Origin of the sequence: Nonomuraea mangrovi (assembly GCF_042681425.1) — a bacterium.
Classification (GTDB): Bacteria; Actinomycetota; Actinomycetes; order Streptosporangiales; family Streptosporangiaceae; genus Nonomuraea; species Nonomuraea mangrovi.
In genome coordinates this window covers 113109-169888 of sequence record NZ_JBHUFV010000038.1, presented here as the reverse complement: position 1 = coordinate 169888, position 56780 = coordinate 113109, and the positions used below count along the sequence as shown (strand labels likewise).

The following is a 56780-nucleotide window of genomic DNA, read 5'->3' as shown; positions in this document are numbered from 1 at the left end:
GAAGCCTGGTCCGGCTGGACCTTCCGGTTCCCGACCTCAGCCTCAGACTGGTGTGGCGAGAGGGCCGGGAAGCCCTGCCAGGCCTACGCGACATCCTCTACGCCGCGGCCTGCCCGTGACCGACCGGCACCCTCACGGTGGTCGCCGCGCGGAACCGGGAACGGCTCGCGTCGGGGTGTCACCGGTGGGCCGCCGGCGGTCAGGGCGAGGTCAGCCGACCGGGTGCCAGCCGCCGGGCACGAGGCGGTCCTCGCCCTCAGGCCAGGTGCCTCTGGCGTAGGGCTCGGGCGTGCTGTCGAACGTCAGGACGTCCTGGACGATCCGCCAGGACTCCTCCACCAGGTCGAACCGCACGAAGTGACGGGGGTCCCCCGCGAGCGCGTCCTTCAGGACCTGCTCGTAGGCCTGTTCCATGGGCCCGAGCACCTTGGTGAAGTCGACTGAGACCGGCACGGGGCGCGTCCTGTCCTGCACGTCGGGTTCCTTGGCCAGCAGGTCGAAGGTCACGCCGGGGTCCGGGTGCAGCGTGAACCTGATGAGGTTCGGCGCGGGAGCCGACCTGAAGAAGGAGACGGGCGGTTCGCGCAGTTCGGCGACGATCTCCAGGGTGTGGACGGGCAGGCACTTGCCGGTGCGGATGAAGAACGGCACGCCTGCCCACCGCCAGTTGTCGATCGTGGCGCGCAGCGCGACGAACGTCTCGGTGCGCGAGCCGGGGGCCACGCCGTCGGTGTCCCTGTACCCCTCGTACTGCCCGCGCAGCACGTCGGATTCCTGGACGGCGCGGACCGAGCGCAGCACCCGCCACTTCTCATCGAGGACGGCGCGGACGTCGTCGGACGGCGGGGCGTCCATGGCGGTGTAAGCCAGCAGCTGGAGCAGGTGGTTCTGCAGGACGTCGCGCAGCGCGCCGACCTCGTCGTAGAACGATCCCCGGTCGGCGACGCCGAAGTCCTCGGCCAGGGTGATCTGGACGTTGCGCACGTAGGTGCGGTTCCAGATGGGCTCCAGCGTCGTGTTGGCGAAGCGGAAGACGATCAGGTCCTCGACGGGTTCCATGCCGAGGAAGTGGTCGACGCGGAAGAGGTGGTCCTCGTCGAAGCAGGTCAGGAGCTCGGCGTTCAGCCGCCTGGCCGATTCCAGGTCGTGGCCGAAGGGTTTCTCCACGACCAGCCGCGCGTCGGCGTTGAGGCCGACGGCGGCCAGGCCCCTGGCGACGGTGGCGAACAGCGAGGGCGGCACGGCGAGGTAGTGGGTGAGGAACCCGAGCCCCTCGACCGCCTCACGCAGCCGTTCGAAGGTGCCATGGTCGGCGAAGTCGCCGGCGACCAGGCGCAGGTCAAGACGGGGTGACAGGTCCTTGCCCACCGCCTCGCGCGCGAAGGCGCGCAGGCCGTCGAGGTCGAAGTCGGTCCTGGCCACCCCGACGACCGGCACGTCCAGCCGGCCCGTGTCCGCGAGCTTGTCGAGCGCCGGCAGCAGCATCTTCTTCGCCAGGTCGCCCGTTACACCGAACAGGACCAGCGCCATGGTTCAGGCCCTTCTTCCCCGCATCTCCCTGTACTTGCGCACCAGTGCGGCGGTGGAGGCGTCGGGTGCCTGCGCGGGGGGCTCCTCCGAGGTGAGCGCGGGAGCCAGGTCCATCGCCATCTTCTTGCCCAGCTCGACGCCCCACTGGTCGAAGGAGTCGATGCCCCAGATCGTGCCTTCGACGAACACGATGTGCTCGTAGAGGGCGACGAGCTGGCCGAGAGTGGAGGGCGTCAGCCGGGGGGCGAGGATGGTGGAGGTGGGCCGGTTGCCCGGCATCACCTTGTGCGGCACGATCGTGGCGGACGTGCCCTCGGCGGCGATCTCCTCGGCGGTCTTGCCGAACGCCAGCGCCGAGGTCTGCGCGAACAGGTTGGCCGTCAGCAGGTCGTGCATGCCTTCGGCGTCCACGTTGGGCCGGCCGAAGCCGATGAAATCGGCGGGCACCAGCCGCGTGCCCTGGTGCAGGAGCTGGTAGAAGGCGTGCTGGCCGTTGGTGCCCGGCTCGCCCCAGAAGATCTCTCCGGTCGGTACGGTCACCGGCGTGCCGTCGGCCTGGACCGACTTGCCGTTCGACTCCATGGTCAGCTGCTGCAGGTAGGCCGGGAAGCGGTGCAGCCGCTGGCTGTACGGCAGGACCGCGTGCGTCTCGGCGTCGAAGAAGTCGGTGTACCAGACGTTGAGCAGGCCCATGAGGACCGGCATGTTGGCCTCGAACGGCGCGTTACGGAAGTGCTCGTCGATGGAGTGGAAGCCGTCGAGCATCTCGCGGAAGCGCTCGGGCCCGATGGCGATCATCAGTGACAGGCCGATGGCGCCGTCGAAGGAGTAGCGCCCGCCGACCCAGTCCCAGAAGCCGAACATGTTGGCGGTGTCGATGCCGAACTCGGCGACCTTCTCGGCGTTGGTGGAGACGGCGACGAAGTGCTTGGCGACGGCGTCCTCGCCGAGGGCGCCGACCAGCCAGGCGCGGGCCACCTTGGCGTTGGTCAGCGTCTCGAGCGTGGTGAAGGTCTTGGAGCTGACGATGACCAGCGTGGTGGCGGGGTCGAGGTCCTTGAGTGCGCCGTGGATGTCGGCGGGGTCGATGTTGGAGACGAACCTGCCGGTGATGCCCGCGTCGGCGTAGTCGCGCAGCGCCTCGTAGGCCATGGCGGGCCCGAGGTCGGAGCCGCCGATGCCGATGTTCACCACGGTCTTGATGGCCTGGCCCGTCTGGCCCTTCCACTCCCCTGAGCGGACCCTGGCGCTGAAGTCGCTCATCTTGTCGAGGACGGCGTGCACGTCGCCGACCACGTCCTGCCCGTCGACGACGAGCTTGGCGTCGACGGGCATGCGCAGCGCCGTGTGCAGGACGGCCCTGTCCTCGCTCACGTTGATGTGCTCGCCGGCGAACATGGCGTCGATCCGCTCGCGCAGGCCCGCCTTCTCGGCCAGCGCCAGCAGCAGCTCCATCGTCTCGGCGGTGGCGCGGTGCTTGGAGTAGTCGAGGTAGAGCTCACCCGCCGTCAGGCTCATCCGCTCGGCCCTGCCGGGGTCCTCGGCGAACAGCTCCCGCAGGTGCTTACCCGCCACGGCCTCGTGGTTGGCCTTCAGCGCCGCCCATTCGGCGCTTCGACTGATGTCCACGTCTCCTCCTCGCACTCTCAACCTGACGACGTACCCGCGATGGCCGATCCATCGCACCGCGGGGAGGTTATCAAGCGGTCATGAACCGATATTGCGACTGCGTCAACGCCTCTTCCTGCGCTGCTTCTTCCGGGTGGTCGAAGTGTCCGGTTTCCAGGACGAACAGCTCCTTGGGGCCGGCGAGAGCGTTGTAGATCGCGTACTGCCCCGGAGGGGGGACCGCGGGGTCGAACAGGGCCGCGCCCACGTGCACGGGCGTGCGCACGAAGGTGGCGGCGGTGGCGGAGTCGAAGTAGGCGAGCACGTCGAGGACCTCAGGATGTTCGGCATGGTAGGCGCGTACGGCCGCGCCGCTTCCCGTGCAGGGCAGCGTCACCCGCAGCGGGTGGTTGCCGAAACTCGGGATGACCAGCGCGCCGCCGGCGAACCTGTCGTCGAAGGCGAGGACGAAGGGGCCGATGCCGCCGCCGAAGCTGGAGCCGATGTAGTCGAGCCGTACGGCGGCCGTCTCGGGCAGCAGCTCGGCCAGCGCGGTGGCGGCGCACCACATGTCGGCGACGCAGCCGCCGTGGATGTAGGTCTCACGGGAGCCGATGCCGTGCAGCACGTGCTCCTGCGCGTCGGAGGGCAGGTCGGGGTGGAGGCTGCGGGTGGGCAGGCCGCGGGCGCACGGCCAGATGGTCGCCGTGCCCGGGATGTTGACCCTGACCTCGGGCTGGTCCCTGCCGCCGTAGCCGTGGGCGACGACGCGCGCCCTGGTGACGCGGCCGTCGGCCGGGACGCTGAGCCAGCCGCCGACCCTGAACCCGCCGGTGGAGGTGTAGGTCACGCCGTGGAAGCGCAGGCCGTCGGCCTCCCACTCCACGGGGCCGAGCTTGGGCGCGACGCTGACCGCCATCGCCTGCTCGTGCCGGCCACGCCAGAACTCCTCGAAGTCGACGGGCGCGGCAGGCGCCGGTACGGCCAGCAGCGCGTCGAGGTCGTAACCGTAGGTGGGGTCGAAGGTGAACTCGTGCCGCGGTATCAAAGCCAGCCCTCCATGCAAGATCGTCAGGCCAGCTTAACCGCCCTCTCTCTCGCGTCGGAAACGACGCTCCACGGCGGATCGGGAAGGCGTTCGGTCTCGGCTCCCTCGCGCAGGAGCAGCGAGCCGGCGGGGAGTCTGGGTGAGTTGGCCGCCACGACCCTGCCCTCGGCGTTGACCAGCGTCACCTGGGTCGGGCAGGCGGCCAGCACGCCGAGCAGGAGCGCCTCGAACCTGGCGGCCCGCACGTCGGCGCCGACCACGCCGAGGAAGCGGCCGTCGACCCGGGCGGGCGTGGTGAAGGTGAGCATGTAGGTGTCGGTGCCGCCGTAGTCGACGTAGGGGCCGACGACGTGGCGGCAGCCCGTGCGCCGCGGGACGGCGAACCATTCGGCGGCGGTGTAGTCGTAGAAGTCGAGACTCTCGGGGTTGAGGTCGACGTCGAGGAAGATGGGGTCGTCGTCGGGCGGGGCCTGCCACCAGTCGAGCCAGCGCGGCCGGTCGGCCAGCACGCCGGGGGCGACGATCACGCCGCTGCCCGCGGCGATGCCGTGCAGGCGGCGCAGGCACCCGAAGATCTGGGGGCGCACGCCGGCCAGATCGGCGGAGGTGAAGGTGGGATGGGATCGGTAGCAGGCCTCCATGCCCGCCCTGATGTCCTCCAGCGCGCGGAAGACGTCCTCGACGATCGCGTGGACCCGCTCGGCCACGAGAGCCACGTGTGGATCGCTCATCGCCACTCCCGTTGGTCCTGGGTGACAAGTCGCCAATGGAACTCCATCAGACGCTCGGTCCCCCTGTCGAGGTGCTCCTCGGTCAACGTTCGGGCGCGGTCGGCCTGCCGTGCGGTGATGGCGTCGATGACCTGGCGGTGGCTGCGCACGACCTCCTGCGGGTCGACGGCTTCGCCGTACGGGAGCCAGAGCAGCTCGCCGACCTCGGACTGGATGTCGATCTCCGCTCGGGTGAGCCTGACGGACTGAGCCGCGGCGGCGACCTCGATGTGGAAGCGTCCGTCGGCGCGGCGGCGCTCGCCGACGGTGGTGGCCGCTTCGAGGCGGTCGACGACGTGGTGGAGTCTGGCGACCTGGTCGGCCGAGGCGCGCGTGGCCGCGAGGCGGGCGGCGGCGCCCGCGATGGCGGCGCGGTAGTCGCCGATCTCGCGCAGCTCGGAGCTGCTGAGCTCGCGCAGCCTGTTCCTGAGCCTGGTGGTGGAGGGGTCGGCGGGTCCGCGCACGAACGTGCCGCCGCCCCTGCCGCGCCTGGTCTCGACGAGGCCGCGTTCGCGCAGGGCCGCGAGGGCGGCGCGCAGGGTGACGGTGGAGACGTTGAGCGAGGCTGCCAGCTCCAGCTCGGCCGGGAGCTGGTCGCCGTCGGCGATGAGGCCGAGCGCGATCGCCTCGGCCAGGCGCCTGACCACGACCTCGACCCTGCCCGAGCCGTCGTCGACGGGGGCGAAGACAGCGGCGCCGGGGAGCTGATGCACAGCAGACAGCATATTGCCTTTTGAAATATGAACTCATAGTTTTAATCGCAACCCGATCTGAGGGAGGCGTCCGTTGCCTGATCCCGAGAAGAGGTTCGCCGAGGAGTGGCGGAACGCCGCCTACAACTGTTTCTCCTCAGGCCACAAGTTCTGCCGCGAGGTCTGCCCCGTCATGCAGGTCACGCGCAACGAGTCGTGGAGTCCCACCGCCTTCCACGCCAACGTGGTGGCGATGGAGCAGGGCTCGCTCGAGGTCGCCGACGTCGCGGCCGACTACGTCAACTGCACCGGGTGCGGCGCGTGCGAGCTGCGCTGCCCCAACTCGCTGTTCACCGGCGACTTCTACCGCTTCCGCACCAGAACCGTCGACCTGGTCAAGGCCGTGCGCGCGCTCGCCGTACGGGAGGGGGTGCACCAGCCGGGCTGGCAGCGATGGAACCTGCTCACCGACGAGAAGACGCACGAGCCTGTGACCTCAGGGGTGTCACAGGAGCGGGTACGCGACTGGGCACAGGGGCTCGACCTGCCGGTGGGCGGGGAGACGATCCTGTTCGTGGACTGCGAGGCCGCCTTCCACCGGACCACGGCTCCGAGGGCGGTGGCCCGGATGCTCAACCTGGCGGGCTACAAGTTCGGCCTGATGAACGAGCAGTGGTGCTGTGGCGGGCCCGCGGCCGAGATGGGCTACGAGGAGCAGGCCCTCCGCTTCGCCCGGCACAACCTGGAGGACTGGAGGGCCGGGGGCGTGCGCCGCGTCCTGGTCCTCGACCCGCACGACTACATCACCTTCACCGAGGACTATCCGAAGTACTTCGGGGAGGCGTTCGACATCGAGGTGGTGCTGGTCATCGAGTTGCTCGCCGCACTGCTGAGGGAGGGGCGGCTGGTCCCGCACGTGCCCGTGGAACGGACGGTGACCTACCACGACCCGTGCAGGCTCAACAAGCGCAAGGGGATCTGGCAGGAGCCGCGCGAGATCCTGCGGGCGATCCCTGGTCTGACCTTCCACGACGTGGACAGGGTCACCCAGTGGTCCTACTGCTCGGGCGCGGGCGGCGGCCTGGCCGTCGAGAAACCCGAACTGACGGCCAGGATCAGCGAGACACGCATGGGCAAGGCGGCCGAGCTGGGCGTCGACACCCTCGTCACCGCCTGCCCGTGGGCCGAGAGGCCCCTGACGGAGGCGGGCGCCGCGCGCGCCATCGGCGTGGTGGACCTGCACGAGCTGCTCGCCGAGTCGCTGGGGGTGGCCTGATGACCATCACCATGGACGACCCGGTCCTGGAGGAACTGCGGCGGGTCCTCGGCCGCGAGCACGTGCTGACGGGCAGGGCCGACCGGCTCAACAGGACGCGCGTGCCCGCGCCCTTCCCCGTGCACAGGTGGGCGGAGCGGATGCCCGACCTGGTGGTCATGCCGGGCTCCACCGAAGAGGTGGCCGAGGTGCTGAGGCTCGCGCACACCCATCGGATCCCCGTGGTGCCGCGCGACGGCGGCACCGGGCTGACCGACGGCGCGGTGCCGCTGCGGGGCGGCATCGTGGTCGATGTGAAGCGGATCAACCAGATCAAGGAGATCGACCTCGAGAACAGGACGTGCACGGTCGGCACAGGTATCAACGCGCTGAAGCTCAACGAGGTGCTTTCACGACACGACCTGATCTACCCGGACGACCCCGCCTCCTATCCCTGCTCGCTGGTCGGCGGCAGGATCGGCACCAGCGGCTGGTCGCTCATCGGCTCGCGGTACGGCCACAGCCGCGACCTGGTGCTCAGCTTCGACCACGTGCTGCCGACGGGGCAGGTCATCCACGTCGGCGACGGCATCGGCAGGAAGATCACCAAATCGTCGAGCGGCTACCAGCTGAAACACCTGTTCATGGGCCACCAGGGCACGCTGGGCATCGCCACCGAGGCCACGCTGAAGCTGTTTCCCAAGCCGGAGGCCGAGTTCTCACCGTTCTGGGCGTTCGAGGACTACGACACCGCCTACGCGGTGGTCGGCCGGTTGGCGAGGGCGGGCGTGGCCACGTTCGCGGGCGCGGTGCTGTTCGACGAGTGGAAGGTCGCCTACCTGCGACGCGACGACGAGGCCTACATCCCGCAGCCGTCCTCGGTGAAGGCGCTGGTCTGCGCCGCCCTGTACGGCTACGAGGACGAGGTACGCGCCGGCGGCAGTCGGTTGCTGCGGATCGCCCGCTCGATGGGCGCGCGCTACCTGGGCGACGAGATCTCCGAAGGGGACTGGGCCGCCCGCCACGACCGCTACGCCACCCCCCTGCACGGGCGGACCCGCTCTGGGCAGGTGGTGCCGATGAGCTGGCACTGCGAGGACGCCTCGATCAACTACACCAGGCTGCCCGCCGTACGGCTGGCGTGGCACGAGATCGCCGACCGGCTGCGGCGGGAGTCGGACGTGTTCGACGACTGGGGCATGTTCGCCTACACCAACGGCTCCACGGGCGCCGACTACCTGACCGAGATCGACATCGGCATCTGGGAGCAGCGCCTCGACGACGCGGCGTGGGCCGCGTGGGTGGCCGCCAAGCGCGACCTGGCGGCGGTGGCGTTGAGCAACGGCGGCTCGATCAGCGCCTGCCACGGCTCGTGCCGCGAGGGCGAGGTGGACCTGGTGCCCGAGGAGCTCGGCGGCGGCTTCGACGTGATGCTCGCCATCAAACGCGCCATCGACCCGCACAACATCATGAATCCGGGCAAGTACCTGCTCGACCGCGCCTACGCCGGAACGCCGGGTGAGGAGGAGCCGTGAGCTACCGCTACCACGACGAGATGACCCCGCCCCCGCCCGAACGCGCCTCGGAGGTGGCGGTCACCAGGTTCGAGCACGTCTACGAGGTGGATCCGGCCCTCATGACCGAGCACGTGACCCAGCAGACCTTCCCCAACTGGGACACGCTCCGCCTGGCCCGCTCCCGCGCCGACCACCTGGCCTGGATGCACAGGCACTTCGCGCACAAGGTGATCTCGGGCGAGGAGCTGCTCGATGACCTCGACCGATGACGGCAGGCTGGCCGACCTCGGCTACACCTCCGAGTTCCGCAGGGAGATGAGCCTCTGGGCCAACTTCTCGCTCGGCTTCACCTACCTGTCTCCCGTCGTCGGGATCTACACGCTGTTCGCGGTCTCGCTGGCCACCGGCGGGCCGCCGATGATCTGGAGCCTGGTGATCGTCGGCGTGGGGCAGTTCCTGGTGGCCCTGGTGTTCGGCGAGATCGTCTCGCAGTACCCGCTGACGGGCGGCATCTATCCGTGGGCGCGGCGCCTGTGGGGGCGCACGTGGGCGTGGATGACCGGCTGGGTCTACCTGATCGCGCTGCTGGTCACCATCGCCAGCGTCGCCTACGGCGCGGGCCCCTACCTGTCGGCGTTCCTCGGCATCGGCGTGAGCACGACGAACACGATCATGTGCGCGCTGCTCATCCTGGCGGTCGCGGTGACGATCAACCTGGCGGGAACCAGGGCCCTGGCCCTCGCGGCGATCATCGGCTTCTCGGCCGAGCTGGTGGGGGCGCTGGCGGTGGGCGGCTGGCTGCTGCTGACGCAGCGGCATCACGGGCTCGGCGTGCTGTTCGACTCGTTCGGCGCGGGATCGGAGACCGGCTATCTCGCCGCCTTCCTGGCCGCAGGGCTGATCGGCATCTTCGAGTACTACGGGTTCGAGGCGTGCGGCGACGTGGCCGAGGAGGTCCCCGACCCGACGCGGCGCATCCCTAAGGCCATGCGCATGACGATCTACGTGGGAGGGGCGGCGGCGATCTTCGTCTGCCTGGCGTTGCTGCTGGCCGTACCGGACTTCGCGGCGGTGATCTCGGGCGCGAGCCCCGACCCCGTCTCGGACGTGCTGACCACGGCGTTCGGCCCCGTGGGGCTGCGGGTGGTGCTCGGGATCGTGCTGGTGTCGTTCCTGTCGTGCGCGCTGAGCCTGCAGGCGGCGGCGAGCAGGCTGCTGTACTCCTACGCGCGCGACGGCATGATCGTCGGGAGCGGACTGTTCCGCAGGTTCTCGGCCGCGCGGCACGTCCCGCCGTACGCGCTGCTGGTCGCCGCGGTCGTGCCCGCGCTCGTGGTGGCCGGTTCGATCATCTCGGAGGACGCCCTCGTCAAGATCATCTCATTCGCGACGCTCGGCATCTACCTGGGCTTCCAGATGGTGGTGCTGGCGGCGCTGAGGGCGCGGCTGCTCGGGTGGCGCCCTTCGGGTCCGTTCACGCTGGGCGCGGCAGGCCTGGCGGTCAACGTCGGCGCGCTGGTGTACGGCGTGCTGGCGATCGTGAACATGATCTGGCCGAGAACGCCTGACGCCGCCTGGTACGACAACTGGCTCGTGGCGCTCTCCGGCCTGGTCGTCGTGGGTCTGGGCGCGCTGTACCTGGTCGTGGCCAGACCGCAGGAACTCGGCGTGGCCCCGGCGGGCGACGCCATTCCCCAGGAGGAGCGATGAAGTTCAGTTATGTGATGCTGCCCGACTACCCGCTCCAGGAGTCGCTGGCGTCCATCAGACTGGCCGACGAGCTGGGCTTCCACGCCTGCTACGCGGCGGACGAGACCTGGCACAAGGACCTGTGGCTGCTGTTCGCCGCGGCCTCGCAGCAGACCGAGAGGATCAGATTCGGACCGAGCGTCTCCTCCGTGGTGCTGCGCGAGCCCTCGCTCATCGCCCAGGCCGCCGCCACGCTCGACGAGCTCAGCGGCGGCCGCGCCGAGGTGGTGCTGTCCAGCGGCAACTTCGGGCTGTTGGCGCAGTACGGCATCGACTGGACCGTCTCCAGGCCGCTGTCGCGCGTGAAGGAGGCCGCGCACGTCGTCCGCACGCTCCTGGACGACGGCGCGATCACGTTCGAGGGCGAGTTCTTCCGCTACAACGGACTGTTCACCTTCGCCAGGCCCGTGCAGGAGCACGTGCCGGTGAAGCTCGGCGCGATGCGCGGACCGCGATCCTTCCGCGCGGCCGGCGAGCTGTCGGACGGCGTGCACCACGCGCTCAGCTACACCCGCGAGGCCTACGACTTCCTGGTCTCGGAGTTCAGGACGGGCGCCGAGAAGGCGGGCAAGGACTGGTCGTCGATGGACATCGGCGCATGGGTCGTCTTCGCCACCGGCCACGACTCCGCCGTGGCCAAGGAGGCCGCACGCAGCATGGTCGGCCTGTACGCCTCGTCGATGCCCGCCGAGCAGCTGGAGCGCAACGGGGTGGACCCGAACGCCATGAAGCCCATCGTCGACGCGCTGGGAGCGGGCGACCTGGCCAGGGCCATCGAGCTGACCAGCCCCGAGCTGGGCGACAGGCTGTCGATCGCGGGCACCCCCGAGGAGTGCGTGGAGAAGATCAGGCGCGAGATCGAGCCTTCGGGGGTCAACCACATGATCCTCGCGGTGACGGACGCGACGCTGGTCAAGCAGTTCATGGGCCGCGATCTCCCTGATGTCGCCTCGGTGGAGGAGCAGCTCAGACTGATTCATGACCGTGTCATGCCCGCGTTCTCCTGAACTTCGGGAACGTGGCGGCTCGGCGGGTGTGTAGGGCGAAGCAGATGGGGCAAGGACCCCGGATCCCTGCAACCGAGAAACGAGGAGGAGCCGTAGTGCTCACTCTCACACCCAACGCAGCCCAGGTCATCAAGGATCTGACCGCCCAGCAGGACGCGGAGGCCAGCGGTATCCGCATCTCGTCACAGGGGGACGGCCAGGGTTCCCTGGTGCTCAGCATGGCCACCGCGCCCGAACCCACCGATGAGGTGGTGGAGGCCGAAGGAGCCAGGGTCTATCTCGACCCCGTGGCGGCCAGCGTCCTCGACGACAAGTCGCTGGACGCCGACACCGACGGGGAGGGCGGGGTCGCCTTCCACGTCACCGGTTGACCGGAGGCCTCTCGGGGGGCTCCCGGTCACATCCGATCATCCCGCGAGGAGCGCGGCGGCCTCGGCGGCCGAGGGGAGGCCCTCGACGTCGCCGTGCACCTCCACGATGCGGCCGGCGAGTGCGCTGCCCACACGGGCCGCGCGCTCGCGCGTGGCGCCGGCGAGCCGGGCGGCCAGGTAGCCGCCGAGCAGCGCGTCACCCGCGCCGACGGGGTCGCGCACCGCGCGCGCGGCGCTCGGCAGGTGGCGGGGCTCGTCGTCCTCGCCGTGGAAGAACACGCCGTCCGCACCCGCCTTCAGCACCACCTCGATCCCGTCGGAGCGGCCGGAGCCTGCCGCGGAGAAGACGTCGGCGGGCTCCGTGACGCCGAACAGCGGCCCTGCCTCGTCCTGGCCGAGCACCAGCAGGTCGGTGCGCGGCAGGAGGTCGAGGACGGTGGCGAGCACCCGGTCCTGCCTGCCGAGCGCGGGGCGGAGGTTCGGGTCGACGACCAGTTGCGCCCCTGCCGAACGCGCGCCCTCGGCCAGGGCCCTGACGAGCCGCTCCGGGCCCTCTCCCAGCGCGATCGTGATCCCGCTGACGACGATCGCCCTCGGCTTGGCGTCGAGGATCGCGGCGGCGTCGCCCTCGTCCATGCCCGCGGCCGCAGAGCCCGCCCGGTAGTAGTGGACGCGCCTGGCGCCGTCCGGCAGCACGTCCTTGAAGAAGACCCCTGTCGGCCTGGTGTCGTCGCGGCCGACCAGGGTGGTGCCGACGCCGAGGGAGCGGGCGGCGGCCTTGACGCGCTCGCCGAACGGATCCGCGCCGACCCGCGAGGCGAACCACGCCGAGCCGCCGAGCCTCGCGACGGCCGCGCACACGTTCAACTCGGCCCCGCCGACGTGCACGTCCATCCGCTCGGCGGTCGCCAGGTTCTCCCCCTCAGCGGGCTGGAGCAGCACCATCGCCTCTCCGACCCCGACCACGTCAGGACGAGTCACCACATCTCCCTCGCTCGCGGCTTGCTTCTACAATGCGGAGAATCATCCCATCACTCCGGTAGGAGCGCCCGTGCGGGACTTCAGGTGGCGGCTGACCGAGCGCGTGGTGGCCGACCGGGTGATCGGCATCATCCGGGCACCGTCCGAGGAGACCGCCATCGCGTACGGCAGGCGCCTCGCCTTCGCCGGCCTGGCCGCCATCGAGGTCTCGCTGTCCACTCCAGGCGCCCTGAACGCCGTCCGCACGCTGGCGACCGGCGCGTTCGTCGGCGCGGGCACCGTGCTCGACGCCGCCCAGGCGGTGATGGCGATCGAGGCGGGCGCCCGCTTCCTGGTCTGCCCCGCGCTCAGTGACGGGGTGATCCGCGCCGGCCACCGCCACGGCGTGCCGGTGGTCGCGGGCGCGTCGACGCCGACGGAGATCGTCGCCGCGCTGGAGGCGGGCGCCGATCTCGTCAAGCTCTTCCCCGCCTCGCAGACCTCGCCGAAGGCGCTGCGCGACCTCCTGCAGGCGCTCCCGCAGGCCCCGATCGTGCCCACGGGCGGGGTGAGCGCCGCCACCGCGCCCGAGTGGGTCGCCGCAGGGGCAGTGGCCGTCGGCATGGGCGGCGAGCTCACCCGGGGCGAGCCGGAGGAGGTCACCCCCCGCGTCCGTGCGCTGCTCGAGTCGTTGCGTTGACGCTCAGGCCAGCAGCTTGGCCACATACCTGAGCTGTTCCTCGCGCTGGAAGCCGCCGCCGCCCTCATGGTTGTTCCACGGCCAGACAGTGATCTCCTTGTCACCCTGCCAATGGTTGTAGGCGGCGAACACCGTCGAGGGCGGGCACACGTCGTCCATCATCGCCACCGAGTAGAGCGCGGGAACCCGGCCGCGCGCGGCGAAGTTCAGGCCGTCGAAGTAGGACAGGGTGCGGAACACGGTGTCGGCACTGGCCCGCTGGGTGGCCAGGAAGCGGACGATCTCCTGGTAGGGGTCGCGGCCGGTGATCTCCACCGCCCTGCGGAAGTGGGTGAGGAACGGGACGTCGACCAAGGCCCCCTTCACCGAGGGCCGCAAAGCGGCGACCGCCTGGGCGATGCCGCCGCCCTGGCTGCCGCCCGACACCACGATCCTGTCGGCGTCGACGGCGGGGTGGCTCTCGGCCACCTCCACGGCCCTGACGGCGTCGGTGAACACGCGGCGGTAGTAGTAGTCGGCCGGGTCGAGGATGCCCCTGGTCATCATGCCGGGAGCCTGCGGCGACAGCCCGCCGTGCGGGTCGGCGGTGGCGCCGGGGCTGGTCAGGTTGTGCGCGCCCTGGCCGCGGGTGTCGACGACCAGCACCGCGAGGCCCGCGGCCGGCCAGGTGAGGTGATCGTGGGCGAACCCCCTTCCGCCCGAGTAGCCGATGTACTGCATCACGCACGGCACGGGCCCCTCGGCGCCGCGCGGCACGATCAGCCAGGCGTTGATCCGGTGGCCTGCCCAGCCGGCGAAGGAGGTGTCGTAGACGTCCACGGCGGTCAACGGCAGATCGTAGGGTGTGAACGAGGGAGCCAGGTCGTGCTCGGCGGCCTCGGCGAGGGTTTCGCTCCAGAACGCGTCGAAGTCGGCGGGCTCGTCACGGTCGGGGCGGTATTCACGCAGCCGGTCGAGGGGAAGGTCGAACAGGGGCACAGGGGTCTCCCAACGTCAGCGATCGGGTCCTCACATTTCATCTCATCGAGCGGTGAAAGCGCTATCCACCCACTCCTTGACATCCGCCTCCAGACGCCCCGCCCTCCTTGACCCGCCCCGCACCTTGACCCCGCGTACACAGCCCCGGATCTTGACCCCGCACCTCAGGTGACGCAACCGGACAAGGCCCGCAGGCTCACGCCCCAAGAGGGGCGGAAACCGCAACAGATGGGCGCGGCCGGCGGTAACGCCGTGCCTGCCGGTCATCGCCGGTCTCGTTCAGGCTCCAGAAAGCGGGACCGCCACGTGCCACCGCTCCGGGGTAAGGCTGTGCCACCGCTCCGGGGCCAGGCCGTGCCACCGCTCCGGGGCCAGGCCGTGCCACCGCTCCGGGGTCAGGCTGTGACGCCGAGGAGGGCCGGGTCCACGGGGTGCCGCAGCGGGCCGCCGTCGAGGGCCCTGAACACCTCGGCCAGCGCGTGCGCGCCGAGCCGTTCGAGCTCGGCGCCGAGGGATCCGGCGACGTGTGGAGTCAGCACCACGTTCGGCAGCTCCCACAGCGGCGAGTCGCGAGGCGGGATCTCGGGTTCGGTGACGTCCAGGACGGCTGAGAGGCGGCCCGTGCTCAGCTCGGCCACCAGGGCGTCGTGGTCGACCAGCGACCCCCGCGCGGTGTTGATCAGGGTGGCGCCCTCCGGCATCGCCGCCAGCCGGGCGGCGGTCACCAGATGCCTGGTCTCGGCCGTCGCGGGGGCGTGCAGCGAGACGACGTCGCTGGAGGGGAACAGCTCGTCCAGGGCGACCTTCCTCGCGCCCAGCGCGCCGGCTCCCGCCTCGTCGAGATACGGGTCGCTGATCAGCACCTCCACGTCGAACGGCCGCAGCAGCTCGGCCACCCTGCGGCCGGTCCGCGACGCGCCGACCAGACCCACGGTCCTGCCGTAGTTGCCGACGTCCCGGTAGTCGCCGAGCACGTCCACATAGGCCCTGCGTCGGCGGTACTCCGCGGCCATGGCCGGCACACCCTTGTTGGCCAGCAGGATCGCCGCGAGCGTGTACTCGGCCACCGGGACCGCGTTGGCGTCGGCCGCCGAACTGACCGCGACCCCCCTGTCGAAGACGGCCCGCGCCACGTGGCCCTTCACCGACCCCGCCGCGTGGACGACGGCCACCAGCCGCGGAGCGAGCGCGAGCGCCGCCTCGTCGATCACGGGGGCGCCCCAGCCGGTCAGGAGCACGCGCGCGGACGCCAGCCGTTCACCGGCGATCTCGCCGGTGAGGTGGGTGAGCGGCGTGCGCCAGCCGTCCCCCGCCAGCGCCCGCAGCCGGTCGGCGCGCTCCCCTCGGAAGAGCCGCTCGGGCAGTCCCGGCGCCATCGCCGTGACGACCTCCTGACCTGCGGCGCTCACCGGGCGGCCCAGACGAGTCCGCGCGAGGTGAGCGTGCGCACCGTGGGAGCGCGCAGGTCGGCCGTCCGGTGGCCGATCGCGGAGAAGAAGATCTTGCCCTCGCCCCACCGCCTGGTCCACACCACGGGCATGTCGAGGGGCCCGCCGCCCTGCCCGCCGCCCTGCCCGCCATCCTGCCCGCCGTCCGCCGGGTCGACGGTGGTGCTCGCCAGCACGGTGTTCGGGCCGTCGGACAGCATCCAGTACTGCTCGCTGTGCACGTCGAAGTCGGCCAGGCCCGCCATGATCGGGTGCTCGGCGTGCTCGGGCCTGATGACGACCCGGTAGTCGAGGAAGTCCGCGGGGTGGAAGAGGAACAGGCCGCCGACCATGCGCAGGTAGTCCGGGCTGTCGGTGAACGTGGCCACCACTCCCCCGTGCCGGCCGGCGAACCCGGTGCCAGCGTGGACGGCGGACACCAGCCCCGAGCACTGCTCGGCGGTGAGCCGCCCCATCGACCAGCACTGCACGATCAGGTCGGTGCCCGCCAGCAGCTCCCCGTCGGCGTAGACGTCGAGGTCGGCGGCGACGGTGACGTCGAATCCTGCTTCCTTCAGGTCGGGCAGGAACAGGTCGGTCGCCTCCACGGGCGCGTGGCCCTCCCATCCTCCGCGCACGACCAACGCCCGACGCGCGGTGCCGCTCATCGTCCGACGCGCGGAGCCGCCCGTCGTCCGCCGCTCGGAGCCCCTCATCCCCCACCGCTCGGAGCCGCTCATCCTCCGGCGCTCGGGGCCCCTCATCCCCCGGCGTTCGGGGCCGCTCATCGGGCGTCCGAGGGGGCGGCGGCCCATGCCGGAAGCGTCAGCGGCGTGCGCTGGAGGCCGATCCACTGGCGTTTGGTGAAGCCTGCCATCTGGTCCTCCGCGCCGTGCCTGGCGTGCGCGTCGTTGACGTGCACTTCGCCGGCCTGCAGCCGTTCGGCGACCCGCATGCCGCGCATGAGGTCCTGGGTGAAGACGGAGTTCATGAGCATCGGGTACCCGTTGGTCAGGGCGATCGCCTCCTCCTCGCTCTCCACGACGGTCACCGGCAGGACAGGGCCGAAGATCTCCTCGGTGAAGGCCGGCATGTCCGGCGTGACCTCGGTGAGCACGGTCGGCCGGTAGAACAGCCCGTCGAAGGTGCCGCCTGTGGCGATCCTCGCGCCCATCGCGACGGACGGCTCGACGATCGTCCTGTGCACCCTGTCGCGCTGCGCCTCGCTGATCAGCGGCCCGAGATCGGCCTCGCCGCTCAGCGGATCGCCCACGCGGAGCGCCTCGGCCCTGCGCGTGATCGCCGCGATGTACGGCCTGGCCACCGCGCGGGTGACGATGTGCCTGCTGGAGCTGATGCACGTCTGGCCCTGGAACTCCAGGGAGGCGATCATCGCGCACGAGGCGGCCAGCTCGACGTCGGCGTCGTCCAGGACGAGGAAGGCGTTGTCGCCGCCGAGTTCGAGCCTGACGGGCCGAAGGCCTGCGGCGGCCGCGGCGGCGATCTCCAGGCCCACCTGGCGCGATCCGGTGAAGTCGACCAGGTCGACGCCGGGGTGGGCGGCCAGCGGCCGGCCGGCGTCGACCCCTTCGCCGGTGACCACGTTGAGAACCCCCGGCGGCAGCCCCACGTGCTCGGCCGCCTCCGCCAGGACCTGGCCGCCGATGACGGGCGTCAGCTCGGCGGGCTTGAGCACGATCGTGTTGCCGAAGGCGAGCCCTGGCGCCACGACGCGCATGGCCAGGTTCAGGGGGTAGTTCCAGGGGGTGATGACGCCCAGCACGCCCAGCGGCACGGCCCGCGACAGCGACAGCTTGCCCGCCTTGTAGGGCGGCAGGATGTCCCCCGCGTTCTCCGTCGCCTGCACGGCCGAGATGTGCAGCTGGCGGATGCCGGTGCCGACCTCGTCCTCTCCTTTGGCGCGCACGCCGCCCGTCTCGCGCATGCTCAGCGTGACGAGTTCCTCGAAGCGGCCTTGAAGGTGGTCGGCCATCCGCCGTAGGTAGGCGGCCCGCTCGGGCGCGGCGAGCGCCGCCCAGCCGGGCTGTGCGGCGCGGGCGGCGCGTACCGCGGCGTCGACGTCGCCGGCGTCGCCCATGGCGTAGCGGCCGAGCGGCGCGCCCGTCGCCTTCTCCCGCACCATGCCGGTCCTGCCGGAGGCCGGCGCGCGCCACGTCCCGTCGATGTAGAGCAAGCTCATTCCCACTCCGATCGGATCGGCGACTTAGTACACGACTTAAGTTAAGTCCAAGCGGCCTGGCGGTCAATCATGAGCCCGGCCGGAACCCCCGTTCGCGAGCACCTGGACGACCGGGAGCGTCGCCGCGCCCATGGCGACCGCCTCGGGGCCGAGCCTGCCGAGCTCGATGCGCGCGTGCCCGTAGAGGTAGGCCAGCGCGTGGCGCCTGACGGTGTCACGGACCCTCGGCAGGACGGCGGGCCCCAGGATCGCGCCCGCCCAGCCCGACAGCACCACCAGGTCGGGGGCGAGCATGTTGACCAGGTTGGTGATGCCGATGCCGAGGTACTCGGCGCTTCTGCCGAGCACCTCGGCGGCGGGGGGCTGGTCCGCGCGGGCCACCAGCTCGGCCAGGCGCGACTCGGTGTCGCCCGCCTCGAACGGCGTGGACTCGGGCAGGGCCAGGTACTCCTCCAGGATCGCTTCGGCGCCGACGTACGCCTCCAGGCAGCCCCTCGACCCGCACCTGCACGGCCTGCCGCCCACCTCGATGACGGTGTGGCCCCACTCGCTGGTCGTGCTGGTCGCGTCCGCGAAGGACCCGGCCGCCGTGGTGACCGCCGCGCCCACTCCGACGCCGAGCAGCGCGACGACCGCCCGCTTCGCGCCGCGCCCCCCTCCCCGCCACATCTCGGCCTTGCCGAGCGTGCGTGCGCAGTTGTCGATGAACAGCGGGGCCTCGATCCCCCTGCGCAGCATGTCCGCCAGCGGCACCGCCGTCCAGCCGAGCGTGGGGGCGTAGACCAGCTCGCGCCCGTCCGCGACGACGGCGCCCGGCACGCCCACGCCGACCCCCAGCAGGTCGCGCGGGTCCAGGCCCACCTTGGCGCTCACCTCGTCCACTCCCGCGATGACGAGTTCGGCCACCGCCTCGGGGTCCACGCTCGTGCCCGCCACCGGGCAGGTCGCGGTCGCGATCGTGCGCAGCGTGAAGTCGAACAGCCCGATCTGGACGTGTGTCTCGCCGATGTCGACACCGACGACGTGCCCGAACGCACCGCGTACCTCGATGAGGACGCTCGGCCGCCCGCCGTCGGACTCGACCAGCCCGCCCTCGGCGACCACGCCGTCTGCGAGCAGGTCGCCGACCACGTTGCTGACCGTCGCCGAGCTCAGCCCAGACGCCCTGGTGAGGTCCTGCCTGCTGGCGGCCCCCTGCAGGTAGAGCCGCGACAGGAGGGTGGAGCGATTGTGGCGACGCAGGTCACGGGTCGTCTGCTGGACCGCACGTTTCACAGACTGGATTGTGCCAGAGCGTCAGGCCCCGCCGCCGCCCAGGTGATCTTCGAGGTCGCCGGGGACCAGCGACTTCAGGAAGGAGACCACGGCGGGGCGGCGGTCGGCGGCCCGCCAGGCGATGGCCAGGCAGGCGGGTGACAGGCCCGTGACGGGACGACTGACCAGCCCTGGACGTTTGTACAGCTCGGCGTTGCCCTCCGCCAGCAACACGAGCCCGAGACCGGCCAGCACCGCCTCGAACACCTCGTCGGCCGAGCTCGCCTCGGCGCCGACGATCGCGTCGGGCCTGCCGAGCCAGAACTCCCTCAACGGTCCCGCCGCCACGGGCAGCGCCACGAAGGGCTGATCCTCGAGCTCGTCGAAGCCGATCTCCTGCCGCCCCGCCAGCGGATGGCTCTCGGGCATGCAGACGAAACGCCGCTCGGTCGACAGCACGAACGTCGCGAGCCCCTCGGGCGCGGGCAGCCACAGGAACGCCACGTCCGAGGTGCCGTCGGCCAGGCCCACGCTCGGGTCGTCCCATCCGACCACCCGCAAGGACACCGCCCAGCCGGGCATCCGCTGTCTGAAGAGGCGTAGCGCCTCGGCCTGGATCCCCCGCCCCACGGCGGTCTGCAGTCCGACGACCAGCGTGCCGGCGGGGGCCGCCTGCCGTACCAGGTCGAGGCCTTCGTCCCAGCGGGCGAGCAGGTCACGGGCGACCGGCAGGAGCGCCTCGCCCTGCCGGGTGAGCGCCAAGCCGCTCGGCACGCGGTCGAACAGCCGGCAGCCGACCTGCCGTTCGAGCGCCCTGAGCTGCTTGGACAGCGCGGGCTGGGACACGAAGAGCCGCTCGGCCGCCCGCGTCACGTGCAGTTCCTCGGCGGCGGCGACGAAATACCGCAGCTCGCGCAGATGGACGTCCATAACCATGGGTTATACCGGCATGTCTTGGACCTCGGCGGCCCCGGGGGACGATGCTCGGGGCATGAGAACTCTTGGCAAGCTCGCCGTCCCCCCGATCGGCTTCGGGGCGATGGTCCTCTCACCCGGCATCTACGGTTCCGTAGACGACGACCGGGCGCTGGACGCGCTGCGCCACGTGCTCGACCACGGGGGCACCCACATCGACACCAGCGACGCCTACGGGCCCGACGGGCACAACGAGCGCCTCGTCGGCAGGGCGATCAAGGGCAGGCGGGAGGAGGTCGTGGTGGCGACCAAGTTCGGTCTGGCCGTGCCCTCGGGGGTGGGCTCCCGCGCCATCCCCGTCGGCTACGCGTTCGGCGAGCTGCGCGGCAACGCCGACCCCTCCTTGGTGCGCGGCTACGCCGAGCGCAGCCTGCGCAACCTGGACACCGACGTGATCGACCTGTACTACCTGCACTACCCGGACCCAGGGGTGCCCGTCGAGGACACCATGGGCGCGGTCGCCGACCTGGTGGAGGCCGGTCTGGTACGGCACGCGGGCCTGTCCAACGTGACGGCCGAGCAGTTGCGCGGGGCACACGGCGTGCTGCCGATCGCGGCGGTGCAGGTGGAGTGGTCGATGTGGCGCCCGATCGAGCCCGATCTGCTGGCGACGGCACGGGAGCTCGGCGTCGGCGTGGTGGCGTGGAGCCCGCTGGGCTCCGGCTTCCTCACCGGTGACGTCTCGAAGCTGGAGGAGGGCGACTTCCGGCACAACGCGCCACGGTTCGACGCCGAGAACCTCGCGAAGAACAACGACAGGTACGCGCCGATCAGGCTGCTGGCCACCGAGCTCGGCATCACCCCCGCCCAGCTCGCGCTGGCGTGGCTGCTGCACCAGGACGCGCATGTCGTCCCCATCCCCGGCAGCAGGACGCCCGCGCACATCACCGAGAACCTGGAGGCCGCCGACATCACGCTCCACCCGGACACGCTGGCGCGGCTGGAGCGCGCGCTGGCCTCGTTCGACGTCGTCGGCGGCACCCTTCTCTGACACCGCCGCCCGCACGGGGGTGAGGCGAGAGGCCTGGCCACCTTCGACGATCTTCCAGTAGCTTCGGGCCTGTGCCGTTGCCCGGGTGGCGTCGTCCCGTCAGGCGCGGCCTGCGCGTGCTGGGCCGCGCGCTGGCCGGTGCCGGCGTCATCGTGCTCGCCCCCGTGCTCGCCCTGGCCACGCTGGCGGGCCTGTCCACCGTGGCCGCCTCTCCCACCGTCCTGCTCGGCGCCGCGCTGGCCGCCTTCGCCGCGATCCTGTTCCTCGGCCTGCTCCTGCTGCTCCCCCGTCCAGCCGCCAGACTCCCCCGGTGGTCGCGCGCGCTGGCGATCCTCGGCGTCGAGAGCGTGGTCGTCTGGCAGGTCGCCACCGCCACCCTGCATCCACTCGACCCCGCCGCCGCGCCCGCGCCGGTCGCGGGTCAGCGGACCTGGACCCTTCCGACCGGCTCCACGCTCGCCTACGTGGCCACGGTCCCGAAGCGGCCGCGCGCCGTACCTCCGGTGGTGTTCCTCCACGGCGGCCCGGGCCTGTCCGACCTGGGCGGCGACGCCCGGTTCTTCGGCGCGCTGGCCGCCGAAGGGCATGCCGTCTACGTCTACGACCAGCTCGGCGCGGGCCGCTCCGCACGGCTGCCCGATCCCCGCGGATACGGCCTGACCAGGGATGTCGAGGATCTGGAGGCGATCCGCGCACACCTGAAGGCCGAGCGGCTCGTCCTGGTAGGCCACTCCTCCGGGGCGCGCCTGGCCGCCGGCTACCTGGCCCGCCACCCCGAGCGCGTCGCCAAGCTCGTGCTGTCCTCGCCCGCCGACCTCGCGCCCGCCCCCGCCGGTGTGACGCTCGCCCGCCTGGACCTCGCGCGCGACCGCGACCTGGCCCTGACCCTGCTGCACCCTCGTGTCCTGGCCGCGTACACGCTCGCCCGGGTGAACCCGGCCACCGCCCACGCCGTCGTCGGCGACCGCGAGCTCGACACCCGCTTCGCCGGCTACCCCCGCCTCTTGGCCCCGCCCCGGCGCTGCGCCTCCGCCGGGCGAACGGCCGCCAGGGATGCCTCCGTCGGCGCCTACGCCACCCTCGCCGACCGGCCCACCCCCGCGTGGGTACGGCAGGGCATCACCGGCAAGGCCGTCCCCGTCCTGGTCATCAAGGGCGCGTGCGACCACCAGAGCTGGTCGTCGGCGACCGGCTACCTGCACGCCCTGGCCCGCGCCAGGCTCGTCTACCTCCCAGGGGCGGGACACGACGCCTACCGTGACCAGCCGGCGGCCTACCTGGCGGCCGTCCGCGCCTTCCTCGCCGACCGCCCGCTGCGGGACTACACCGGTGACCAGCCACCGCCCGGCTACCAGGGCCCGCCGTGAGCCGACCTCACCCGTCCCACCGCGCCGCAACCACGCCATTGCGTCGTTCAGCGGCTCACACGGTCGCGATCAGGGCGTAGCGCTCGTCGTCGATCTCCTTGCCCCACAGCAGCGGATCGGTCAATGGCTCCACGCGCAGCTCGGTGACCAGGTCGCGCACCGCCTGCGACAGCGTGAGCGCCCTGACGCCGCCCGCCCACGGGATCCCCTCGGCGGTGCCCGTCCCCCAGCGGCCCTCGACCAGCACGAGCCTGCCGCCTCGCCGTACCAGGTCGCGCCAGCGGCGCAGCGCGGCGTGCGGATCGGCCAGGTTCCACACCACGTGGCGGCAGAGCAGCACGTCGAACCGGCTCTCGCCCACGGGCGGGTCGGCCGCGTCGCCGACGATCACCTCGGCGGACCGGCCCGCCAGCTTCCTTCTGGCCAGCTCGGCCATGCGGGGTGACAGGTCGACGCCGGTGACCGTGTGGCCCTCCTCGGCCAGCAGCAGCGCCAGGGATCCCGTGCCGCAGCCGACGTCGAGCACGCGGGCGGGCGGGTCGGGCAGCCAGGACATCAGCCGGGCCCGCCACGCCTCGCGCACGGACGGCTCGCGCAGGCCGTGATCGGGCTCCTCGTCGAAGGAGGCGGCGGCACGATCCCAGAAGGCGGCCGGGTCGGAGACGAGCGGCGAGGTGGTCACGAAGGGATGATGCCACCCGCCACCGACAGAAGCGCCTGGCGACCGGTGTGCCGGGGCGGATCGCGGGGATGGTCCGGCCTGCGGGACGGGCCGGGATCGCCGGTGTCCCGCAGGCCGGCGCTCAGTCGGCCGGATGGTCCTCCCACACCTCGGGAGGGGCGAACGTCGAGGTGACGTCGACGAAGCGCGCCTCGTCGGCCGACTGGAGTATCGCCGTCATCACCTCCACCACGTGCAGCGCCAGCTCGCCCGACGCGCGGTGCGGCCGCCCCGCCGCCATGGCGCGGGCCATCTCCAGCACGCCGATGCCGCGCCCCGCGGTGGTGCCCGTCACCGGCAGGTCCGTCCAGTCGGGAGCCCCCGTACGGCGCAGCCGCACGGGTCCTGTGAAGTTGTTCGGGTTGGGCGCGGCCAGGGTGGCCTCGGTGCCGGTGAGCTCGAGGAAGTCGCCGCGCGCCAGTGGCGAGTCGAAGGAGAACACGCTCGTCGCCCGCTGTCCTCCCGCGAACTCCAGCAGCGCGCTGACGTGAGTGAGCACCTCGACGTCGAAGACGGTGCCGGCCAGCGGGCCCGCGCCGATCGTCCGCCTGGCGTGCGCCCTGCTGCCGTTGGCCGCCACCCTCGTGACGGGCCCGAGCAGGACGGCGAGCGCCGTCAGGTAGTAGGGGCCCATGTCGAACAGCGGCCCAGCGCCCGGCTTGAAGAAGAACTCGGGGCTGGGGTGCCATCGCTCGGGTCCAGGGCCCTGCAGGAGCGTGATCGCCGACAGCGGCCGGCCGATCTCGCCCGCGGCGAGCGCGCGGGCGACGGTCTGCAGGCCCGCGCCGAGGAAGGTGTCGGGCGCGCAGCCCACTCTGACACCGGCTCGCCCTGCGGCGGCCAGCAGCTCCCGGCCCGAGGCGGGGTCCAGCGTCAGCGGCTTCTCGTTGTAGACGTGCCGCCCGGCGCCGATCGCCTCCATCGCGACGGAGGCGTGCGCGACGGGCACCGTCAGGTTGACGACGATCTCGACGTCGGGGTGGTTGACGACGTGGGAGACGTCGCCCGCGACGGGCACGCCGTACTCCTTGGCGACGGCTCTGGCCCTGTCCACCTCGAGGTCCGCGCAGGCGACCACGCGCAGGTCGGGCATGGCGGTGAGGTTGGTGAGGTACTGCTGGCTGATGTTGCCGCAACCGACGATCGCGACTCCGGTCACCGGTCCACCTCGCGCAGGTAGGCGAGGGAGTCGGCGAGCGCGTCGAAGATGTCGGTGGCGCACCTGTCGAGCTCGACCACGCGCATGGCCTGCGGCGCGGCGGCGAGGATGTCGGGGATGGGCAGCGTGCCCGAGCCCACGGCGGTCATCGGGTCGGTCAGGTTGGCGGGGCCGTCCTTGACGTGCAGGAACCTCACCCGCTCCCCCAGTCTGCCGAGCAACGCGGGCACGTCGGCTCCGCCGAACGCGGCCCAGTAGACGTCCACTTCGAGCAGCACGCCGGGGTCGAGCAGGTCGGCCAGGGCCTCGAGCGCGGGCCGCCCGCCGACGTGCGAGGCCAGTTCCCAGTGGTGGTTGTGGTAGCCCACGCGCACGCCGTGCTCCTTGCCCCACGCGACCGCGGCGTTCAGCGCGTCCGCGGTGCGCCGGACGCCTTCCGTCGTGGTGAACTCCGCAGGGTCGACCATGGGCACGATGAGCGTGCCGGCGATCTTCAGGTACTCCTCCCTGTCGGGGCCGAGCAGCGGGGCGTGCGCGGAGTGGATCTCGAACCCTTCGACGGGGATGAGGTTGAACGGCTCGACCGCCTCGTAGCCGAGGGAGGCGAGTCTGGTGAGGGTGGCGGAGGGGTCGGCGGCCAGCTGGTCTCGGAGGGTGTAGAGCTGCACGGCATAAGACCTCATGGTGTTGAACGCTAACTACGCCAGGTGTGTGGTGCAATGTCCCCATGACGGTCGAGGATCCGCATATCGACCTGCTGGCAGAGGCCTTCCTCCGCCAGCCCAGGCGGTACACCAGCCATCAGGTCGCCGCGATGGCCGGGGTGCCGGTCTACCGCGCGCGGCGCTACTGGCGCGCGCTGGGGTTCGCGAACGTCGCCGACGACGCGGTGGTGTTCACGGAGGCCGACGTCGACGCGCTGAAGACGCTGGTCAGCCTGGTCGGCGACGGCTCCTACGACGAGGAGCACATGCTCCTGGTGACCAGGGCGCTGGGCAGGGCCACGGCGAGCCTGGCCGAGTCTCAGGCCGAACTGGGAGCGGAGACGCTCGACCTGGCGGGCGTGCCGCTGGCGCAGCGGCCGGCGGCGTGGCGGGCCAGGGCCGACCGGGTGGTCCCCTCGCTGGAGCAGTTGCTGGTCTACACCTGGCGGCGGCAGCTCGCCTCCGCCGCCGGCCGCATCGTGGACCAGGAGGTCGGCACGGTACGGCTGGCCGTCGGCTTCGCCGACATGGTCGGCTTCACCAGGCTCAGCCGCCAGATCGCGGAGAGGGAGCTGGCGGGGCTGGTGGAGCGGTTCGAGGGCCGCTCGGCCGACGTCGTCACCTCCTCGGGCGGCCGGGTGGTCAAGACGCTCGGCGACTCGGTGCTGTTCGTCGCCGACCTGGCCAGGGTCGGGGCCGAGATCGCGCTGCGCCTGGTCGAGGTGCACGCCCCCGACAAGGCGATGCCCGACCTGCGGGTGGGCCTGGCCATGGGGCCGGTGATCAGCCGGATGGGCGACGTGTTCGGCACGACCGTCAACCTGGCCAGCAGGCTCACCTCGCTGGCCCCCGCGGGCGGCGTGCTGGCCGACCCCGCGCTCGCGGAGGACCTGTCGGCCGCCAGCGGGTTCGCGCTGCTGCCCGCCGAGCCGATGACCGCCAAGGGTCTGGGCGAGCTGCTGCCGTCCCTGGTCCGCAGGGCGCCTCGGGGCTGAGGCGCCCTGCGTGGGCTCGGCCGGCGGCCCGGGCGGGGCCTTTGAGCCGAGGGCCCGGGCGGGGGCTCGGCGGGGTTTCTCAGGGCTGGGCGCCGCCCGCCTCGTCGTGGTCGGCGGGCGGGGTGAGCACGGGCTCCAGGAAGGTCAGGGTGCCGCGCTCGGTGTCCAGGCGGGCCCGCACGCCGATCGGGTAGGTCTGCATGGCGATGCCGTGCCCGATGTCGGCGCCGGCCATGACCGGGACGCCGAGGTCGCCGAGGCGCTCGACCAGCATGCGTTCCACGTCGCGCGGGTCACCGCAGTCGGTGAAGGTGCCCAGCAGGATGCCCGCCACGCCGTCGCTGTAGGTGGCGCGGCGCAGCTGCGTGATGTAGCGGTCGAGGCGGAACAGCTCCTCGTCGACGTCTTCGAGGAAGAGGATGGCGTCGCGGGCGGGAAGGCTGGTGTCGGTGCCGAGGGAGGCGGCCAGCAGGGTCGCGGTGCCGCCGAGCGTGTGCCCCTCGGCGACGCCCGGCACGACGGTCCTGAAGTCCGGAAAAGTCAGTTCACGCACGTCTTCGGGGGTGAACAGCAGCTTCATGAGCTGGTCGAAGTCGTACTGTCCCGGACCCTGGTAGAAGCCGTCGCAGGCGACCATGGGGCCGAACAGCGACACCCAGCCCAGCTTGACGGCGAGCGCCTCCAGCAGCGCGGTGACGTCGGAGTAGCCCACCACGACCTTCGGCCGGTCGGCGGGGACGCGCGACCAGTCGACGAGTTCGAGCGTGCGCTGCATGCCGTACCCGCCGCACGCGCAGAAGACGGCGGCGAAGGACGGGTCGGCCAGGGCGCCGGTCAGCTCGGTGGCGCGGGTGACGTCGTCGCCGGCCAGGTAGTCGTACTCGGTGCCGCCCATGCGCGCGGCGCTGAAGACCTCGGGCTTGAGGCCGACCGCTTCCATGGCGCGCAGCCCTCGGTCGAGGTTGTCCTGGTTGGGCGGGCCGCTCGCGGCGATCACCGCCACGCGGTCGCCGGGTCGCAGAGCAGGCGGACGGATCACGAAATCTCCTCCAAGGGTGTGAGATGCAGGGACGCGAGATGACAGGCGACTCCCGCCCGCACGGGCGGGTCGATCGAACCGCACTCGTCGGTACGGCTGGCACAGCGGGGGTGGAACCTGCAGCCGGGCGGGATGCGGGCGGGGTCGGGAGGCTCGCCCTGCAGGGGCGTCGCCGTGCCCGACGCGGCGGCGAGCATGGCCCTGGTGTAGGGGTGGCGCGGCCTGATGAGCACCTCCTCCACGGTTCCCGTCTCGACGATCCTGCCGAGGTACATCACCGCGACCCTGTCGGCGATGTTCCAGGCCAGACCCAGATCATGGCTGACGACCAGGGCCGACATCCCGAGCTCGTCCCTCAGCCCGAGGATGAGCTTGAGTATCTCGCCTCTGACCGAGGCGTCGAGCGAGGCGACGGGCTCGTCGGCGACGATCACCGACGGTTCGAGGGCGAGCGCCCCCGCGATGACGACGCGCTGTTGCTGCCCGCCCGACAGTTCGTGCGGGTAGCGCCTAAGGTAGTCCTCGGGTGGCCGCAGCCCCGCTCTGGCCAGCGCGGAGGTCACCCTGTCACCCTTCAGCCCGTGCAGGCGCGGCCCCTCGGCGACGGCGGCGTGCACGGTCTGGCGGGGATTCAGCGCCCCGCCGGGGTCCTGCAGGATGAGCTGGACGTGGCGGCGGTACTCCTTCAGCCGCCGGTAGTCCAGCGGTGTGCCCAGGTGGCGGATCTCGCCTCGGGTGGGCCTGACCAGGCCGACGAGCGCTCTGGCCAGGCTGGACTTGCCGCAGCCCGACTCGCCGACGAGCGCGACGATCTCGCCCTGCCGTACCTCGAGATCGACTCCGTCGACCGCGCGCGCGTTTCCGTAGGCGATCTCCAGCCCGCGCGCCTCCAGCACCGGCGTCATGACGCCTCTCCTTCCAGCACGCGCAGGCAGGCGGCCGCGCGGTCCCGGCCGCTCGGCCACAGCTCCACCGATCGGGTACGGCACGCGGCGTCGGCCGACGCGCACCTGGGCGCGAAGGCGCAGCCGCCGCCCAGGTCGGCGATCCTCGGGGGGTCACCGGGCAGCCCTTCGGGAGCCAGCCTGGACGCGGGGTCGCCGATGGTGGGAAAGGCCCTGGCCAGCGCCCTGGTGTAGGGATGACGGGGGTCGGCGATCAGCTCCCGCGCCGGGCCCGTCTCGACGATCCGCCCTGCGTACATGACCGCGAGCCGCTCGCACATCTGGGCCAGCACCGCGAGATCGTGGCTGATCATGATGACGCCGATGCCCGACTCGCGGACCAGGTCGCCGAGTAGCCGCAGGATCTGGGCCTGCACCATCACGTCGAGCGCGGTCGTCGGCTCGTCGGCGACGATCAGGTCGGGCCGGCAGGCGAGCGCCATCGCGATCATTATGCGCTGCCGCTGGCCGCCTGAGAACTCGTGCGGGTAGTCGCGCGCCCTTCGCGCGGGCACGCCGACCGCGTCGAGCAGCTCGGCGGCCCGCCTGCGCGCGGCCTTCACGCTCACCCTTTCGTGCAGCAGGATCGGCTCGCAGATCTGGTCGCCGACCGTGCGGACCGGGTTGAGCGCGCTCATCGCGCCCTGGAACACCACCGAGGCGGCGTTCCACCGGACGGCGCGCAGCCTCGCCCACCGCGCGGTGAGCAGGTCCTCCCCCTCGAACAGCACCCGCCCCGTGACGTGGGCGGTGTCGGGCAGCAGCCGCAGCAGGCTGAGCGCCATCGTCGACTTGCCGCACCCCGACTCGCCCGCGACGCCGAGTGTCTGTCCGCGGTCCAGCTCGAAGCTCACCCCTCTGACGGCCTGGGCGGGTCCGTAGCTGACGTTCAGATCGCGCACCTCAAGCATGGGCGGCCCTTCTGGGGTCGAGCAGGTGCTCGACGGCCCGCCCGGTGAGCGTGAAGCCGAGCACGACTATGAGGATCGCGACCCCGGGTGGCAGCAGGTACCACCACGCGCCCGCGGTGACCGCCCCGCCCGAGAAGGCGGCCTGGAGCATCGAGCCCCAGGTCACACTGGTCGGGTCGCCGAGGCCGAGGAAGGTCAGCGTCGCCTCCGACAGGATCGCCGAGGCCACGGTCAGCGTGCTGGAGACGAGGATCAGCGGCAGGACGTTGGGCAGCACGTGGCGCAGCATCACCTGGGCGTTGCCCGCGCCGAGGACCCTGGCCCGTTCGATGAACGGCCTGGCCTCCACGGCGAGGGTCTGGGCGCGGACCAGGCGGGCGGTGGCCGTCCACGAGGTGACGGCGATCGCGATCGTGATGGAGGCCGCCCCCTGGCCGAGCACCGCCGACAGCGAGATGGCCAGCGGCAGGCTGGGCAGCGCGATGAACCAGTCGGTGACGTGCATGAGCGCCTTGCCGAGCGCGCCCTGGTAGTGCCCGGCAAGCAGGCCGACGGCGCTGCCGAGCACCACGGTGAGAGCGGTGGCGATCAGGCCGATGGCCAGCGACTCCCGCGCGCCCCAGATGACCAGCAGCAGCACCGAGCGGCCCGCCTGGTCGGTGCCGAGAGGGTAGCCGGCGACGGGCGGCGACAGCTGGGGGCCCGTGACCTTGACGACGTTGAGGTCGGCGTCGCCGATGTAGAGGGGGGCGGTGAGAGCGAGCACCGCGAAGGCGGCGAGCACCCCGACGCCCCAGAGCAGCGACCTCACTGGGCACGCACCCTGGGGTCGAGGAAGCGGTAGGCGAGGTCCGCCAGCAGGTTCATGATGATCACGCTCGCGCTGAAGATGATGAACGTGCCCTGGAGCAGGGGCAGGTCGGGGATCTTGAGTGCCTGGTAGGTGAGGTAGCCGAGCCCGGGCCATGAGTAGACGGCCTCGACGGTGATCGCGCCGCTGACCAGCGTGCCGAGGTGCATGAAGATCATGGTGACCGAGGGCAGCAGGGCGTTGGGCGCGGCGTGCCTGCGCCGTACGTCGGCGTCGGTGAGGCCCTTGGCACGGGCGGTGAGCAGGTAGGCCGCGCCCCGCTCGTCGATGATCGAGGACCGCATGACCGTCACGTACTGCGCGAAGATCACCAGGACCATGGTGAGGCAGGGCAGGACCAGGTGGCGGGCCACGTCGAGCACGTCGGTGGTGGGCAGCGAGGGGTCGCTCATGCCGCCCGCGGGCAGGAGCCCTGGGATGCTGAAGGCGACGAGCAGGATCATGCCGAGCCAGAACGTCGGCACCGACCACAGGGTCAGCGACGCGCCCGAGGTGATCCGGTCGAAAACGCTGCCCTGCCGCCAGCCGCTGCGCATGCCCAGCCACAGCCCCAGCGCGACCGAGACGGCCGCGGAGGTGCCCATGAGCAGCAGCGTCGGGCCGAGCCGTTCGGCGACCAGGGTGGAGACCTGCTGCTGGAACTGCCAGGAGTAGCCGAGCTCGCCACGCAGGGTGTCGCCGACGAAGGTGAGGAAGCGCTGCCAGAGCGGGTCGTCGAGGCCGAGCTGGAGCCTGAGCTGGGCGAGCTGGGCCTCGCTGGTGGGCCGGCCCCTGGTGAGGGTCCTGACCGGATCGGCCGGCATGAGGCTGAAGATGACGAAGCCGATGACGAGTGTGACGAAGAAGCTGACCACGGCGGCGGCCAGCTTCTCGGCGAGGTGGCGGCCGAAGCCGCGCACCGCCGTACCGGTCGAGGCACTACTCACGGTCGCCCGCCGTCTTCCTGCGGCGCAGCACCAGTGTCCCGCCGACGGCGACGATCACCAGCGCGCCCAGCCCGAGCCACACCGCCGTGCCGCCGCCGCTGCCACCCGGGGCGCCCGCCTTCGTCGCGGTGGGCGGGGCGGCCTTCAGGTAGCTCCAGAAGGCGGTCTGCGCAGGGTGCAGGCCGTCGGCGTTCGGTGTGCCGGTGACGATGCCCTTCACGGTGTCGGTGCGGGCCACGTCGAGGGTGTTGGCGTAGTAGAGGATCTGGTCGACGTTCGCCTTGTACAGCGTGCGCTGCATCTCGGCGACGATCGTCGCGCGCTCGGCGGGGTCGGCCGTCGTGAGCTGCCGCTCGAACAGCGCGTCGTAGTCCTTGTCGCAGTAGTACGCCTCGGTGTTTCCGCCGGTGCCGTCGTCCTTCGGCAGGGTGGCGCAGGTCTGGATGCCGAGCAGGTAGGTGGGGTCGGGCCCGGTGGTCCAGCCGTCCATGAGGATGTCCCAGTCGCCCTTGGCCAGGTCGCTGTTGAGCGCGCTCATGCTGAGCGGCTGGATCGTCAGCTTGACGCCGATCGCCTCCAGCCAGCCGACGAGGTAGGTGGAGATGGCCGCGTCGGCCGAGTCGTCGGAGTGCGTGCCGAGTCTGAAGGCCAGCGGCTTGCCGCTCTTCGGGTCGACCCTGACCCCGTCGGCGCCCTTGGTGTAGCCCGCCGCGTCGAGGAGCTGGTTGGCCTTGGCGGGGTCGAAGACGTGCTCCTCCTCCGGCGCGGGCTTCCAGCTCCACTGCGGCCACGCGGGCGGCAAGTAGCCGTGCCCGAGCTGCCCGAGCCCGTTGATGACCTTGGTGACCAGCGTGGGCTTGTCGATGGCCAGCGCGATCGCGTCACGCACCACCTGCTCGCGCAGCGCCGGGTGCCCGGTGCCGATGGGCTTGCCGCTGCGGGTCCTGGCGCCGGGGTTCAGCTCGATACCCGTCCACCCGTTGCCCACTTCCTGGACGGCCAGCAGCGAGGAGTCGGCCTTGAGCGCGGTGAACTGGGTCGGGTTGACGCCGTTGATGTAGTCGAGCTGGCCGCTGCGCAGCGCCGCCACCGCCGCGTCCGACTCCTTGAAGCTCTGCTGGACGAGGTGGTCGAAGCCGGGGGCGCCGAGCACGAAACCCTTGTTGGCGTCGAACCTGGCGTACTGCTCGGGCCGGTGGTCGGTCAGCGTCCACGGGCCGTAGCCGACGACGGGGAAGGCGTCGTTCTTGTAGTCCTTCAGCTCCTTCACGTGCGGCTCCCAGACGTGCTTGGGCACGATGGGGATGCCGCTGATCGGGATGCTGACGTACATCACGTTCGCCTGCGGCTTCTTCGTCTTGATCACGAGTGTCGTGGGATCGGGGGCGGTGACCCGCTCGAAGTTGCTGACCAGCGACCCGTTGGCGGTGCCCGCCACGGAGTCGGTCCTGATGAGCTCGAGCGTCCAGGCGGCGTCCTCGGCGGTGATCGGCCGCCCGTCGCTCCACTTCAGCCCTTCGCGCAGCTTGAAGGTCCAGGTGAGCTGGTCGGGACCCTGCGTCCACTCGGTCGCCAGGTAGGGGCCCGGCTTGCCGTTCTCGTCGAGGGAGTTGAGCGAGGGGTAGATCGTTCCGAAGATGTCGAGCGCGCCGTTGAAGAAGGCGAGGAAGGGGTTGAGGGTGTCGACGCCCGACCCCGACATCTTCACGCGCAGCGTGGTGTCCTGGGCGGGTGTGACAGGGGCGGCCGCGGTCGTCAGCAGCGCGCCGACGAGCAGCGCTTTACCAATCCACATGGGGGTGTGCTCCTCGGGGGGTGGGGATGTAGGAATGCTGACGATCCGAGCGCGCCACCCCAACGAACGTGAACGCTTATGAGCCTCACCCCCCAACTTTTCGAGGCTCCGGCAAGGTCCGGCCCCGCGGCCCGGATGTGTACGGCCCCGCGGCCCGGATGTCACACATGCGGCTCCGTAGCCCTCTTTGGTCCTGCACGTACGGATCCGCCCCAGGGAATCGGAGCTCTCGCCATGACCGCCCACGTCATCGTCACCGTCTTGGCCATCGCCGCCACCACCTTCTCGGGTGTCGCCGCCCTCCTCCACTTCCAGCCGATCATCCCGGGTATGGCCAAGGCGGGCGTCCCGCGGTCCTGGCTGACCTTCCCGATCGGCACCCTGAAGACGCTGGGCGCGCTCGGGCTGCTGCTCGGCCTCGCCGGCGTGCCGCTGATCGGGACCGCCGCCGCCGTCGGCCTCGTCCTGTTCTTCACCTGCGCCGTCCACACGCACCTGCTCGCGCGCGACTACTCGCCGCAGTTCGGCCTGGCGATCGGCTTCCTCGTGCTGGTCGTGTCGACCCTGGTGCTGGACCTGGCCGGCTGATCATTCCTCGCCGGCCCGCACACATGCGGCTCGCCGGCCTTCGGCGCGTCCCGCGCACGCGGCACTGCGGCACGAACGGCGGCGCGCGCGACCTGGTCGAACGCGCGTCGCCGGCGAGCCGCCGCCGCGCGGCGGGGCCGTCCATCGTCTAGGGTCCCGGCTACCGGGGATCCATCGAAAGGGTGCGCATCGTGCGACAGGCACCGCTCATCGCCGTCCTGGCAGGAAGCCCGGCCGGCCGCGGGCCGCTGCCGCCCCTCGCCATGCCCACCGCTCCGTCTCGGCCTCCCGCCTCCCCCGCGACGGTCTCCCCCGCCGTCCCGTCCCCCTCGCGGGTCAGGACCCGGCTCGCCATCGCCGGCGCCAAGCGGGCCGCCGCGGGCCTGGTTGCCAGGAACAACAGGACGATCAGGAACCGTGGGTGGTGCCCTGAGGCCATCGCGACGGGCCTCACCGTGGGCGTGTCCGCGCGTGGAAGCGGCAGGACGATCCACGAGACCGCCGGAGACCGGCACTCCTGATGGCCGTGCCACTGCTGCCCTCCGGCACGGACGAGGTCGTCTGCCTCCGGCCCGGCGGACCGCTCGCCGGCCGTCTCGTCGACTGCGCAGGTTACCGGGAGCGCCTGGCCACGACGGTGCTCCGCCGGGAGATCCCGTCCAGCGTGGTGGTCGTCGTCCTGGCGTTCGGCGACCCGGTGGAGGTCCTCCGCTCCCCCATGGAAGGCTCGGGTACGACTCTCACCTCCCTCGTCGCCGGCCTGCACGACCGCCCGGCGGTGACCGGGATCGGCGGGTCGCAGCACGGCGTTCAGATATGGCTGAGCCCGCTGGAGGCTTATTCGATCTTCGGCGTGCCGATGCACGAGATCAGCAACGCGTTCCTGGACCTGGAGGCGCTGCTCGGCCGGACAGGCTCCCTCCTGGTCGAGCGGCTGGCGGAGGCGCCGAGCTGGCCTCTTCGTTTCGAGGCCCTCGGCACAGCCCTCGCCGGGCTCATCTCCTCGGGCCCGCAGGCCGACCCCGCCGTGGAATGGGCGTGGCGGCGGCTTCGCGCCACGTCCGGCGTGATCAGGATCGGCGCTCTCGCCGAGCAGCTCGGATGGAGCAGGCGCCACCTGGTCAGGAGATTCCACGAGCAGATCGGGTTGCCACCCAAGACCGTGGGACGGATCCTCCGCTTCGAACGCGCGCTGGCTCTGCTGGAGGACCGCGGCAGGGCGTTCAGCGACGTCGCCTCCGACGCGGGATACTCCGACCAGGCGCATCTCAGCCGCGAGTTCAGGGCTCTCGTGCAGTGTTCGCCCGGCGAGTTCGCGGCATCGCTGCGGCCCGCCTCCCCCGGCCGCCGCGCGATGTCCCATTTCTTCAAGCTCTAGCGCGGCTCCGCCGGTTACGTTTCCGCTCATTCGTGTGCACTGCATGTTGAGGAGAAACGATGCCGACTCTCACCACGAAACCGGCGCTGCCCCCATCCACCCGGCGGACAGTCGTGATCATGTACGTCGGACTGGCGCTCACCCTGATCGCCATGCTCGTCCCCCTCGCGGACCTGGCGATCGGCGACACCCTGTCGAGCCACGTCCGTGACGTCTATTCCGCCTACCTTCAGCCGGACCAGGTGGACTCGACCGCCACCGTCCTGCTGACCTACCTGCTGGTCACCGGAGCGCTGGGAGTCCTCTCGTGGTGGTGGCTGATCGTCGCCGTCAGGCGGAGGAGGCGGTGGGCACGGGTCGCCGCGACGATCGTTCTCGCCCTCGCCGGATGCGCCGCTCTCGTGAACCTCTTCGCGGAGGAGTACGGCCGCACGATCGTGCCCGCCTTCATCGGCCTGACGGGGCTGCTGCCCTGCCTTGCCGGGCTTGCGGCTGTCGTCCTGCTGTGGAGACGGGATCCGGCGTCCACGTCGGCGTGATCCGGCTGCCGCCATCTCCAGGGGGCGGCATGGTCGACGGGCCCATGCGCGGCTCCCGGCCGCCGCCCGCCCTCGCTAGCGGGCATAGACGTTGGCGATGCTCCACGGGCCGCACTCGGAGCCCTGCGCGCCCGCGTCGCAGCCCTGGACGGCGAAGCGCCACGTCTCGGCCGGCCTGCCACGGCTCGAGGCGCCGCCGAGGTCCTCGGCGGGACCCGTGGTGACCGAGAACCGGCCGCTCCGCCCTGTCACACGCTTGACCCGCACGTCCGTGCTCTTGTTGCCGAGCTCGGCGTCAAGGCTCCAGCGGACGTTGAAGAAGTCCCATTCCCGGCCCATGTCGTCCCACTCGAAGAACATCTTCCCGTCCTTCTCGAACACGCGCAGCAGGGCGGTGTCCCCCACGTTCGGCGACCAGACGATCTTGCCGTTCTCGAAGCGCTGCCACGATCCCAGCGTCTCGGGGAAGCCGAACTCCTGGGTGGCGGGGCAGCCGTAGACGCTGTTCGCGGCGCCGCTGGAGCGCCACAGACCGCCGATGAGGCTGCCGTGCGGTGCCACGAGATGGACGTCGCACGCCCTGGCGGTCGCGGCCTGCGCGGCACCGGGTGCGGCGAGGACGGCGCCCGCGGCCATGGCGGCCGCGGCGAGGGCCAGAAATGAGCGAGCCATCGGAGTGGTCCTTTCGGGCGGGTTCGCGCAACCGCCTCCTGTCTACGCCCACCCGCTTTCACCTGGGCATACACCGCTTGACAGCCACTTGACGCCGCGGGGACGCCGCGGCGCAGGGCGCCCCCGCAGGCCGAGTACGGCTGGTCGTGTCTCTTGGTCAGCTTCCCGGCTGCATGGCCAACGGCCTTGCCCAGCTGCCCGGACAGGGCGGCCCTGAAATCATTTCGCCCGTGCCGGCCTCGTTTGGTACGGTCGCGGGATTGTTTTCGCTGCTGGGAGCCATGAGGTTCGCGTGTGGCCTCCCCTGCAGTTCACCGGCGGAGAGTAGGTTTCGTTTATGGCATGTCGTATCAGTGAGCTCGTGCTCGGTTGCCGCGACCCTGAGGTGCTGGCGCGGTTCTGGTGCGAGGTTCTGGACTTCGTCGTGCTCGATCGCATGGACGACGGCTCGATGGAGATCGGGCCGCGCGAAGGGTTCGGCGGTCCGCAGCCGACGATCATCCTCAGTCGCAGGGATGAGCCGGAGAAGGGGAAGTCCCGGCTGCACATCGATGTCAACGCCACCGACCGCGATCAGGACGCCGAGCTCGAACGCCTTCTGAAGCTCGGTGCTCGCCCGGCCGACATCGGTCAGACAGGCCAGGAGCAGTGGCATGTCCTGGCCGACCCAGAAGGCAATGAGTTCTGCCTGCTCAAGGCCCGCCTCAACCCACTCTGATGCTCATCGGTCACGCCTCGGCATCAGGTACCTGGGGTCTGCCGCGAAGCCCAGTGTGACGGGCGTGTCGTGATCGTGAAGCAAGTGAGGTCTCCGGCAGAGGGTTCATGGATCAAGGAGAGCCGAACACCGGAGACCTCGCGGCCACCCTAGCGGTGACGAGGCGGCTTGACCTGACCACTGTTGTCTGTGCCCACGCGATCGGGTCGGTCGTCGGCGTGGACGAAACGGCAGCTCATCGACGGGATCGGGTGGCGGGTGCGGGTCGGTGCGCCCTGGCGGGACGTCCCGGGACCGCTACGGCTCCTGGCGGGCGGTGTCTGCGCTGTTCCGGCGGTGGCAGCGGGCCGAGCATGGCGCAGATCGTCACCGCCCTGCAGACCCGGGCGGAGGCGGCCGGACTGATCACTGGTCGCAGCGCCCTGCCTCGACCGAGGAGACCTTCCACTCCGCCCCGGGGAAGGGCGACATGAAGTGCGTCAGCAGGTCGATCGCGTAACCGGGCGCCTGCCCTCCGGGATCGAGCAGCGAGACCATCTGCGGGCCGTCCGCGCCGCGCAGCGTCAGCGCGTTGCCCCGCCTGGCGGGCACGACACCCGGTTTGGTGCCGACGGTCACGCAGGCCAGCGGCACGCTGCCCGCCTTGACGGCCTGCTTGGAGCTGATGGGCCGCATCCGCTGGTCGTAGCGGCGCAACCGGAGCGACGTGGTCCTGCCCATCCGCACCCGCTGGTCGAACACGTCCGCGCCGACGCTCCTGGTGACCTTCACGTCCAGCCGTACGTCGGGACGCAGATCCACCCCGCTCGCCCGCAGGTCGAGCCGGTCGTAGCCGCCCTCGAACCCCGGCGAGACGAACCCGACGGCCGGCGGCGCCGACGCGCCGAACGGCACCTTGCCAGGGCGGATCCGCAGCCACGACATCTTGTGCACGGCGATCGTCACGTCGTCGATCCTGCTGGGGCCGAGCCCGAACTGCCCGTCGAGCCGGTAGGCGAGGAACCCGCCCGCGTACGGCACGTCCTTGCGTGAGGAGACCCTCTGCGCCGCCACCGGCTGCAGGTCGAGCCCCGTGCGGGCGCGCAGCAGCCGGGTGGGGGCGGGCTTGGACACCAGGTCGACGGACAGGTCGGGGTTGAGCCTGGCCGTGGTGTCCGCGCCCAGGTCGCCCACCTCGAGGAAGGTGTCGAGCACGCGTCCCTGGGGCGGCTGGTAGACCTTCTCGATCAGCCCGGCCTGTACGGCCAGCAGCCCGTCGAGGGTGCCGGCGTTCGCCTTGTAGGTGAGGTTCGGCAGCCGCAGCGCGGAGGCGGTGGAGTCGGCGTCGACGCCGAACACGGACGGGACGTCGGTGAAGCGCAGCAGGCCGGTCGCCTCGCCCGAGGTCACGGCCGCCTCCAGGCGCTCGACCCTGGCCGAGTTGTGGACGCGGATCCTGGTGCGGCCGCCGTACACGCCGGTGACCGAGACGGCGGCGGGCACGGGGTCGACGACCACGCGGCCGCGCAGCCTGCCCTCGCCGGTCTCGGCGCGGACGTCCAGGGTGCCGAGCGTCGCCGCGGGTTCGATCTTGTAGGCGGCGGTGACGGACTGCCCCTGCACCCCGAAGGGGCCGACGGTCATGCTGGTGATCGCGGAGGGCAGTCCCGTGAGGGTGGCGCTGGCGCGGATCGGCACGGGGGCGAGCACGCGGCTGTCGAGGTAGAGGGCGAGCCTGCGGCCGGCGGGGCGGAAGCCGGAGAAGGTGAAGGTCTTGCCCGCCAGGTCGACGTCCACCTTGCCGGGCAGGCCCTTGAGGTCGACGAACGCCCTGACGCCCGGCCGGGCGGGGGTGCCGCCGTCGACGAGCGAGACCCCTCCCTTCACGCGGGGCGCGTCGGGGACGGCCGTCGCATTGCCGAGCCAGACCTGGCCGGTGAGGTTGACGTCGGAGGCGTCGTAGGTCAGCCGGCCGTTGGCGCTGGAGACCGCGACGCGACCGGGTGCCGGGCCGAGGACGGCCCTGGCGCCGAAGCCGTCGCCCGTGGCGGTGCGCAGGTCGGCGTCCACGGCGATGGGACGGCGGGCGGCCTGCACGTCGGCCGTGAAGCCCGTGCCGGTCTCGTTCTGGGTGAGGTCGGCCTTGCGCAGGCCGTCCAGGCGGACGCCGGCGTCGAACCTTCCGGTGGCGGCGTCGTAATGCGCGGCCAGGTGCGGGCCCGCAGGGGCGGTCGCGCCCTCGTGGTTGGCGACCGCGATCGTCGCCGACCCGATGGGCCCCGACAGCCCCCTGAACCTCACCCCCCCGACTGCAGCCCCCGCCTGGCCCGCGGTGCCCGGCGGGGTGCTCGGGGCGGTCGCGGTGCCCGGCGAGGTGCTGGGAGCGGTCGCGGTGCCCGGCGGGGTGCTCGGGGCCGTCGCGGTGCCCGGCGCGGACCAGGTGGCCTCCCAGCGGGCGGGCACGCCGGTCGCGGTGAAGGCGGCTCGCAGCTCCCCCGCCCTCGCCCACGCCACGACGGAGGAGACAGGCGCGTCGGCGGTCCAGCCGAGCCGCCTGCCCTCGGTGTCGGCGACCGCCGTGAGGTGCCCGCGCACCCCCTTCACGCTGGCCCTCACCACTCCCTGCGCCGCGGCGGCGTGCAGGTCGATCCTGCCGAGCCTGACGGGGGTCGTCACGTCCACGGTCGTCCGGGGGCCGAGCGCCCACGACGCCTTCACGCTCCCCCGCACTCCGCGCACGCTGCCGTCCACGCTCAGGCCCGTCTTCGGGTTGGCGTAGGAGGCGCGCAGCCGTTCGATGGTCCCGTTGGCGGTGTAGGCGGCCGTGCGGGCCTCGGGGTCCAGATCGGCCGACACCTTGGCGGGCGTGTTGGAGATCTCCAGCCTGGCCAGGTGCGTCCCGTCGATGTCGGCCGCGCCCGTGAACGGGCCGCCTCCCGCGTCGAGGGCGAGCTTGACGCGGGGCGTGGCGCCGTACCTCACCTCGAAGCCCGCCACGCCGGTCAGCCGTCCCGACACCCCCAGCCGGGCGCCGTCCTTGATCATGGTGACGTGGTTGCCCGGCGGGCTGGCGATCGCTCCCTGCCCGCGCTGGAGCAGCAGCGTCAATCCGCCGAGCGCCGAGCTGGCGGTGTGGACGATCGTGTTGGCGGCGGCGTCGTGCTCGACCGCGATCTTCGCGGGGAGTCCGGTGAGCCGCGCGCTGACGACCGTCTGGTCCCTGGTCGCGTCGTAGAAGCTCAGGTCGGCCGCCTTGGCCCGGGGCGAGCCCGAGCTGACCGACAGCCCCTGGGCCCGGGCGGTGGCGCGGAACTCGCGGGGCAGCCTGGTGATCGACAGCCCCGCCGCCCTGGACAGCTTGCCGTCCCTGAACACGTAGTCGTGGAAACCGGCCCTGGCGATCGGACTCGAGCTGGTGAAGTGGACGTCGCCTGGCCTGGTCAGCTCGGCGGTCAGCTCGGCGCCCATCTTGTCCACCGTCACCTGGGTGAACCTGCGCCGCTGCGCGACCACGAGCGCGTCGAGCTCGGCGTTCGCTGAGGCGGTCGCGGTCAGCGCGCTCGTGTCGCCGTCGATCCTGGCGTGCGCGCTGAACCGCTCGGTGGCGGGTGTCTGGCGCAGGCTGAGCAGCGCCTTGCCCTCCAGCCCCGCGATGGTGGCGGCGGAGGATCCAGGAGCGCTACGCCGTACGGTCGCCCGCACGTCGATCCGTCCCTTGGCGAGCGCGCTCAGGTCGACGGTGAAGGAGCCCCAGTCGCGGCCCGCAAGCGTGCTCCCCCTGCGGTAGCCGTCGAAGCCGACCTTCACCACCTTGTCGGAGGCCACGGCGTACTCGGCCCACACCTGCGCCTTGACCGGCCCGCCGAGCTGGACGACGCCGAAGCCGATGCCGACGCTGTCGCCCTCCGCCTTCTGCGGGACGAGCGTGGCCAGCAGGTCGGGCATGCCGTCGCCGGTGACGTCCGCCTGGACGGGCGTGCCCACGGGACGTGCCGACGAGCACGCGGCAGGCAGGTCCGCGCCGGCCGCGCACAGCTTGAACGTCATCAGCGGCACCCCGTCCCGCACCACGGGGAGGTCCGGCGTGACAGGGAACGGAAGCTTGAGGCCCTTCTTGGCCGGCAGCAGGCTCAGCCCGCCCTCCTCGGCGTCGGGCAGGACGAGCTCGGACGACGGGCTCGGCCCCGCCATCCGCTTCTCGGCCTCCGCGACCACCTTGTCGACCAGCGCCGGCCCCGCGGGCACCGTGACCGCCGGCTTGCCGGGGCCGTCCGGCCGCCCGGCTCCGGCCTCGGTCGCCGGCGAGGGCCGCCGTGCCATCGCGGCCTGCGCCGCCGCGGGAACCCGCACCCGCGCCACCGGCTCGATCGTCGGCTTCCCGCCCTCCGGGCCGCTGACCGCCAGGCCGGAACCGCCGCTCCCCCTGCCCTGGCCACCGCCGGCGACTCCGGAACCCGGGCCGGCCTGTACGGCCGTCCCGGGTGTTCGCCCGGCCATCGGTACGGCGTGCGCAGCCGTGGGCACGCCGGCGACCAGCGCGCAGACGAGCAGGACACAGGACAGCCGCGGCATGACTGGCTTTTCCCCCGGGAAGTGTGGCCGACTGATCACGAAAGGTAAGAGACGACCATATCCGCCCACAATTAGTCAAGCCCGGATTTACTCGGAAAGGTTCACCACAATCGCCTCCTGAGTGCTCCGCGCGATCACGACCACGGCCTCGACCTCAGGGTCGGGGTTCTCCTCCCGATGCGGGGCGAACGGCGGAACGTACACGTAGTCGCCGGGCTCGGTGTCGATCCGCACCTCTTGCCCCTCGTGCACGAACACGAACGACGGCCTGCCGCTGACCACGTAGATGGCCGTCTCGGAGGCGCCGTGATGGTGGGTCGCCGACACGGCTCCCGGCGCGACGTGGGTCTGCCCCATCCAGATCGCGGACGACCCGACGCTGTCGCCGCTGATGGCCGCCCACCTGCGCATGCCGCCGGTCTGCGCGGTCTCGGAGGTCAGATCGCCGGGCCGGACGTGATGCAGGCTCATTCGCGTTTCCTCTCGTTGAACGTCGCTTTCACCGGCATTCCCCGTCCTGCCGCCCTGCCCGTCGAGGCGCGGCTCCTCCCGAGGCGGAGCCCTGGCGCCTGCCGCATCCTCGACGTCTAGGGACCCTCCGTCCGCGGGCGGATGCCGGTGAAGGCGGTCAGCGCCTTCAACTCGTGTCTCTCCACGTCCTCGAACAGCTCTCCCATGGAGCCCCTGATCATCGCCAGCTTGTCCTCCGGCAGCTTGAGCGTTCCCGCGATCCGGCCGGGCAGGCTCCCGCCATGCCAGGCGATCACGACCTTCCCGCCCGGCTTGAGCACCCTGTGGAGTTCGCGCACGCCCGCGCCGAGGTCCGGCCACAGAGCGACGTTGTTGACGGAGACCGCCCCGTCGAAGACCCCGTCGCCGAAGCCGGTCGCGTCGGCCGTACCCAGCCGCAGGTCGATCCGATCGTCGCCCCGGTGCGGCCGGGCTGCCTGCTCGCGCATCTCGGCGGAGGGGTCGACGCCACAGATGCGCGCGGCGGGCCCTGACGCGAGCATCCTGACGAGCTTGCCGGGGCCGTAGCCGACCTCGAGGACGTGGTCGCCCGGCCGGACGCCGAGCAGTGCCACGAGTTCGCGCTGCTCGTTGGTCAGGAGCATGAAGCGCCCGGCCAGACGCCCCGCCAGGCCGCGTGGCCGGGCGAACGGAGAGGTGATCGGACGGTCGAACGCCCACGACGTGTTCTCCATGAGCCGACTCTACGCCCGCCCTTGACAAAAAAATTTGTCGGTGAGAGGCTCCTCGCATGAAGACAGAGACCTTGCAGGTTCCAGGCGCACAGCTCTACTACGAGGTCCAGGGCTCCGGTCCGGTCCTCGTCATGATTCCCGGAGGCCCCACCGACGCGGGGATCTTCGCGGCCGTCACCCACCTGCTCGCCGACCGCTACACGGTCGTCGCCTACGACCCGCGCGGCAACTCGCGCAGCGTGCCCGACGACCCCACGCTCGACCAGGACATGGACGTCCACGGCGACGACGCGGCCGCGCTGATCGCCGCGCTGGGCGGCGAGCCCGTGTACGTGCTGGGCAGCAGTGGCGGCGCGCAGATCGGCCTCAACCTGACGGCCAGGCACCCCTCCCTCGTGCGCACCCTGGTCGCGCATGAGCCACCGTGCATCACCCTGCTCCCCGACGCCGACGAGGTCGCCGCCGGAATGCGCGAGGTGGAGGCGGCCTACCGCCGCGAAGGCGTGCCCGCGGGCATGAAGCGGTTCGAGGAGCTCATCGGCGTCGGCGGTGGCGAGGACGCCCCGCCGCAGCAGCCGTCGACGCCCGAGCAGATGGAGATGTTCGGCAGGATCGGCGGCAACCTCGACTTCTTCCTCGGCCACGGGATCACGCCGCTCAGCGGCTACCGGCCCGACGTCGAGGCGCTGCGCTCCGGCTCGCCCAGGATCGTCGTCGGCATCGGCGAGACCACCGAGGGACAGCTCGCCCGACGTACGGCGATCGCGCTCGCCGAGTGGCTGGGCAGCGAGCCAGTCGTCTTCGCCGGCGACCACGGCGGGTTCACCACAGTGGCCGGACCGTTCGCCGCCAAGCTGGACGAGGTCCTGCGCGGCTGAGACCAGCCCGTGCGTCCGCGCCGGGGGGATCCCCCGGCGCCGACCTGTCCGTCCCGCGTCGCGGCACGAGACGGCGGGATGGTGAGAATGCCGGGTCCGACAGGGCACACCTCGCTACGGGAACATCGCCTGTCCACCCCCGTCGCGAACCAGCCGCCATCACCTGATCCCGGCCGCGGGCACGGGACGCGCCTCGCACCGGGACGGGGAACGAACCAGCGCGCGACTGCGGCAGTCGGAGCAGGAGGAGACCGGTCTGCGGGACACGTCGGCCTCCGAGGAGCCGCCCGGTCGAGGGCCTGACGTTCCTGGGACCGGCCGCCTCCTGATCCACACAGGCCGAACCGCTGTGTTACGCTTCGAGCCGACTTCTCACCGTTGGGCTTCGCGCCTCGCCAACCAGCTTCACCCGGGTCCCGATGACACGGGGAAGGTGGAAGTCGCTCACCACATCCTGAAAAAGGGTGTCCTGCGATGGTGGCGACGCGCGTTGACCGTTCTGGTCCTTTCCGAGCCCTCGGGGATCTGCCGGGGACCGTGTGCCGGCGTCAACGCCGTTCTGGCATCAGGCCCGGTCCGTGTCACCACCCAGCAGACGGTTCTCCTCAGGGAGGTCTCCGGCGTGCCGGAAGTCAAATCCGCCGAACAACCAGCCACGCAGCGTCCGTGGCAGGTCCTCGCGATCATGTGCATCGGCTTCTTCATGTCGTTGCTCGACGGATCCATCGTCAACGTCGCCGTTCCCACGCTGATCCACAGCATCGACGCCTCCTACGACCAGGTGCTGTGGGTCATCGACGGCTACCTGCTCGTCTTCTCGGTGCTGCTGATCACCACCGGCCGGCTGGGGGACATCTTCGGATACCGCCGGCTGTACGTGATCGGCATCATCACCTTCACCGTCGCCTCGGCGCTGTGCGGGCTGGCCGGCTCACCGCCTGAACTGCTGACCGCCCGGCTGTTGCAGGGATTGGGCGGAGCGTTGCTGTTCCCGCAGGTCATCTCATCGATCCTGACGATCTTCCCGCCGCATCTGCGTGGCCGCGCATTCGGGCTGTTCGGGGCGATCGTCGGCTTTGCCCCGATCGTCGGCCCGGTTCTCGGAGGCTTCCTGCTCGCCCATCTCAGCTGGCGCTGGATCTTCTTCATCAACGTCCCGATCGGGATCATCACCGCTGTGCTGGCGCTGACCTTCGCGCCGCCCATGCGCTCGGGCCGCCGCCATCGGCTCGACCTGGTCGGCGTCGCGCTGGCCACCGCAGGGCTGAGCGGCATCGTGTTCGGCCTGATCGAGGGCGAACGCTACGACTGGGGCACCGTCGCCGGCCCGATCAGCATCACCTCGGTCATCGTGGCGGGCGTCGCCCTGCTGGCGGTCTTCGTTCTCCGGCAGTACCGGCAGCGGGACGAGCCCCTGATGCCTCCGGCCCTGTTCGGCGTGCGCAACTTCGCGGTCGGCAACTGGGTCGGATTCGTCTTCCAGCTCGGCATGATCGGCATCATGTTCGTGCTGGTGCTGTACCTGCAGATGGCGCGCGGGTACTCGGCGCTGGAGACCGGCCTGGTGGTGCTGCCGAACGCCGCGCTCACCGCGGTCGGCTCGGCGTACGCCGGGCGGCTGTCGGACACGTTCGGTGGCAAGTACATCCTGATGGCCGGGATGACGCTGCTGGCCGTCGGCTTGCTGGTGCTGGTCGCCATGGCCGGCCCCACCAGTAGCGCGTGGAGCCTGCTGCCCGGTTTGACCATCATCGGGATCGCCGGCGGCGCCACGTTCGCGCCACTGCAGCAGGCCACCATGGACGGCGTCGATCCCCGGCTGGCCGGGGCGGCCTCTGGCGTCTCCAGCACCACCCGGCAGATCGGCGGCGTCCTGGGCACCGCCGTGCTGGGTGCCCTGCTGTCGGCCCGCCTCTCCTCGACCCTGCGGACGGAGGCCGAGAAGAGCGCCGGACGGCTACCGGAGAATCTGCGCGCCCAGTTCATCGACAACAGCACCGCTGCCGCGCGAACCTACGGTCCACCCGCTCCGCCCGCCGGCCTGAACCCCGCCACGGCCGGCCTGTACGAACGCGTCACCGCCGACACGTTCGCCACCGGCTTCGTCACCGCCATGCAGACCACCCTCGTGGCGTGCGCCGTGGCCCTGGTCGCCGCCGCCCTGTTCTGTCTGCTGTTCAGCCCGCACAAGAAGCCGACGACCGAGCCCGCTCAGAGGAGGCAAACCGAAACCTCACCACAGGACTGACCGGAAACGCCCAAGGGGGTCGCTGTCGACGATGACGTCGCTCGTGCCGGCCGGACCGGGCGGGGTTTCGTCGTGGCGGCCGCCGAAGGCCTTCCGACGGCGGAACGCGGGGACGGTCATCAGCTCTCCCCCTGCCGGGGGTGAGGGCGGCCATCATCTGGACCAGCCAGGCGCGGTCGGCATCCGGGTCTCCAGAGCCGTCCCCGCCGCGTCCGGCGATCGGCCTGCCGGAGGACAGGTCGGGCCTTCACGGCCTGGACCTCCTATGGCTACGGCGAGCCGCCACCCCGACGATTCCTGCGGATCGCTCGTGCGATATGCGAGGTAGGCGGCTCAGTCGTCGATCGCCTGGTAGAGGGTGGTCCAGAAGTCGTGGATGGCCCGCGTCGAATCCGGGGTGGACATCCCGGTCTGGGTGAGCAGGATGCCGACGAGCCGGTTGTCGGGGTCGGCGTATGTAGTGGTGCCGGCTCCGCCGTCCCAGCCGAACTGGCCGATGGGCGCGTAGTCACCACGGTAGGCGCGCACCGCCATCCCGAAGCCCCAGCCGCCGTGCTGCCCCGTGCCGTGCGACAAATGGACGACGCTACGGGCCCAGGCCTGCAGGGCGGTGGTCTGCTCGGGTGTGAGGCGGTTGGTGGTCATCAGCTCAACGGCGGGCCGGGACAGGATCCGCTGGGTCCCGTGCATCCCGTTGTTCAACAGCATTCGGAAGTAGGCGTGATAGTCGTCGACGGTTGAGTCCAGTCCGCCGCCGCCTGACTGGAACGCCGGAGGCCGGCTGTGGTGTCCCCCTTCGGCCTCGTCCTCCACGAGGAACTCTCCGGTCTGCCAATCGGGGGCGTACAGGGGCGGCAGCCGGTCGATCTTGTCGGCGGGCACGTGGAAACCGGTGTCCTTCATGCCCAGCGGATCGAAGATGCGTTCGCGCAGGAACGTCTCGAACGACTGGCCGGTGACCCTGGCCACCAGCACGCCGAGCACGTCGTCGCTGACGTTGTACAGCCACCGCTCTCCGGGCTGGTACATCAGCGGGAGCGTGCCCAGGCGGCGCATCCACTCATCCGGTCCCGGTCCGGGCAACAGCCATCCGTCCTCCTGGCCGTAAACCCCCTGCTCGAAGAACGCGCTCATCATCGGAGCGGTCCGCGCCGTCATATCCAGTCCGAGCCCGCACGTGGAGGTGAGCAGGTCCCGCACGGTGATCGGCCGCCGCGCCGGCACGGTGTCCTCCAGCGGGCCGTCGGCCCGCTTCAGCACCTTCCGGTCGGCGAGTTCGGGCAGCCACGGATCCACCGGGTCGTCCAGCCGCAGCCGAACTGCACCGCGGTGTTGCCGCCCAGCCCATCCAGCACCCGGGCGCAGGCGCCCTCCAGCGCGCCAGAGAGCTCGGCCAGGCGCCCGGCCGGTTCAGCCGCCGGCTCCAGCGCGGTGAGGATCTGCGCGTGACGAACTCCACCGCCCTGACCGGGACCTCGGTTGGCGCCTCGGTCAGGAACACGCCAGGCATGCGGACCGTGCCCCACTGCACCGCCCGCCCCAGACGGGTAGCCGATCGGCGCTTGCCGGCCGGCGTGTCCAGGGCCACGCGATCCAGCCCGCAGAACCAAAGATCAACTCTCGCTCATCCTCCTCGGAGGTCAGTCAGAGCGAGGCCGTTTCCTGCGACAGGGGCGGCGAGGCCGTGGCCTCGCGGATGGTGCGCGAGTCCAGGCCGGTGCGCGCGGAGAGAACGGCGAGCGTGACGCCCTTGCGGCGGCAGTCCAGCAGGGCCTCGTCCCGCCCCAGTCGCAGCCGCGCGGCCACTGTGCTCCTGCTCCGTCTGAGCTCCTCGGCACGGACCAGCGCTTCGTTGCAGCGGTCGAGCAGTTCCTTGGCCTCGCGCCAGCGCCCGGACACCTCACGCAGACGGTCGATCTCGCGCTGACCCGCATCGGGAGAATCCGGCCGGCCGCCGCGCGTGGGGCCGGCCAGGCGCGAGAGGGTGCCGGCCAACTCCAGGCCCACCTCCTGCGCGATTCGCACGCCGGGCACGCCGGCGCGCCGACAGGCCTGGATCGTCTCGTCGCGTTCCTTACGCAGGCCGACCTCCTGCCGGCGGGCCCGTCGCCGAGCCTCGGCGCGGCGATCGCGTTCCGCGCGCAGCTCCCGCAGCCGCTCGTGCTCGTCGCGCCAGCGCCCGACGGCCCGGTCGAGGCGGGACAGATGGCCCGCGCCCTCGTCGGCCGGGCGCGGCGCCGTGTCCACGACGAGGTGGACCAGCCTCGTGGACACGCCCGCCACCTCGGCGATCTCCTCGATCGTCGGCTGGGACAGGTCGTGGCAGAGCAGGATCATGGCATCGCGTTGCTCGCGGGCCGCCTGGGCGTCCAGGCGGGCAGCCCGGTAGTCGTCGGCCGCCTGGTCGCGCCGCCGCCTGGCCCGCCGGGTGCGCTCGGCCGCCGCGCGCCACGCGCCCGCCGCCCGGGCGACTTCCTTCAGCACGGCGGGCGAGCGTGCGGCCAGGGCGGTAGCGGATTCCACCGGTGTCCGCTTGCAGATGTTGTGCACGTCGTTGCGCTTGAGCTCGGCGGCCGCGGCCACCAGGTCGGTGCCGGTGCCGGCGGCGCGGGCACGCGCCACCTGCTCGCACAGAACCTGGCGGGCGGCGTTCTCCCGTTCGCGGTCGGCGGCGCAGGCGGCTGTGGCGGCCTTGTGCTCGTCCTTGCGCCGGCTCAGCCAGGACCTGGCCTGCTCCAGCGCGATCGTCGCGTACCTGAGCTGGTGGCGGGGATTGTCGGGCAGCGGTATCGCGCGCAGCGGCGCCGCCACCTGCTGGAAGGCGCGCCCTGACGCGGTGGACAGCGGATCGGTGACGAGCTGGAGCGGGCGCGCGAAGTGGGTCCGCAGGAGCTCCGCGCCCCGCGTATGGCTGTCGGAGTCCCTGGCGACGATCGCGAACCACGTAGGGCCAGAGCGTGCGGGCGAGAAGGCCGATATCAGCATCCGCTGCCACGGCAGGGGTACGGCCTGCGCGACGAGCAGCATCGCGCCGTCCGCTGCCGCGCGCTCGCCCAGGTCGCTGAGCCCGCCCGCCCACCAGTCGGGCGCGTGCCGCAGCATCCTCCTGCGCCGGGCCAGCCCGTTTCCCGGCCACAGCTGTAATTCGGCGAACGCTTGGCGGATGCGCTGCTCGGAGAGGTTGACACCGAACTCGCGGGCCGCGTACGCGGCGACCAGCTCCCATGTCCACAGGTGGCCGGGCAATCCAGCAGCCTGGGGACCGGCGAGTATCGCCGCGGGCAACGCCCGCAGGTGCTCCGGCGTCGGCTCGGGACGCGCGGGCAGAGGCTCGGGGCGCAGAGCTCCATCAGGCGGACGGCAGAACCCGGCAGGCTGCCCGGGCCTGCCGTTCGATCCGCGGGTGTCGGTCATCGCCGCCGGCGGTGCCGTGGGCATCTCCCCCGACGGGACGCCGGCTTCCCCGTCGTGGTGGAGCGTGCCGCGGGTGAACCCGTACTCCTCGGCGAGCAGCGTGGGGCGCTCACCTGCCTGCATCCGTGCGACGGACGCCCGGCGGATCACCAACGGGCTCTCGTGGTCGAGCGAGCGGCCGTCCCCGCCCGCCTCGCGCAGTCGTCGCAGCGCCTGCGCTGTGGCGCCGTCCGGAGTGTCGTTCACTTCCGTGTCCCTATCCACCGCAGATCGTTTAGCACAGAGCGGAAGTTTCTGGCAAACACGAGATTTCACAAAGAGTAGAGGGCGTGGTCAAATCTGCCGACCTGGCCAGGATCGAGCGAGATATAGCAGCACGTCTGACCCTGTGTCGGGTGTTTTGCGGCCGATACTCCGCGACCGGCTGGTCAAGGTGCGTCAACCCCTTTCCGCCCGGTTCCTCGATTGCCGCTCAACGCCCACTTTCGCCGGATCACGAGAAAATCGGCGTTAATGACAGAAGGAACTCTTTTCACCCCGACCCGCACGACCCGCCGATCAGGATCGAGTCGCGTCAGCCTGGACTGGCTCCTGTTGTGCGAGGGCCAGGCCGTCGAAGCCGGAACAGCCTGCGCGTCCTGGCCGGCCTGCGGTGACTGGTTGAAAGGGCTCACCGTGTTGATGGACTGGTGGGTGAGTGACTGTCGAGGGTGAGAACGTGTTGATGAGCAGACCCGATGAAACCTACGATTCTCATCAGGACTGTCCTGTTCGTTCCTTGTGAGGCGAGTCTGTCGATATCGTGTACGGCGCTGAAGGACCCTTTGGTCCTGGCTGAAACATCCAGGTCAGATAGTTGTGACCATGTCGCAGGCACCACCGGACTGCCGTGGGGCGGCATGGAGACGGGTGACATATGCTGCGCATTCACTTCACCGCCGAGGATCTCGCCCGCACCAGGGTCGCGACATCGCCATGGCCGTTCGCCGAGGCGCTGTTCGCGACGCGGCTGCTGAGCAGGCGAGACGGCAGAGGCATCTTCGACGGTTGGCGGCGGCTGGTCCGGCGACGGCTCAGCCCGCATACGCGGTTACTCGGGCAGCTCTACCCCGGACAAGGCCCCGTTCTGGACCTGTTCACCGTGGTGGGTCCCAACTCCTCGCTGGAGGCGAGCGTGGAACGACTGCTGTCGGCTCCCCGCACGCAGCTACGCCACGAACTCGCGGGCCTGAACAGAGGCGATCTGCCGACCCGAGCGACCGACCTGGCCGCAGGTGACCCGGCGGCGCTCACCGAACTCGCGGCCGCGATCCGGGAGGTCGACGCCGTCGCGGTCGGGCCAAGCCAGCACGCCATCGCGGCGCATCTCGACGCCGTCAACGCGGTCCGCGGCCGCGACCTGTGCACCGGCGGCGTGGAGCAGTTGCTGACCGGCCTGCACCACAGCGTGGTCTGGCGCTCCCCGGTGCTTCACATCTCCGACGAGCCGAACAAAGCGCATGACTATCACCTCAAGGGTCAGGGACTGATAGCGATCCCCTCGCTGTTCTGCTGGCCCAGCCCGAGATACATGTGCAACAGCCTTGATGAGGCGGCTCCCGGCCTGCTGTTCTACCCGGCGGTCGACACCTTGTCCGACTTCGCCGACGCGTGGGCTCCACCCGGCCGCGGCCCCCGCGTGCTACAGGCCCTGCTCGGCCGCACCCGCGCGGCCGTACTCGAAACCGCCGCCGACGCCGCCACGACCAGCGAGATCGCCCGCAGGCTCGACATATCCCTGCCGTCGGCCAGCCAGCACGCCACCGCCCTCCGTGACGCGGGCCTGCTCACGAGCCGCCGAACCGGCCCCGCCGTCCACCACACCCTCACTCGCCTGGGCCGCGAACTCCTTGAAGGGCGACCGGCTGAACAAGCCTGAACGAGCTGAAGCCTGGCGGCCCTGGGGGCTGACACTCTCATCCGCGAGCCCGGAAGCCGACGTAGAAGTATCGACGGAGACTCACATGGTCCTCGGGAGTCCCGGCCGGCGACGCGGGGGACGCCGCTGTGGTCCACGCCGTCGATTCTCGTGATGGTGGAACCGTCGACCCATCGGCGGCGGCGCCTGTCTCGCCGTCGAGTGCCTCGTTTCCAGGCAGTCGCTCAGCAGCAGTGGTTGCCCACGGCTCCCACAACTGTCGGAGCCGTGCCGGGCTCGGTGTCGGCGGCCGCCGACGTGGCGGTCAACAGCACCGCGACCGCGGCGAGAGCGCTGAGGGCAAGGACGCGATGTCGGCGGGAACGCACAGCGAACCTCCTGCTTTCCTTCATGTCGACACGCGGTCGCGCAACTTGCTGACCCGCCCGATTGTGACAGCCCAATGGCTGCTCCACAATGTGATCACCTTTCGGCTTCCAGCGCCGGCGGACGGGCCGACCCGGACCGAGCCCCTGGGCGTTGTGCCACCAAAGGTGGTGGTCTGCCCGAGTTGTGTCTACGATCGGTTGGCATTGATCGACATGGGCGAGGCGGTCACGACCAAGGCGGTGGAATGCTGACCGACATGCATGCGGGCGCGCTCCTTCGAGGACTTCGACACCAGCGACGGTTGACGCTGGAAGAGCTGAGCGGGCCCCAGCTCTCGGCCCGAAGGCTCATGCTGATCGAAGACGGCGTCGACCCCACCGCAAGGGAACTGGCGGAACTGGCCGCCAAGCTGGGATGCCCGCCGCTGGTGCTCCGCCATGGCCTCGGCTCCGGCCGCAGCGCGGAAATCAGGCAGGAGCTCGCCGGCGCGGACGAGGCACTCGCCCAAGGCATGTCCGCCAAGGCCCGCGTCCGATACGCCACGCTTGCCGGCGATCCAGCGTTGGGCAGCCGCCCAGACCTGTGGCGACAGACCGAACTCGGGCTGGCCCTGGCGGAGGAGGCCGACGGGGACCTGCCCGAGGCCATCGAGCGCCTGACGCATCTGATGAACGTCCTCGCTCCTCTGGATGAGCAGCTGCCGCCGATGGCCTACGAAGATCGCGAAGAGACCGAGCATCGGATCGGGGTCGCCTTGGCGCTGTGCCGATGCCTTCGCGAGGTGGGCGACCTCACGGCGAGCGTCCACATCGGCGAGATCACCTTCTCCAGGGAACTGCCAGGAGGCTGGACCGACCGGGGTATCGAACTCGGCGCCACCCTGCTGGCCGCCTACATCGAGCGCGGAGAGCAGGCCACGTGCAGGGCACTGGCCGCCCAGTTGCTCGACGCCGCCGAACAGCTGGGCACACCGCGTGCCCTGCGAGCCGCTTGCTGGAACGGCGCGACGGTCGCGGCCATGGACGGCGACGCGCAGCGGGCCGGCGAGCTGGGTGATCGAGCGCTGGCCGCTCATGCCCAGCTCAGCGATCCTCGCTCGACCGGCCGGTTGCGGGCGCGGCTTGCGGAGAACCTGCTCACCAACTGCCCGGCCGAGCACGCCAGAGCTCGTCAGATGCTGCTCACGGCGCAGAGCGAGCTGGCGGGCAGCGCGGCCAGCGCGGTCGACCTGGCCTACTGCCAGCTGTCCTTGGCCCGCACCGACCTCCTGGCCGGCGACCCCACAGCGGCGGCCCGGCAGGCTGAGGAGATCGCCGCCCGCCACCCTGCCGCGCTCAACCTCGTCGCCGACGCGCAGCTGCTGACCGCGGACACGCTGCGGGCGCGCGAGCAAACGCAGGCAGCCGCGGAGGTACGGGCCGGCGTCGGCGAACAGCTCGAACAGATGCAGGCACCGGCTCGCGCCTCGAAGGCCTTCGCCGACAGCGCCGCCGAACTGGAACAGTGCGGTGATCTCGAGGCCAGCACCCGCGCGTATCAGCGGGCGCTGAGCGTCGGCGAGCTGTCCAGCCTGTGACGGCCTGACGGGAAGCCCGGCCGTGAGCCGAGGCCGGCAGCCGGTCGGCCGGCTCGCAGGCACCGACTGCGTCTGGGCGTCACAGGGGCAGCGAGCCGCCCGGCTTGATGGCCTTCATGGCGATCTGCGAGGTGAGCTTGTCGAGGCCGGGCAGGCGGCCGAGCTTCTCCAGACAGAGGCGGCTGTAGGCGTCCATGTCGGCCACCGCCACCCGCAGCACGTAGTCGGGCCGCCCGAACATGCGCAGGCACTCGATGACGTCCTCCACCTCCATCACCGCCGACTCGAAGGCGGTGACGGTCTCCGCGTCCTGACCCTCCAGCTCGACATAGGCCAGGACCTGGAAGGCGCGCCCGACCGACGGCGCGTCGACGACCGCGCGATATCCGGAGATCACACCGGACTCCTCCAGGTTGCGCACCCTGCGCAGGCACGGCGACGGCGTCAGCCGGACCCGGTCGGCCAGCTCGATGTTGCTGAGCCTGCCGTCCTCCTGCAGAAGGCGAAGAATTGCGCGATCCGTAGCATCCATGACCTTAGATGCTAACCAGGGCGTAAACCACCGCAAGTATTGACATCGAATACCTCGACCCTTGAAATAATCTCACGTCATGACGAGCGACGCCTTCATGAGTGGTACGCAGGCGCTGGTGCGGCTGATCGCGGACCAGCTGGCCGCGGACCGCAGGGCGGGCCTGGACACAGGCGCGATGGTCTCCGGCTATCCGGGGTCGCCATTGGGCGGTTTCGACCAGGAACTGGCCAGGAACACCCCCGAGGGCGTGGTCCACCGTCCCGGCCAGAACGAGGAGTTGGGCGCGACCGCGGTCTGGGGCAGCCAGCTCGTCCCCTCGCTGCCCGACCCGCGCAAGGCGGGCGTCCTGGGCGTCTGGTACGGCAAGGCCCCGGGCGTCGACCGGGCCGCCGACGCGTTCAGGCACGGCAACTTCGTCGGCGCCCATCCGGAGGGCGGGCTGATCGCCCTCTGCGGCGACGACCCCACCTGCAAGTCCTCCACCCTCCCCAGCGCCACGGAGAGCACGCTCGCCGCGCTCGGCATGCCGGTGATCTACCCCGGCACCGTCCAGGAACTGCTCGACCTCGGCAGGCACGCGATCGCGGCGTCCAGGGCGAGCGGCCTGTGGGTGGCGATCAAGGCGGTGGCCAACGTGGTCGACGCCACGGCCACCGTCAGCCTCGACCCCGACAGGGTCAAGCCGGTGATGCCCGAGATCATGTGGCAGGGCAAGCCGTACCGGCACACACCCGACGCGATGCTGCTCACGCCGTACTCACTGGACATGGAGCGCACGCTGGTCGGCCCGCGCCTGGAGCTGGCCCGCGCCTACGCCCGCGACAACAACCTCAACCAGATCACCGTCCCCGCACCCGACGCCACGATCGGCGTGATCGCGGCGGGCACCGCCTACTACGACGTGCGCGAGGCGTTCGGCAAGCTCGGGCTCACCGACGAGGTCCGGCTGTTGAAGATCGGCATGCTCTGGCCGCTCGAGCCGACGGCGGTGCAGGAGTTCGCCCGCGGACTGTCGGAGATCATCGTCGTCGAGGAGAAGGCGCCGCTGCTGGAGGGCCTGGTCAAGGACGTCCTGTACGGCACGCCGAACCCGCCCGCCGTCACCGGCAAGGCGGTGATCCCGCAGCACGGCGGCGTTGACTCCGACCTGGTCGCCAGGGTTCTGGCCGATCGGCTGTCCATCGACCTGCCGCGCCGGCGCGAGCCGCTCAAGCTGCTCGGCCCCGCCCGCACGCCGTTCTTCTGCTCCGGCTGCCCGCACAACCGCTCCACCGCGGTCCCCGAAGGCTCGGTCGTGGCCGCGGGCATCGGCTGCCACACCATGATCGTGCTCAACCCCGAGGGCAAGGGCGATCTTGCCGGGCTCACCCAGATGGGCGGCGAGGGCGCGCAGTGGATCGGGCAGGCGCCGTTCACCGGCACGCGCCACATCTTCCAGAACCTCGGCGACGGCACCTTCCACCACTCGGGATCGCTTGCCGTCCGAGCGGCCGTCGGCGCGGGCGTCAACATCACCTACAAGCTGCTCTACAACAGCGCGGTGGCCATGACGGGCGGCCAGACGATCACTCCCGCGCTGTCGGTGGCGTCGCTGACGCGCTGGCTCGAACTCGAGGGCGTGCGCAAGGTGATCGTCACGGCCGACGACCTCTCCCGCTACCAGGGGGTACGGCTGTCGCCGATCGCCTCGCTGCGCGACCGTGCCGACCTCGAACAGGCGCAGCGGGAGCTGGCCGCCGTCGAGGGCGTCACCGTGCTGATCCACGACCAGCAGTGCGCCGCCGAGAAGCGGCGCCTGCGCAAGAAGGGCGAGCTTCCCGACCCGGTGAAGCGCGTGGCGATCAACCAGCGCGTGTGCGAGGGCTGCGGCGACTGCGGGCAGAAGTCGGAATGCCTGTCGGTGCTGCCGGTCGAGACGGAGTTCGGCCGCAAGACGGAGATCCACCAGTCGTCGTGCAACAAGGACTACTCGTGTGTCGACGGCGACTGCCCCTCGTTCCTGACGATCGTCCCCGGCTCGAAGAAGCGCTTGGCCGCCCCCGCGCCGCCCGAGATGCCGGTCCCTGACCTCCACTCGAGGGACACCACGATCAGGCTGGTCGGCATCGGCGGCACCGGCGTGGTGTCGGTCGCGCGGCTGCTCGGCAAGGCCGCGCTGATGGACGGACGCCAGTCGCGCGGCCTCGACCAGACGGGGCTCGCGCAGAAGGGCGGCACGGTCGTCTCCGACATCCGCCTGTTCGACGGCGAGGAGGACAGGACCGGCCAGGCCAGCGCCGCCTCGGTCGACGCCTACCTGGCCCTCGACGTGATCGGCGCGACCGATCCCAAGCACCTGCGCACCTGCTCGCCCTCGCGCACGGTGGCGGTCGTCTCCACCCACCTGTCGCCTACCGGCGGCATGGTGCTCGACCCCGCCACACACGTCACCGACCTCGGGCCGCAGCTGACCGCGCTGGAGGCGCGCGCCCGCTCGGTCGTGGCGCTCAACGCCGAACGGCTCGCGCAGGCGCTGTTCGGCGACCACATGCAGGCCAACACGATCGTGCTGGGCGCGGCGTGGCAGCTCGGGCTCATCCCGCTGTCGCTGGAGTCGATGGAGAAGGCGCTCGGCAGGTCCGCGGCGGCCTTCCACTGGGGTCGCGCCGTGATCGCCGCCCCGTCCGCGGTGGACGCCCTCTTCCCTGCGCCCACCGTGGCCGAACCCGCGGCCGAGGTGCTGCGGCAGATCGCCTTCGCGGGCGAGGGCAGCGAGCTGCACCGGCTGCTGGCGGTACGGGTGCCCGACCTGGTCGCCTACCAGAACCCCCGCTACGCGCTGCGCTACCTGGCGTCCGTCCGCGAGGTCCACGCGCTCTCGCCCGGCGCGGTCGCCGAGGCCTACGCGGTCCACCTGCATCGGCTGATGGCCTACAAGGACGAGTACGAGGTCGCCCGCCTCCATCTCGACCCCGCCGAGCGCGCCAGGATCGCCGCCGAGTTCGGCCCGGGAACGCGCGTGGCCTACAACCTGCACCCGCCCGTCCTGCGCGCGCTCGGACTCAAGCGCAAGCTCAGCCTCGGCCCGTGGTTCGACCCCGCGTTCAAGGCCCTGTACGGCATGCGCAAACTCCGCGGCACCAAGCTCGACGTGTTCGGCCTCGGCGAGGTGCGCAGGACCGAGCGGTCCCTAGCCGAGGAGTACACCCGCGACGTGCTGAGCGCGCTGTCGTCGGGAGCGCCGGAGGAGAAGGTGCTCCAGCTGGCGGAGCTGCCCGACGTGATCCGCGGCTACGAGCACGTCAAGCTGCGGGGCGTGGCCGACTACCGCGAACGGGCGGCCGCGTTGCTGGAATCCACCGGCTGACCCTGTAGTCGCCCGGCTACTCTTTGTGGCCATGGTGGGCTTTCAGCATGCCGTACGGCATGCCGCCGAGGCAGCCGGGCTCCTCGACGAGCCCGCGCGCGCCATCGCGGCGCAGGCATGGGTCGGCGGCGGCGCTCCCGCGTTCGCCGCCGAACTCGCCCGGCAGCGCGCCGCGCTCACCGCCGCACTGGAGTCCGCCCTGGGCAGGCTCGCGAAGGAGGGCGACGCCGTCCCCTCGCTGGCCCGGCCCTCCACCGGCATGACCGCCGTCCACGGCGCGTTCTCCGGCGTCGAACCCGCCCAGCTGCGGCGCCTGATCACCGGCCTCACCACGGCGGCAGGCGAGCTGCCGCGCGCGGCCGTCAGCCTCGGCGCGCCCGA

At 71.4% G+C, this 56780-nt stretch carries 51 protein-coding genes and 1 pseudogene (2 of these 52 cut by a window edge); 22 read left to right on the top strand and 30 right to left on the bottom strand.

Going from position 1 to position 56780, the window contains the following annotated elements; genetic code table 11:
- Positions 1-119, top strand: the 3' end of a protein-coding gene (locus ACFSKW_RS26620) for a LysR family transcriptional regulator (RefSeq protein WP_379575166.1). Its footprint begins 763 nt before the window's first position; 119 of the gene's 882 nt are visible here — the last part of the coding sequence; the start codon falls outside the window, past its left edge; the stop codon is at positions 117-119.
- Positions 120-210: 91 nt separating this feature from the next.
- Here the strand turns inward: ACFSKW_RS26620 and zwf are convergent, their stop codons facing one another.
- The 5 genes from zwf to ACFSKW_RS26595 form a co-directional block, all read right to left on the bottom strand.
- Positions 211-1530 (bottom strand): glucose-6-phosphate dehydrogenase, encoded by a 1320-nt coding sequence (gene zwf, locus ACFSKW_RS26615; protein WP_379575165.1) that lies wholly within the window; start codon positions 1528-1530, stop codon positions 211-213.
- 3 nt (positions 1531-1533) lie between these two features.
- Complete coding sequence (pgi, locus tag ACFSKW_RS26610; protein WP_379575164.1) at positions 1534-3159, bottom strand: glucose-6-phosphate isomerase; 1626 nt, start codon at positions 3157-3159, stop codon at positions 1534-1536.
- A gap of 70 nt (positions 3160-3229) precedes the next feature.
- Entirely contained in the window at positions 3230-4186 is a 957-nt protein-coding gene (locus ACFSKW_RS26605) for an acetylxylan esterase (RefSeq protein WP_379575163.1), read from the bottom strand.
- Positions 4187-4209: 23 nt separating this feature from the next.
- Entirely contained in the window at positions 4210-4917 is a 708-nt protein-coding gene (locus ACFSKW_RS26600; RefSeq protein WP_379575162.1) for a PDC sensor domain-containing protein, read from the bottom strand.
- Entirely contained in the window at positions 4914-5669 is a 756-nt protein-coding gene (locus ACFSKW_RS26595) for a FadR/GntR family transcriptional regulator (protein WP_379575161.1), read from the bottom strand. Before ACFSKW_RS26595 ends, ACFSKW_RS26600 begins: the two co-directional genes overlap by 4 nt.
- A gap of 73 nt (positions 5670-5742) precedes the next feature.
- Between ACFSKW_RS26595 and ACFSKW_RS26590 the strand changes: the two genes are divergently transcribed.
- From ACFSKW_RS26590 to ACFSKW_RS26565, 6 genes are all read left to right on the top strand, one after another.
- A complete protein-coding gene (locus ACFSKW_RS26590) occupies positions 5743-6924 on the top strand; it encodes a (Fe-S)-binding protein (RefSeq protein ID WP_379575160.1) in 1182 nt (393 codons plus the stop codon).
- Positions 6924-8438, top strand: coding sequence for an FAD-binding oxidoreductase (locus ACFSKW_RS26585; protein WP_379575159.1), 1515 nt, complete (start codon positions 6924-6926; stop codon positions 8436-8438). Before ACFSKW_RS26590 ends, ACFSKW_RS26585 begins: the two co-directional genes overlap by 1 nt.
- The gene (locus ACFSKW_RS26580) at positions 8435-8689 is read left to right on the top strand and encodes a hypothetical protein (RefSeq protein WP_379575158.1); all 255 of its coding nucleotides are present in this window, start codon (positions 8435-8437) and stop codon (positions 8687-8689) included. Before ACFSKW_RS26585 ends, ACFSKW_RS26580 begins: the two co-directional genes overlap by 4 nt.
- The gene (locus tag ACFSKW_RS26575; RefSeq protein ID WP_379575157.1) at positions 8673-10130 is read left to right on the top strand and encodes an APC family permease; all 1458 of its coding nucleotides are present in this window, start codon (positions 8673-8675) and stop codon (positions 10128-10130) included. Before ACFSKW_RS26580 ends, ACFSKW_RS26575 begins: the two co-directional genes overlap by 17 nt.
- The gene (locus ACFSKW_RS26570; RefSeq protein WP_379575156.1) at positions 10127-11176 is read left to right on the top strand and encodes an LLM class flavin-dependent oxidoreductase; all 1050 of its coding nucleotides are present in this window, start codon (positions 10127-10129) and stop codon (positions 11174-11176) included. Before ACFSKW_RS26575 ends, ACFSKW_RS26570 begins: the two co-directional genes overlap by 4 nt.
- A 95-nt stretch (positions 11177-11271) precedes the next feature.
- Complete coding sequence (locus tag ACFSKW_RS26565) at positions 11272-11547, top strand: HesB/IscA family protein (RefSeq protein WP_379575155.1); 276 nt, start codon at positions 11272-11274, stop codon at positions 11545-11547.
- Between the two features lie 36 nt (positions 11548-11583).
- Here the strand turns inward: ACFSKW_RS26565 and ACFSKW_RS26560 are convergent, their stop codons facing one another.
- Entirely contained in the window at positions 11584-12528 is a 945-nt protein-coding gene (locus tag ACFSKW_RS26560; RefSeq protein WP_379575154.1) for a sugar kinase, read from the bottom strand.
- A gap of 70 nt (positions 12529-12598) precedes the next feature.
- On the opposite strand from ACFSKW_RS26560, the gene ACFSKW_RS26555 reads away from it, so the two are divergent.
- Positions 12599-13207: a bifunctional 4-hydroxy-2-oxoglutarate aldolase/2-dehydro-3-deoxy-phosphogluconate aldolase gene (locus ACFSKW_RS26555; RefSeq protein ID WP_379575153.1), complete on the top strand. Its 609-nt coding sequence runs from the start codon at positions 12599-12601 to the stop codon at positions 13205-13207.
- A gap of 3 nt (positions 13208-13210) precedes the next feature.
- Here ACFSKW_RS26555 and ACFSKW_RS26550 read toward each other — a convergent pair whose 3' ends face one another.
- The 6 genes from ACFSKW_RS26550 to ACFSKW_RS26525 form a co-directional block, all read right to left on the bottom strand.
- Complete coding sequence (locus tag ACFSKW_RS26550) at positions 13211-14185, bottom strand: acetylxylan esterase (RefSeq protein WP_379575152.1); 975 nt, start codon at positions 14183-14185, stop codon at positions 13211-13213.
- Between the two features lie 395 nt (positions 14186-14580).
- On the bottom strand, positions 14581-15594 hold the full coding sequence (locus ACFSKW_RS26545; protein WP_379575151.1) for a hydroxyacid dehydrogenase: 1014 nt from the start codon (positions 15592-15594) through the stop codon (positions 14581-14583).
- Positions 15591-16280 carry a ThuA domain-containing protein gene (locus tag ACFSKW_RS26540; protein ID WP_379575150.1) on the bottom strand — a complete coding sequence of 230 codons (690 nt, stop codon included), beginning with the start codon at positions 16278-16280 and terminating at the stop codon, positions 15591-15593. The genes ACFSKW_RS26545 and ACFSKW_RS26540 overlap by 4 nt, the downstream gene beginning before the upstream one ends.
- A gap of 116 nt (positions 16281-16396) precedes the next feature.
- Positions 16397-17812 (bottom strand): aldehyde dehydrogenase family protein, encoded by a 1416-nt coding sequence (locus ACFSKW_RS26535; RefSeq protein ID WP_379575149.1) that lies wholly within the window; start codon positions 17810-17812, stop codon positions 16397-16399.
- 63 nt (positions 17813-17875) lie between these two features.
- The gene (locus tag ACFSKW_RS26530; protein WP_379575148.1) at positions 17876-19087 is read right to left on the bottom strand and encodes an ROK family transcriptional regulator; all 1212 of its coding nucleotides are present in this window, start codon (positions 19085-19087) and stop codon (positions 17876-17878) included.
- A gap of 21 nt (positions 19088-19108) precedes the next feature.
- Complete coding sequence (locus tag ACFSKW_RS26525; RefSeq protein ID WP_379575147.1) at positions 19109-19996, bottom strand: LysR family transcriptional regulator; 888 nt, start codon at positions 19994-19996, stop codon at positions 19109-19111.
- Between the two features lie 61 nt (positions 19997-20057).
- Between ACFSKW_RS26525 and ACFSKW_RS26520 the strand changes: the two genes are divergently transcribed.
- Both ACFSKW_RS26520 and ACFSKW_RS26515 read left to right on the top strand, forming a co-directional pair.
- Positions 20058-21032, top strand: coding sequence for an aldo/keto reductase (locus ACFSKW_RS26520; protein WP_379575146.1), 975 nt, complete (start codon positions 20058-20060; stop codon positions 21030-21032).
- A gap of 71 nt (positions 21033-21103) precedes the next feature.
- On the top strand, positions 21104-22399 hold the full coding sequence (locus ACFSKW_RS26515) for an alpha/beta hydrolase (protein WP_379575145.1): 1296 nt from the start codon (positions 21104-21106) through the stop codon (positions 22397-22399).
- Between the two features lie 55 nt (positions 22400-22454).
- Here ACFSKW_RS26515 and ACFSKW_RS26510 read toward each other — a convergent pair whose 3' ends face one another.
- The 3 genes from ACFSKW_RS26510 to ACFSKW_RS26500 all read right to left on the bottom strand — a co-directional run bounded on the left by ACFSKW_RS26510 (position 22455) and on the right by ACFSKW_RS26500 (position 24962).
- Positions 22455-23081 (bottom strand): class I SAM-dependent methyltransferase, encoded by a 627-nt coding sequence (locus ACFSKW_RS26510; protein ID WP_379575144.1) that lies wholly within the window; start codon positions 23079-23081, stop codon positions 22455-22457.
- Between the two features lie 121 nt (positions 23082-23202).
- Complete coding sequence (locus ACFSKW_RS26505; RefSeq protein WP_379575143.1) at positions 23203-24279, bottom strand: Gfo/Idh/MocA family protein; 1077 nt, start codon at positions 24277-24279, stop codon at positions 23203-23205.
- On the bottom strand, positions 24276-24962 hold the full coding sequence (locus tag ACFSKW_RS26500; protein ID WP_379575142.1) for a sugar phosphate isomerase/epimerase family protein: 687 nt from the start codon (positions 24960-24962) through the stop codon (positions 24276-24278). Before ACFSKW_RS26500 ends, ACFSKW_RS26505 begins: the two co-directional genes overlap by 4 nt.
- Before the next feature lie 44 nt (positions 24963-25006).
- Here ACFSKW_RS26500 and ACFSKW_RS26495 point away from each other — a divergent pair, with 44 nt between their 5' ends.
- Entirely contained in the window at positions 25007-25978 is a 972-nt protein-coding gene (locus tag ACFSKW_RS26495; protein ID WP_379575141.1) for an adenylate/guanylate cyclase domain-containing protein, read from the top strand.
- Positions 25979-26057: 79 nt separating this feature from the next.
- Here the strand turns inward: ACFSKW_RS26495 and ACFSKW_RS26490 are convergent, their stop codons facing one another.
- From ACFSKW_RS26490 to ACFSKW_RS26465, 6 genes are read right to left on the bottom strand one after another with little or no spacing between them, the layout of a single operon-like run.
- Complete coding sequence (locus tag ACFSKW_RS26490) at positions 26058-27017, bottom strand: S66 peptidase family protein (RefSeq protein ID WP_379575140.1); 960 nt, start codon at positions 27015-27017, stop codon at positions 26058-26060.
- Positions 27014-27922: an ABC transporter ATP-binding protein gene (locus ACFSKW_RS26485; protein ID WP_379575139.1), complete on the bottom strand. Its 909-nt coding sequence runs from the start codon at positions 27920-27922 to the stop codon at positions 27014-27016. The genes ACFSKW_RS26490 and ACFSKW_RS26485 overlap by 4 nt, the downstream gene beginning before the upstream one ends.
- A complete protein-coding gene (locus ACFSKW_RS26480) occupies positions 27919-28872 on the bottom strand; it encodes an ABC transporter ATP-binding protein (RefSeq protein ID WP_379575138.1) in 954 nt (317 codons plus the stop codon). The genes ACFSKW_RS26485 and ACFSKW_RS26480 overlap by 4 nt, the downstream gene beginning before the upstream one ends.
- Positions 28865-29683 (bottom strand): ABC transporter permease, encoded by an 819-nt coding sequence (locus ACFSKW_RS26475; protein ID WP_379575137.1) that lies wholly within the window; start codon positions 29681-29683, stop codon positions 28865-28867. The genes ACFSKW_RS26480 and ACFSKW_RS26475 overlap by 8 nt, the downstream gene beginning before the upstream one ends.
- A complete protein-coding gene (locus ACFSKW_RS26470) occupies positions 29680-30669 on the bottom strand; it encodes an ABC transporter permease (protein ID WP_379575136.1) in 990 nt (329 codons plus the stop codon). Before ACFSKW_RS26470 ends, ACFSKW_RS26475 begins: the two co-directional genes overlap by 4 nt.
- Positions 30662-32464, bottom strand: coding sequence for an ABC transporter substrate-binding protein (locus ACFSKW_RS26465; RefSeq protein WP_379575135.1), 1803 nt, complete (start codon positions 32462-32464; stop codon positions 30662-30664). The genes ACFSKW_RS26470 and ACFSKW_RS26465 overlap by 8 nt, the downstream gene beginning before the upstream one ends.
- A 234-nt stretch (positions 32465-32698) precedes the next feature.
- Here ACFSKW_RS26465 and ACFSKW_RS26460 point away from each other — a divergent pair, with 234 nt between their 5' ends.
- The 4 genes from ACFSKW_RS26460 to ACFSKW_RS26445 all read left to right on the top strand — a co-directional run bounded on the left by ACFSKW_RS26460 (position 32699) and on the right by ACFSKW_RS26445 (position 34969).
- Positions 32699-33052: a DoxX family protein gene (locus ACFSKW_RS26460; RefSeq protein ID WP_379575134.1), complete on the top strand. Its 354-nt coding sequence runs from the start codon at positions 32699-32701 to the stop codon at positions 33050-33052.
- Between the two features lie 191 nt (positions 33053-33243).
- Positions 33244-33573, top strand: coding sequence for a hypothetical protein (locus ACFSKW_RS26455; RefSeq protein ID WP_379575133.1), 330 nt, complete (start codon positions 33244-33246; stop codon positions 33571-33573).
- Entirely contained in the window at positions 33573-34430 is an 858-nt protein-coding gene (locus tag ACFSKW_RS26450) for a helix-turn-helix domain-containing protein (RefSeq protein ID WP_379575132.1), read from the top strand. Before ACFSKW_RS26455 ends, ACFSKW_RS26450 begins: the two co-directional genes overlap by 1 nt.
- Before the next feature lie 59 nt (positions 34431-34489).
- Positions 34490-34969: a hypothetical protein gene (locus ACFSKW_RS26445; protein WP_379575131.1), complete on the top strand. Its 480-nt coding sequence runs from the start codon at positions 34490-34492 to the stop codon at positions 34967-34969.
- A gap of 75 nt (positions 34970-35044) precedes the next feature.
- Here the strand turns inward: ACFSKW_RS26445 and ACFSKW_RS26440 are convergent, their stop codons facing one another.
- Entirely contained in the window at positions 35045-35641 is a 597-nt protein-coding gene (locus tag ACFSKW_RS26440; RefSeq protein WP_379575130.1) for an LGFP repeat-containing protein, read from the bottom strand.
- Between the two features lie 337 nt (positions 35642-35978).
- Between ACFSKW_RS26440 and ACFSKW_RS26435 the strand changes: the two genes are divergently transcribed.
- Entirely contained in the window at positions 35979-36359 is a 381-nt protein-coding gene (locus ACFSKW_RS26435) for a VOC family protein (protein WP_379575129.1), read from the top strand.
- A gap of 405 nt (positions 36360-36764) precedes the next feature.
- Here the strand turns inward: ACFSKW_RS26435 and ACFSKW_RS26430 are convergent, their stop codons facing one another.
- The 3 genes from ACFSKW_RS26430 to ACFSKW_RS26420 all read right to left on the bottom strand — a co-directional run bounded on the left by ACFSKW_RS26430 (position 36765) and on the right by ACFSKW_RS26420 (position 42115).
- On the bottom strand, positions 36765-40910 hold the full coding sequence (locus tag ACFSKW_RS26430; protein WP_379575128.1) for an RHS repeat domain-containing protein: 4146 nt from the start codon (positions 40908-40910) through the stop codon (positions 36765-36767).
- Positions 40911-40997: 87 nt separating this feature from the next.
- Positions 40998-41381 carry a cupin domain-containing protein gene (locus tag ACFSKW_RS26425; protein ID WP_379575127.1) on the bottom strand — a complete coding sequence of 128 codons (384 nt, stop codon included), beginning with the start codon at positions 41379-41381 and terminating at the stop codon, positions 40998-41000.
- Positions 41382-41497: 116 nt separating this feature from the next.
- Positions 41498-42115, bottom strand: a complete 618-nt coding sequence (locus ACFSKW_RS26420) for a class I SAM-dependent methyltransferase (RefSeq protein WP_379575126.1) — start codon at positions 42113-42115, stop codon at positions 41498-41500.
- Positions 42116-42171: 56 nt separating this feature from the next.
- Between ACFSKW_RS26420 and ACFSKW_RS26415 the strand changes: the two genes are divergently transcribed.
- Together ACFSKW_RS26415 and ACFSKW_RS26410 are read left to right on the top strand one after the other, a co-directional pair.
- Positions 42172-42993 carry an alpha/beta fold hydrolase gene (locus tag ACFSKW_RS26415; RefSeq protein WP_379575125.1) on the top strand — a complete coding sequence of 274 codons (822 nt, stop codon included), beginning with the start codon at positions 42172-42174 and terminating at the stop codon, positions 42991-42993.
- A gap of 622 nt (positions 42994-43615) precedes the next feature.
- A complete protein-coding gene (locus tag ACFSKW_RS26410) occupies positions 43616-45241 on the top strand; it encodes a DHA2 family efflux MFS transporter permease subunit (RefSeq protein WP_379575124.1) in 1626 nt (541 codons plus the stop codon).
- Between the two features lie 333 nt (positions 45242-45574).
- On the opposite strand, the gene ACFSKW_RS26405 is transcribed toward ACFSKW_RS26410, so the two are convergent.
- From ACFSKW_RS26405 to ACFSKW_RS26395, 3 genes and pseudogenes are all read right to left on the bottom strand, one after another.
- Positions 45575-46549 (bottom strand): serine hydrolase domain-containing protein, encoded by a 975-nt coding sequence (locus ACFSKW_RS26405; RefSeq protein WP_379575210.1) that lies wholly within the window; start codon positions 46547-46549, stop codon positions 45575-45577.
- Positions 46550-46682: 133 nt separating this feature from the next.
- A pseudogene (locus ACFSKW_RS26400) lies at positions 46683-46829 on the bottom strand (DUF4158 domain-containing protein); the annotation flags it as partial.
- A gap of 56 nt (positions 46830-46885) precedes the next feature.
- The gene (locus ACFSKW_RS26395) at positions 46886-48901 is read right to left on the bottom strand and encodes a hypothetical protein (protein WP_379575123.1); all 2016 of its coding nucleotides are present in this window, start codon (positions 48899-48901) and stop codon (positions 46886-46888) included.
- Positions 48902-49571: 670 nt separating this feature from the next.
- Between ACFSKW_RS26395 and ACFSKW_RS26390 the strand changes: the two genes are divergently transcribed.
- Positions 49572-50573, top strand: coding sequence for an ArsR/SmtB family transcription factor (locus tag ACFSKW_RS26390; RefSeq protein ID WP_379575122.1), 1002 nt, complete (start codon positions 49572-49574; stop codon positions 50571-50573).
- 224 nt (positions 50574-50797) lie between these two features.
- Here the strand turns inward: ACFSKW_RS26390 and ACFSKW_RS26385 are convergent, their stop codons facing one another.
- The gene (locus ACFSKW_RS26385; RefSeq protein ID WP_379575121.1) at positions 50798-50941 is read right to left on the bottom strand and encodes a hypothetical protein; all 144 of its coding nucleotides are present in this window, start codon (positions 50939-50941) and stop codon (positions 50798-50800) included.
- A gap of 245 nt (positions 50942-51186) precedes the next feature.
- Between ACFSKW_RS26385 and ACFSKW_RS26380 the strand changes: the two genes are divergently transcribed.
- Positions 51187-52518 carry a hypothetical protein gene (locus ACFSKW_RS26380; RefSeq protein WP_379575120.1) on the top strand — a complete coding sequence of 444 codons (1332 nt, stop codon included), beginning with the start codon at positions 51187-51189 and terminating at the stop codon, positions 52516-52518.
- Positions 52519-52597: 79 nt separating this feature from the next.
- Here the strand turns inward: ACFSKW_RS26380 and ACFSKW_RS26375 are convergent, their stop codons facing one another.
- Positions 52598-53050, bottom strand: coding sequence for an Lrp/AsnC family transcriptional regulator (locus ACFSKW_RS26375; protein ID WP_379575119.1), 453 nt, complete (start codon positions 53048-53050; stop codon positions 52598-52600).
- A 79-nt stretch (positions 53051-53129) separates the two neighbouring features.
- On the opposite strand from ACFSKW_RS26375, the gene ACFSKW_RS26370 reads away from it, so the two are divergent.
- Together ACFSKW_RS26370 and ACFSKW_RS26365 are read left to right on the top strand one after the other, a co-directional pair.
- Complete coding sequence (locus ACFSKW_RS26370) at positions 53130-56399, top strand: indolepyruvate ferredoxin oxidoreductase family protein (protein WP_379575118.1); 3270 nt, start codon at positions 53130-53132, stop codon at positions 56397-56399.
- Between the two features lie 31 nt (positions 56400-56430).
- Positions 56431-56780: the start of an alpha/beta hydrolase gene (locus ACFSKW_RS26365; protein ID WP_379575117.1), read on the top strand. 1279 nt of this gene lie beyond the right edge of the window; only the first 350 of its 1629 coding nucleotides appear in the window; it begins with the start codon at positions 56431-56433; its stop codon lies off the right edge, out of view.

Bases quoted from the DNA above. Each gene is read 5' to 3' on its own strand.
- ACFSKW_RS26485 (WP_379575139.1), bottom strand. From the start codon at position 27,922: ATGACGCCGGTGCTGGAGGCGCGCGGGCTGGAGATCGCCTACGGAAAC.
- ACFSKW_RS26375 (WP_379575119.1), bottom strand. From the start codon at position 53,050: ATGGATGCTACGGATCGCGCAATTCTTCGCCTTCTGCAGGAGGACGGC.
- ACFSKW_RS26575 (WP_379575157.1), top strand. From the start codon at position 8,673: ATGACCTCGACCGATGACGGCAGGCTGGCCGACCTCGGCTACACCTCC.
- ACFSKW_RS26390 (WP_379575122.1), top strand. From the start codon at position 49,572: ATGCTGCGCATTCACTTCACCGCCGAGGATCTCGCCCGCACCAGGGTC.
- ACFSKW_RS26440 (WP_379575130.1), bottom strand. From the start codon at position 35,641: ATGGCTCGCTCATTTCTGGCCCTCGCCGCGGCCGCCATGGCCGCGGGC.
- ACFSKW_RS26450 (WP_379575132.1), top strand. From the start codon at position 33,573: ATGGCCGTGCCACTGCTGCCCTCCGGCACGGACGAGGTCGTCTGCCTC.
- ACFSKW_RS26500 (WP_379575142.1), bottom strand. From the start codon at position 24,962: ATGAGGTCTTATGCCGTGCAGCTCTACACCCTCCGAGACCAGCTGGCC.
- ACFSKW_RS26415 (WP_379575125.1), top strand. From the start codon at position 42,172: ATGAAGACAGAGACCTTGCAGGTTCCAGGCGCACAGCTCTACTACGAG.
- ACFSKW_RS26570 (WP_379575156.1), top strand. From the start codon at position 10,127: ATGAAGTTCAGTTATGTGATGCTGCCCGACTACCCGCTCCAGGAGTCG.
- ACFSKW_RS26370 (WP_379575118.1), top strand. From the start codon at position 53,130: ATGACGAGCGACGCCTTCATGAGTGGTACGCAGGCGCTGGTGCGGCTG.
- ACFSKW_RS26520 (WP_379575146.1), top strand. From the start codon at position 20,058: ATGAGAACTCTTGGCAAGCTCGCCGTCCCCCCGATCGGCTTCGGGGCG.
- ACFSKW_RS26425 (WP_379575127.1), bottom strand. From the start codon at position 41,381: ATGAGCCTGCATCACGTCCGGCCCGGCGATCTGACCTCCGAGACCGCG.
- zwf (WP_379575165.1), bottom strand. From the start codon at position 1,530: ATGGCGCTGGTCCTGTTCGGTGTAACGGGCGACCTGGCGAAGAAGATG.
- ACFSKW_RS26525 (WP_379575147.1), bottom strand. From the start codon at position 19,996: ATGGACGTCCATCTGCGCGAGCTGCGGTATTTCGTCGCCGCCGCCGAG.
- ACFSKW_RS26465 (WP_379575135.1), bottom strand. From the start codon at position 32,464: ATGTGGATTGGTAAAGCGCTGCTCGTCGGCGCGCTGCTGACGACCGCG.
- ACFSKW_RS26430 (WP_379575128.1), bottom strand. From the start codon at position 40,910: ATGCCGCGGCTGTCCTGTGTCCTGCTCGTCTGCGCGCTGGTCGCCGGC.
- ACFSKW_RS26435 (WP_379575129.1), top strand. From the start codon at position 35,979: ATGGCATGTCGTATCAGTGAGCTCGTGCTCGGTTGCCGCGACCCTGAG.
- ACFSKW_RS26540 (WP_379575150.1), bottom strand. From the start codon at position 16,280: ATGAGCGGCACCGCGCGTCGGGCGTTGGTCGTGCGCGGAGGATGGGAG.
- ACFSKW_RS26495 (WP_379575141.1), top strand. From the start codon at position 25,007: ATGACGGTCGAGGATCCGCATATCGACCTGCTGGCAGAGGCCTTCCTC.
- ACFSKW_RS26445 (WP_379575131.1), top strand. From the start codon at position 34,490: ATGCCGACTCTCACCACGAAACCGGCGCTGCCCCCATCCACCCGGCGG.
- ACFSKW_RS26380 (WP_379575120.1), top strand. From the start codon at position 51,187: ATGCTGACCGACATGCATGCGGGCGCGCTCCTTCGAGGACTTCGACAC.
- ACFSKW_RS26600 (WP_379575162.1), bottom strand. From the start codon at position 4,917: ATGAGCGATCCACACGTGGCTCTCGTGGCCGAGCGGGTCCACGCGATC.
- ACFSKW_RS26480 (WP_379575138.1), bottom strand. From the start codon at position 28,872: ATGCTTGAGGTGCGCGATCTGAACGTCAGCTACGGACCCGCCCAGGCC.
- ACFSKW_RS26420 (WP_379575126.1), bottom strand. From the start codon at position 42,115: ATGGAGAACACGTCGTGGGCGTTCGACCGTCCGATCACCTCTCCGTTC.
- ACFSKW_RS26535 (WP_379575149.1), bottom strand. From the start codon at position 17,812: ATGAGCTTGCTCTACATCGACGGGACGTGGCGCGCGCCGGCCTCCGGC.
- ACFSKW_RS26585 (WP_379575159.1), top strand. From the start codon at position 6,924: ATGACCATCACCATGGACGACCCGGTCCTGGAGGAACTGCGGCGGGTC.
- ACFSKW_RS26460 (WP_379575134.1), top strand. From the start codon at position 32,699: ATGACCGCCCACGTCATCGTCACCGTCTTGGCCATCGCCGCCACCACC.